Here is a 53,945-nt window from a genome sequence, read left to right on the forward strand (position 1 = left end):
CGCTTCCCGCCGGGAGTTAAGCCCTTAAAGAACGAAACCCGCCAACCCGATGATGGTTGGCGGGTTTCCTGGAGCGCGAACTCACATTCCCAGCGAGGCCGAACTCATGGCGCTGTCCTGGCTGGGATTTCTAGTCGAGGGTCGGCGTGGGGTCCTCGCCGATGACGACCTCCACCGTGACGGCATCAGGGCGCAGGGTCTCTTCCAACTGAGCAGCCACGACGCCGCCCTCCGCCTTAACGGTTCGTGTAATGCGCAAGACGGGTTGGTTCCGACCCACTCCAAGGGCCTTCTGCTCCTCCGTGCGCGCGGTGGCGGCCACGAGGGAGTCCCGCTTAAACACGGGCACCAGGTCAAGCTCCGTCAACAGCTCGGTCAGCGGCTTTTGAACGTCCTCTTCCGTGAGGTCCGAGGCCAAGGCCTGCGGGATAAAAAGGGTGGAGGCCATGATGGGCGAGCCCTCGGTCAACTGCACCGCGCGGCATTCCCACACAGAATCGCCTTCCTCAATCCCGAAGGAGGAAGCGAGATGCCCAGGCACCTCAATCAGCGTCAGCGACAACACCCGCACCTCAACATCGAGGCCATGTTCACGCAGCTGGTCGAGGGCACTTCGCCCGCTCGTCAGGCTCAGCGTCGGCGGGGTGGCACGCACGAAGGTGCCACCGGTGCGCCCGCGCTTGCGGTCAATGAGACCTTCGATCTGGACGATGTCCAGCGCGTGGCGCACCGTCATGCGCGCCACCTTGTATTCCTGGACTAATTCCCGCTCGGTGGGAAAGCGGTCACCCGGCTTCAGTTCGCCGGATTCAATCTTGCTCCGCAGCGAATCCGCGATCACCAAATAGGCGGGGCGGCGACGTTGAGAGGTGGACACGCCTCATAACTGTACCGTGCGCTGCGTTTTTCGCATCTTGAGAGAAAATGCGGCTCCTACTTGCGCTGATTCAACTCAATGCGCGGGCGTACGCGAATCTCCGTAAGCTGCGTCGTCGGGCCAGCATCAACGGTGGCGCGGATGGCCTTCGCCACCTCCACAGGAGCGATGACATGCTCTGGGTTGTAATCCTGCAGGCCCTGCAGCATCGGGGTATCCGTCGGGCCCGGCGCGACGGTGGACACGCGGATGCCGAGTTCGCCGAGGCGGAGGCCGTCGGCAAGCGCGTACAAAGCATGCTTCGTGGCGGCGTAAATGACGTTGTCACCATAGGAGTGAATGCCGGCACCGGAGTTAATGAACACCGCAAGCCCCTCCTCCGCGCGCAGCGCGGGCAGAAGCAGGCGGGTCAGCTCGGCTGGCACGTGAACGTTGAGGTCCATCTGCGCGCGCCAATCCTCCGGCCGAGCGCTTTCCACCGAGCGCTTATCCGCCCGGGCCGCCGCATGCACAAGCACGTCCACGCGCTCAAGCGAAGCCAGTTCGGTGGGAAGCGGTGAGCCGTCGAGAAGCGACAGCAAATCGATTGCCACCGGCACGATGTTCTCCGCCTCCGGCAGCTCCCCGGCGCGCCGCCCCAGGGCATACACGCGGTGGTCCCGGGCAAGGTCCTTGATGATCTCCGCGCCCATTCCACCCGTCGCACCAGTTACAACGGCAGTTTTCACCATGGTTGTTCCTCCTTCTCGTTAGCGGAAACGCTTCGGCACATCCGGCTCCCCCAGCGTCAGCATCAGGCGGTTAGCCCAGTTGAAGAACGCGGTGGAGTTGATGACATCGATGATGGCTAGGGTATCGAATCCCACGGACTCGAGGCGTTCAACGTGGGAGGCGTCGAAGGCAAAGGGTGACTCGGTCAGGGCCACGGCAGCGTCACGGATGACGGACCACTGCGCCGAGCCCAGGTCAGCGGAAACGCCTTCCTCGAGCAGGCGGTCAATCGCCGCGACGTCACCGCCCTCTTCCTTCGCGCGCTGCTGGTGCACCGACGCGCAGTACTCGCAGCCATTCAGGCGCGAGACCACCGTAGCGGCCAGCTCACGCTCAGCACGACCCAGTCCGCCGTCGGTGTTGTAGAAGATGTCCAGATCCGTGAGCGTGCGCGCCTTGAGTGCGGCCGGGTCGCGGGCCAGCAGGCGGAAATACTCCATGTCGATGCGCTCGGGCTTAATGAGCGCGTCACGCTGCACCTCCGTGAACTCCTCCTTCGGCTGCGGCGGCACCCACGGCTTCCAGCCCAGCGAGTGCGCCACGAAGCCCTGCGGCTTGGCGACGTCCGGCACCAGCGTCCCCTCCCCCGGCACCCACTCCGGGGTCTGGGTGGGACGCGGCGCCTCAGTCACGGGCGCGGGCTGCGCGGTACCGGCAAGCACGGAGAGGCCGTGCGCCACGCGCAGTTGAAAAGACAGGAAGCTGACCAGCTGCGCCAGCGTCACGATGTCATCGTCGGACCAGCCGGCCGCCTGCAGGTGACCAATCGCAGCCGGAGAAGCATCCTTGGGGTGGAAGACCAGCAGGTGGGCGAAGTCGAGGGCGGCGGCAAGGCGCGGGGAGCCGTCGAAAAGCGTGAAGCCGCCATCAATATACGGGCCGGTGGTGATGCCGCTCTCCACCGCGCGGGATATTTCGACGGCAAGCTCCTCCGACTCCTCCGCCAGCAGGTCAGAATAAAAGGCGACGGCAGGAGCCGCCTGATAAATGCCCGCAACAAAAGTCGCGATAGCGTAGCGCTCCGCATAGCTGAACGTACCGGGCTCCGCAGGCTCAAGGAGCGCGGCAAAGGAGGCCTGCGCGTTCTCCTTGGCCTCGGGCCGGCGCTCGCGCAGCTTGGCGACGTCCCCCTCAACACCCGCCAACAGGTTAATGATGTCTGCCATGAATGATTCCTTTCTTGTGTTCGCCCCAGGCTACAGACCCAGGTTGAGGTCGCCGGCGCGGTAGCGGGAGCCGGGGATGGCCTCGATGAGTTTTTGGGTAAACGGTGATTGTGGGTTGCTAAAGACCTCGGCCGTGGGACCAGATTCCACCTGCTGCCCCTTCGAGAGCACCGAGACGGTATCGGAGATTTGGTTGACCACCGCGAGGTCGTGCGAGATGAAAATGTAGGTCAGGCCGAGCTCCTCCTGCAGCCGGGCCAGCAGTCGCAGAATCTGGGCCTGCACGGTGACGTCGAGGGCGGATACTGCCTCGTCGAGGATGACCAGCTCCGGTTCCACGATCATGGCGCGCGCGATGGCCACGCGTTGGCGCTGGCCGCCGGAGAGCTCGCGCGGACGGCGGTCGTAGTAGTCCGGGTTCAGCGCCACCAGGTCCAAGAACTCCTTGGCCTTTTCCTTGGCCGCGCTTGCACGCACCCCCTTCAAGTTCCGCAGCGGCTCCGCTACCGTCTGGCCAATCGTCTGCTTGGGGTCCAAGGAACCGTAGGGGTTCTGGTAGACCAGCTGGATGTTGTTACGCTCTTCACGCAAGGCCTTGCCGCGCAGACCCACGATGTCGCGCCCGCCCACGGTGATGTTGCCCGATGTCGGGGTGTTGAACATGGCGATGCTGCGCCCCGTCGTGGTCTTGCCGGAGCCGGACTCGCCCACGATGGCGTGGGTCGAGCCCTTGGCCACGGTGAAGGAGATGTCATCGACGGCGGTGAAATTACCGAAACGCTGGGTCAGGCCTTCCACCCGCACTAAGGGTTCGCCCGCGGTGCGGTCAGTGGTTGTGTCGGTCTTGACGACGGCGTTGCGCGAAGTAGCTGCTCGGCCGGCGTCGGCGACGGTGAGGGAGGGGGCGTCGGCAAGCAGGCGTTTGGTGTAGTCGTGGCGCGGGTTCGTCAGCACCGTGGCGGCCAGGCCCTCCTCGCGCAGCTGGCCGGATTCCATGACCACGACGCGGTCGGCGCGGTCACCGGCCACCGCCAAGTCGTGGGTAATGAAGAGGATGCCCATGCCGAGCTCCGCGCGCATGTCATCGAGGAGATCGAGGATGATCTTCTGCACGGTGACATCCAGCGCGGAGGTGGGCTCATCGGCGATGATGAGGTCGGGCTCCAGCGCTACGGCGGCGGCGATGAGCACGCGCTGCTTCATGCCGCCGGACAGCTCGTGCGGGTACTGGTGATAGCGGCGCTGGGGATCATCGATGCCGACGCGCTCCAGCAGTTCCAGTGCTTTGGCCTTGCGCTCGGCCGCAGTACCAACCTTGTGGATGCGCAGCCCCTCCTCCACCGAGGCGCCGATGGTCTGCACTGGGTTGAGGGAGTTATTGGGGTCCTGCGGGATGAGGCCGATGCGCCGCCCACGCAGCTCACGCCACTCGCGGCGACGCAGCGAGGTGATATCGCGGCCATCGAAGGTGATGGTTCCGGCATCGATGGTGGCATTCGAGGGCAGCAAGCCGATGGCTGCCATGGCGGAGGTGGTCTTGCCGGAGCCGGACTCGCCCACGATGGCGGTCATCTGCCCCGGGTGAACCTCGAGGTTGACGCCTTGTACGGCGGAAACGTCACCACCTGCGGTGGAATAGGACACGTTGAGGTCCCGCACGCGCAGCAGGGGCTGCGCTGCATTTTTTATACCAGACATGTTAGGCCTCCACGGGGAAGTTTTGGGACAGGCGGTTGGCGGACATCACCACGGCGACCAGCGCGATGCCGGGCAGGATGATGAGCCACCAGGCGGTGGCCATGAAGTCACGGCCCTCGGCGATAATGAGGCCCCATTCCGGGGTCGGCGGCGGGGCGCCGTAGCCCAGGAAGCCGAGGATGGACAGCTGCAGGATCGCGGTGCCGAATTGCAGGGTGGCCAGGGCAATAACGGGGGTGAGTGAATTGGGAAGGATGTGGCGGAAGAGCACGGTGGCGTGGGTGGCGCCAGCGCCGTATGCGGCCTCGATGTAGTCCGAGCTGGCCACGGTGATCACCTGGGAGCGGGCTAGGCGCGCGAAGGTCGCGACCGAGGTCGCGCCGACGGCCACCGCCGCCTGCACGGAGCCGAAGCCCAGCACGATGATGATCGACAGCGATAACAGGATGCCGGGGATGGACAGCAGCACGTCGACGACGCGCATGAGCACGCTATCCACCGCTCCTCGCAGGGCGCCGGCGAGCAAACCGATGAGCGTGCCGACGACCAGGCCGACGGCCACGGCGATCAGCGCGCCGAGGAGCGACTGGCGGGCACCGTAGACGATGCGCGGATAGAGGTCGCGCCCCACCGCATCCGTGCCCATGAGGTGGCCGGACTCCCCCGGCGCCAACAGAGCTACGTCGGTGCCAGCATAGGGGTCGGCCGAGGTGAACAGACTTGGGAAAAGCGCGGCCAGGAAAGCGATCACGAGGACCACGATGGCGATGATGGAACCCGGCGCGAGCCAGGGATTCGCGGTGTGGCGGCGCGGCGCTCGTGAAGAACGCAGCGGATTGGTGTGCGTCATGCTCATGAGCGCACCGTCCTTTCCGAAGTAGCGGCCGAGGTGGTGGCGGAATCTGTGCTGCGGCGGGCAGCTCGCTCCGGGGCGCTGGCACGCAGGCGCGGATCCAGCACCGGGTAGAGCAGGTCCACCACGAGGTTGATGATGATGTAGGAGGTCGCAGCGATGAGAACCACGGCCAGCAGCACCGGGGTATCGCGGTTCGCCACGGCCTGCGCCACCATGTAGCCCAAGCCGGTGCGGCCAAAGACGGTCTCGGTCACCACGGCACCGCCGACGAGCTCACCGAAGAGCAGGCCCGCCATGGTCAAGGTGGGCAGCAGCGAATTGCGCAGGACAGTTCGCCAGAAGATCCACGCCTCCGAGGCACCGCGTGCGCGCACCGCCTGGACGAAGGGCCGCGATTGCGTCTCATCGATGGAGCGGATCAGCACTTGGATGAGCGGCGCGGCCATAGGAACCGAGAGCGTCACGGTAGGCAGGATGAGGCCCTCCACGCTGCCGGGTTCAATGACGCGCACCCAGCCCAGCTGGAAGGAAAAGAACTGGATGAGCAGGATGGCAATCCAGAAGCCGGGCAGCGAGACCATGAAGGAAGGCAGTCCCCGGAAGAAAGAACCGATGGCGCCAAGCCCCGGCAGCGTGGCCACAAAGGCCACGAGCACGGCCACGATGAGTGCGAGAACGATGGCACTGGCGGCAAGGATGAGGGTGTGGGGAAGGGCGTCGGCAAGCAGCGTGGCTACCGGAGCGCCCGACTGCGTGGAGTTGCCGAAGTGCCCGGTGAGGAAGCCACCCAGGGAGGTGAAGTACTGCACCACGAGCGGCTTGTCGACGCCCATCTCCTCCCGAATAGCCTCAATCTCCGCCTGGGACAGGCCCAGGGCAGGGTCGCCGAAGCGCGACTGGACGGCATCCGATGGCAGCGCCGACAGGAGCACAAAGGCCACGGTGTAGGTAATGAGCAGCACGAGGAGGGCCTGCCCAATGCGGCTGAAGAGTTGGCGGGTTGTCATTTATTTCTCCTCCTCATCCGATGCCGCGGCGTCGATGGACACCTCGTAGAACCACGGGCGCGCCACCGATTCCGGGCTAAAGCCCGAAATGCCTGGACGGACGGCGTAGACCACAGGTTCCTCAAAGAGCGGCAGCGCATAGGCCTGCTCGGTGATGTAGTCCTGGACTTCTTCCGTGGCCTCGATGCGGCCTTCCTTGTCGGGGGTGTCGAGGACGGCGTCGAGAAGCTCCTGCAGGTGCGCGTCGATTGGGGTGCCCTCCGCGTCCTGGTTGAGGAAGGCGTCGCGGTTGTTGATGCCGTAGAGCGAGGTGATGACGTCATAGTCGGCGCGACCCACCATCGAGTGGTAGATCTGCACCTTGCCGACGTCCTTGGCATCGGCGTTCTGCGTGGCCTGGTCGCCGGCGTTGACCTGGATGCCGATGCCCAGCTCACCCAGCTGGTCCTGCACCATGGTCATGACTTCCTTGGAACGCGGCTGCGGCAACGCGGTATTGGTGCGCAGGACGAGGCGCTCGCCGTCCTTGACGCGGATGCCGTCCGGCCCGGGTTCCCAGCCGGCCTCGTCGAGAAGCCGCTTGGATTCCTCGGGATCGAAGCCATAGGCAGCGGACTGGTCTTTGTAGGCCAAGCCGGTCTTGGCCACCGTCGAGGTGGCCAGTGGATAAGACTCGGAGAAGAGAACGCGGAGAATCTCCTCGCGGTCCACGCCGTGGATGATGGCCTCGCGCACGCGCTTGTCCTGCAGCAACGGGTGGTCGAAGCGGAAGGCGAACTGGTTGTTCATGGAGTTCGTGCCGCGCGAGATGATGCCAACACCCCGGTCCTTGAGCAGTGACTCCTGCGGTGCGGAGATCTGGCGGGCGATATCGGCCTGGCCGGAGAGGATGGCGCCAGTGCGCACGGATTCTTCGGCGGCGAGGATGTAGTGGACGCCGTCGATCTCCGCGCGCCCTTGGTGCTTCACGGCCGGCGGGGCCCAGTCGTAGTCCTCGCGGGTCTTGAGCTTGAGGTCGGTGCCGATTTCTTCCGATTCCACCACGAAGGGGCCCGAGCCAATGACGTTGACCGCGTTGCCGGGACCGAAGCCCTCGTTGTCCAAGGCCAGCGTTGAATCGGAGAGCAGGCCGGCGTTGTAGGCAGAGGTGGCCTGGAGGAAGCCCGGGGAAGGCTGGGTGAAGTAGAACTTCACGGTGTCCTCGTCCACGACCTCGCCGTGGTCATAGTTGGCGATCTGCTCTGAGCTGGTCAGCGTGCGGGACTTATCGCCGCGGCCGAAGAGATCGAAGTTGGCCACGACGTTTTCGGCAGTTAGCGGGGAACCGTCGGAGTAGGTGACGTCGGTGCGGATATTAAACGTGTACTCCGTAGCATCGGCGTTGACTTTGGGCATCTCCGTGGCAATCCACGGCGAAAGTTCGAGGGTCTCGGGGTCTTGGTACAGGAGACGATCGGTCAGCTGGTTGACCACGCCGCCGTTGGGATAAAAGCCGGCGGCCGGCGGGTAGAGCGTGCGGAAGAACTGCGGCTCTAGGTAGGTGAGGACGTTGTCCTCCCCGTCCGGCCGTTCCACGGCGGAGCAGCCGGCTAAGGCGAGGGCTGCTGCCAGGGTGGCGGCGAGTGCGCGTAGGGTTTTCACGGTATTGCTTTCAGAGAGTAGATAGTCGGTTTGAATTGTGTCTACGGATTTAACACAACGTATACTGACCGGTATTATTCCACTAGACAGAACAGTCTAAAAGTTTGAGGTTGATTTTTATGCCCTCCATCGCCATCGTCGGGGCCGGCCCACGCGGCATCTCGCTGGTCGAGCGCCTCGCGGCCCACCTGCGCGCGACCCCCCTTGAGTCACCCCTGCGCCTCCACATCATCGATGATGCCCCGCTGGGCGCTGGCCGCATTTGGGATACGGAGCAGACCCGCACGTTGTGCATGAACACGCTGGCCGGCGCGGTCACTCTGTTCACCGAGCCCAGCTCCACCACCACCGCGCCGGTCCTCGAGGGCCCCATCCTCTACGAGTGGATCCAGCTCCTGCGCGGCGAGCGCCCCGACATCGCGCCTGCCAAGCTGGAGCTTTATGATTCCCACCCGCCGCGCGAGGAGCTCGCTGCTTCCTTTGCCGAAGAGCTCGCGCACACCCGCCCGGAGTCCAACCCCTCCCGCGCGCTTTACGGCGCCTACCTGGAGTGGGTCTTTGAGGTTGCGCTGGCGCAGCTGCCGGAGAGCGTGGACGTCGTCCAGCACCGCGCCCGCGCGCTGTCCATCGGAGCCGCTGAGGACCACGATGTCATAGCACTTTCCGACGCCTCCACCGTCACCGCCGACGCCACCGTCCTGGCCTACGGCTGGCAGGTGCCCGCGCTGAGCGAGTCCGAACGCCCCCTGGCGGAGGCTGCACACTCGGACCTGCATTGGGTGCGGCCAGACAACCCCGTCGAACAGCCGGTGTCTGCGGTCCCCGCGGGCGAGAAGGTCCTGGTCCGCGGCCTGGGTATGGGCTTTTTCGACATCATGGCGCTGCTCACCATCGACCGCGGTGGTGAGTTTGTGGAGGATCCCTCCACGCGCTCCGGGCTGCGCTACGAGCCCAGCGGTGAGGAGCCGCACTTCATCGTCTCCTCCGGCCGCGGCTACCCTTATATCCCGAAGTCGGAATACCACGCGCTGCCGCCGAAGGCCGCCCTGACCCGCTTCCGCGCCGCGGTGGCCGCCCTGGATCCGGAGGCTGAGCTGAACTTCGGCACGCAACTACTGCCGCACATTCTGCGCGATGCCTACGCCGAGTACTACGAGAACCAGGCGCGGGTCGCACCCGATGCCCCGCAGCGCCCCCTCGCGGATATCATCGCCACCATCGACGCCACCGCGGTGGATGCCGACGACCTGACAGGCATGGCGGACCAGCTCACCGTAGCCCTCGAGGGTTCCTCCGCCCAGCCGTTAGATCTTGCGCACTGGGCGAACCCGCTCGATGATTTCACCGGTGGTGAGGTCACCGAGTACATTGCCGAAGGCCTAGCACGCGACATCATCGAGGCCGTCGCCGCCGCCGATTCCCCGCTGAAGTCCGCGCTGTGGGCTATCTCGGCCGCGCGCAAGCCCTCGTCGATTGCCGGCTCGGAAGGCCGGATGACGTGGGAGTCGCGCACCAGCACCTTCAAGGAGTTCATGGCCTTCGGGCAGATGGTGGGGTCGGGTCCGCCGCTCTTCCGCACCCGCCAGCTGCTCGCGCTTGTCGACGCCGGCCTCGTCACCTTCCTGGGGCAGCGCCCCCAGCTGGAGATCAGAGAGAAGTTCACGCTGCGCACCGTGCACAACGAGGCTTCCTCCGCCTGGCTTATCGACGCCTGGATGCACTCCCCCGATGTCCGCCGCGCCGGTGATCCTCTCGCGGTGTCCCTCAATGGGCGGGTGCGAGCGTTCGTCGACCATGGTCAGTCCACCGGCTCGCCGGAGACGACATGGAACCGCCGCGTGGTCAACCCCGGTGGCACCGAAGACCCGCGCCTGCACATCGTGGGCATCCCCACCTATTCGCAGTGGCCGGACACCACCATCTCCCCCATGCCCGGCACGGACCCACTCATGCTGCAGGAGACCGACCGCACGGCCGGCTCCCTGCTCGGCACGCTCTAGCCGCCGCGTGGCCCCGACTCATTCCTCGGGGTCACGTGCTATTTGCGTGCGAAGACCTGTTGCAGCGCCGCGACGCGGCTATCTAGTGGTGGAACGAGATTCTTCACATTGAGGTGCGCGTTCTGTCCCTTGAACTCCCATACGTGACCCGTAAACGCCGCAAGGATTGCGTCCTTTTCAACTTCGAGAGAAGGGGTCGCGTCGATAAAAGCACCGATAACATCTCGCCATAGCTGCGGGTCACGGGCGCAAATAATGTAGCCGTGCTTAGCCTCTTTGAGGAAGGCGATGAGGCATCTGAACACGCGCTCCTGAGACGGTAGAACAAGTCCCTTCTTGTTGTTGCTTTCGATGACCTTGGGGATGTCACCAGACGCTTTGGTCCTGTAGGGGAACATCTCCATGCGCACGATGTCACCTGCTCGCTCACCCGACTCCGGGCGCTGCGGAATGACCTCATTCCACGAAACAGGCTCTTTTTCTTCACAGTCATCGAAGAGGTAAAAGCGTGCGCGATCGAAATACCAGCCTTTGTCATCTGCAATGTCCCAGGGCAAGCGAGCGTTGTCGACGTCATTCGAGAACAGCGCCGCGACGTTGCCTTGATCCCTGATGAAGGGAGTAAAGGCCTCTCCCCCATCTTTTGTATTTGCTACGCCTTCCATACCGTCTCGAGACAGTCTGATGACGTCATTTCCGCCATATGCCGGATTCTTCAGCAGCCACAGGATGCGAATGTGCTCGATGCCGCTATCTAGCTTGACCGACAAGGATTCCGGAACGGTTCGCGTAAGGCTCGCGGCACTCTCCGCAGCCTCCGCGCTAAATGCCTCCTTGATTGCCTCGGCACTCTCCTCGATGCGCTCATCCTTAAATTCAGCACTAATGCGCTTCTTAAAGGCATCAGAAGGAGCGAAAACTGCGCCGCAGAGATACTCCTTAAACGTTGGGCTTTCGAGGTTAAGGCTGTCGCCATTGAGGGCATCTGCATTCCACTTAGTAAAAGTGGCAAAGTCCTGCTCGTGCATGCAAGATTTCAGGAATGCTTCCACGTTTTCACCTTGCGACGCAACGGTGGCCTGCGGGTACCTGGGGTGGGTTCCTTGGAGGAATTGAATGAACTCCTCGGTAGGTTCATCGGAACCGTTCGCAAATGGAACTGGAATCTCGTCGAAGTATGAGGCCCAGAACTCTCGTGCTGCGTCCACCTCATCGCTGAAGGACCCCAATTGTTGTGTGGTTCGTGTCATGCCTCTCCTACAGGTAGATTCTCCGATTACTAGTGTAAGGCGTCGAGGGCCTGCTCCAGGTCCGCGAGCAGGTCATCGATGGACTCGATGCCCACCGAGATGCGCACCAGGTCCGCCGGCGGAACCAGCTCGGAGCCCTCGGCGGAAATGTGCGTCATGTTCTGCGGGTGCTCGATGAGGGACTCCACGCCGCCGAGGGATTCGGCCAGCGAGATGAGCTTGGTGTTGAGACAAATCTGGCGGGCGTGCTCCTCGCTGTGGAAGCGCACGGACATCATCCCGCCGAAGCCACGCATCTGCTTCTTAGCCAGCTCGTGGCCCGGATGCGAGGGCAGGCCCGGGTAGAGAACCTGCTTGACCTCCGGGCGGGATTCCAGAAACTCGGCCACGGCCTGCGCATTGGAACAGTGGCGGTCCATCCGCACTTCAAGGGTTTTGATGCCGCGGGCGGTGAGGTAGGCGTCGAAAGGTGAGGACACCGCGCCGACGTTGCCCTGGAAATAGAGCAGGCGCTCATCCATCTCCGCGGAGTTGGTCACGACCGCTCCACCCAGCACATCCGAGTGGCCGCCCAGGTACTTCGTGGTGGAGTGCAGGACGTGGTCCGCACCCAACTCCAAAGGGTTCTGCAGGTAGGGCGTGGCAAAGGTGTTGTCGACGACGACTTGGGCGTCGCCAGCCGCCTTAACAACCTCAGAGACTGCGGCGATATCCGTGATCGTCGTCGCCGGATTGGTCGGGGTTTCCAACCAGATCAGCTTGGTGTTTTCCTTGAACGCCCCTTTAACCGCCGCGGCATCGGCGGTGTTGACGATGGACAGCTCGATACCCCACTCGCCGTAATCATGGTGCAGGAGGCGATACATGCCGCCATAGGCATCGTTGCCGAGGATGACGTGGTCACCTGGACGAACAAGAATCCGAATGAGGGTATCGACGGCCGCCATGCCCGTGGCGAAACAGCGCGCATACTCGGCATTCTCCAGCGCCGCGAGGGTCTTCTCCAGAGAATGAACGGTGGGGTTAGCCACTCGCCCGTACTCATAGCCGCCGCGCAACTGCGCGAGGCCGTCCTGTTGGTAGGTCGTGGAGGCGTAGATCGGTACGTTGATGGATCCCATGTAGGGATCCGGCTGGTAACCGGCATGGATTGAACGAGAGGAAAAGCCAAGGGTGCGGTTGTCAGTCATGAGGCACAATTCTAGACCAAGCTGTTCAGTCGCGGGAAAGACAAGCTTTTTATATTCAGCTCTCTTCCCTACCATCGGTAAGCGTCAGTTGTGAGCGATAGCAGAAAGGACACACGTGACCAGACCAACCGCATACCTAAGCGCTTCCTCCGAGCCAACCGACGGGGCTGTCGACGCAGTCACCCGCTGGTGGCAAACAGAAAACATGCAGTCCTGGCTCATCGACAAACCCATCGGCATCGCGCTCATCCTCATCGTCGCCATCATCGGCAGCTGGCTGCTGCGCCGACTCATCACCAAGCTGGCTGATAACAGCATCAAGAAGGGCAAGCTCAGCTCGCCGCTCTCCCCGCGCAAAGCGCACCGAACAACCGACAAAGTCCTCGAGCAAACACAGGAGGCTCGGCGCACCTCCCGCATCCAGACCCTCGCCGGCGTTGGACGCTCCGCGGTTGCCATATTCGTCTGGGGCTGGGCAGCGCTCGCTATCTTGGACAAGCTCGGAGTCAACGTCGCCCCGCTCGTAGCCTCAGCCGGCGTGGTTGGTGTCGCCCTTGGTTTCGGCGCCCAAGCGCTGGTCAAGGACTTCCTGTCCGGCATCTTCATGCTCATGGAAGACCAGTACGGCATCGGTGACACCATCGACCTCGGAAACGGGGTCTTCGGCGACGTGGAGTCCATTTCCCTACGTATTACCACGGTCCGCGATATCGATGGCGCGCTATGGTACGTCCGTAACGGCGAAATCTTGCAGGTGGCCAACCATTCCGACCGCTACTCCGTCGCCCGCGTGCAAGTCCCCATCGCACTGAGCAACGACCCCACCCGCGCAGTCGATGTCATCACCTCCGCAGCAGAGAACGCCGCCCGCGACCCCGAAATCAAGGGCTTCATCCTGGCCAAACCTACGGTCAATGGCATGTCCGGTTTGGAAGTTGACCACATGTCCTACCGCGTTTCCGTCAAGACGCTACCGGGCAAACAATGGGATGTGCAGCGCGCGATGCAGGCGAAAATCCTCACCGCCATGCATACGGAAGGAATTACCACGCCCTACCCGCGAGGGATGGCTATCTTTGATTTGGAAGAACCCAGCCTGACGCGAAAGGAAGATTAGGCGTGCAACCAACGAGCGTGTACGAAGCCGTCGGTGGAATGGAGACTTTTGAGAAACTCGTCGGTGGTTTCTATGCACAGGTGCGCGACGATGATCTCATCGGGCCGATGTACCCGCAGCAGGATTGGGAGGGCGCGGAAAAACGTCTGACCTGGTTCCTCGTGCAGTACTGGGGCGGACCCCAGCTCTTCTCAGAGAATCGCGGTCACCCGCGCCTGCGCATGCGCCACGCGCCCTACTCCATCGACATAGCTGCCCATGATCGCTGGCTCGAGCTCATGGGCAACTCGTTGGCGCAGATCGACGAAGACACCATCCCGCCGGCCTATCGCGCGATGATTTGGGACCACATGGAGCGAGTAGCGGCGATGCTCATCAACCGCGCACCCTAAAGCCCGAAGGCCTCCTTCACGGGCTGGGACACCAGCTCTCCCCCGCGGGTCATCAGACCATTGGCCAAGCCCGGGAAGCGCTCGACTGCACCGTCGAAGCCTCCGGCAGCCAGGGCGCGCATGTACGGCAAGGTGGCCGAGCCGAGTGCGCGTGCGGAGGTGTTCGCCACCGCGCCCGGCATGTTGGCAACACAGTAGAAGAGGGTGTCGTGCACCTTGAAGGTGGGCTCATCGTGCGAGGTCTTGTGGGAGTTCTCGAAGCAGCCGCCTTGGTCAATGGCAACGTCGACAAGCACGGCGCCCTTCTTCATGCGCTTAACCACATCCTCCCGAACCAACTTCGGGGCGGCAGCACCGGGTACGAGGACGGCGCCGATGACGAGGTCGGCGGCGAGAAGCTCCGCTTCCAGCGTGGCAGGGTCCGACACCAGGGTGCGCACGCCGCCCTGGTACTGCTCATCGAAGCGCTGCAGGACGTGTGGGTCGAGGTCGAGCACCGTGACTTCCGCGCGCAGGCCGTGCGCCATAGCCACCGCGGACGCGCCAACCTGGCCACCGCCGATGACCACCACTCGCGCCGGTTGGGTGCCCGGCACGCCGGAGACCAACAAGCCACGCCCACCCTGCGTGGACAACAGATGGTGAGTTCCCTCAATGACGGCGAGGCGCCCGGCCACCTGGGACATCGGTGTCAAAAGCGGCAGAGTGCCGCGGGCATCGGTAACCGTCTCATAGGCCACGGCGGTGGTTCCGGCCTCAACCAGGGCGTCCGTCAGCGGACGGTCCGCCGCCAGGTGGAGATAAGTGAAGAGCAGCAGATCCTCGCGCAGGTAGCCATACTCGGCCTCGAGCGGTTCTTTGACTTTGACCACCATGTCCGCCGCCCAGGCCTCCTTGGCGGTGGCGACGATCGTCGCGCCCACGGCTTGGTACTCGGAGTCCGGAAAAGAAGCGCCTTCTCCGGCCCCAGTTTCCACTAGAACCTCATGGCCATCTTTGATGAGTGCGTGCGCAGCGCTCGGGGTAAGAGCGACGCGGTTCTCGTTGTTCATGATTTCTTTGGGTGCCGCAATACGCATCGTGCGAGTCATCTCCTTTTATTAAAGAAACTGAATTCGACCCCTTAATGGTAACGCAAATCACGCTGCGTTGCGGGCGTAGAAACCACACAGTTTTCCTTCCGCGGTGCCGCGCCCCGCCGCGGACTCTGCGGCGGCGAGGCTGGAGACGTTTTAGAACAAAGACAGCCGCGTGGAGTGATAAACACTGCCATAGGGCGCGTCGAGGCGCACCCACCGCCCCTTGCCCGCCACGCGCAGGTGGCGGGGGATATTGAGTGACGCAGCAAAGCCCGGGATGAGGCCCAAACTCGTGCAGGCGAAGATCATCCGCATAGGAATCTCTACTTGGGTCTCCGCGCTCTCCACGGTGAGCACGGTTTGATTCAACAGGCTTTTCGGAGGTCCCATCGGACCAGAGAATTGCCGAGCTAGCTGCCGGCCTTTATCCGCTAAGTCACGGACGACGTCGACAGGCAATGAATCAATCTCTCGAAACCCCGTTGCCGGCGGCAAGGCCCCCGGCCATGAGGGGTCGCGCGCGGGGCCTAGGTCAAGCACCCCCGCCCCGTCCTCTTCAAGAAGGTGTTCGGGGGTGGTGCGGAGGGCGTCGAGAAGCGCCTGCGCCGACACCACTGCCCCATCGCGGCCAACGACGCCCTCGCAGCGCCGCGCTACGACGACATCGAAGGGGGTCGTGACAAAAACCTCAACGTGGGTGGCGTCGTATTGACGCAAGCGCACCGTCGCTGAGGCATCCAGCCCCGTCGCACGAGCGAGGAGGGCCTGCAGCCCCACCCCGCCGTTGTGCAATGTCAGGGATTCACTCTCCATAATTGCGCTGGCCGCCTACTGCTCGTCCAACTCGACGACAGCATTTTCCAGGATGATGGTGCGCTCCTGCTCAGAAACCTCTCGCGGCATCTGGGTATCTGGATCAATGGTGACCTGCACACAGTCGATGACGCAGGCCACCTGGCCCTGCGCGTCCTTGATTTTCTGGCGAGTGGTAAACGACGTAGTTCCAAGGCGCACCACCGTGGTCTCCACTGTCACCGTGCCGTGCCGTCCATCCCACTTGATGGGGCGAACATAGTCCGCGTCGATGTGGCGAACAAAAGCCACCATGTTTAGGCCACGTGAATAGAAGTGGTGCATGGCAAAGGCCAAGCGCGCCTCCTGTGCCAGCTCGATAAAGTTGGCGTTCATCATGTGGCCGTACATGTCGAAGTCCGACCAACGCACTCCCACGGTGAGCTCGTGGACGTTGTCCTTAGTCTCCTCCGACACAACATTCTGAGCGGGCATTCCAGAATCCTTCCGAAGATTTCCTTTGAGTGTTAGGGCTGAGCGGCCCTAGCGGCTGAGCTTGCGGTGGGTAACGCGAGACGGACGGGCGGCGTCCTCACCGAGGCGCTCGACCTTGTTCTTCTCGTAATCGCCGAAGTTACCCTCGAACCAGAACCACTGGCCTTCCGCGACGTTGCCTTCCCAGGCCAGGATGTGGGTACAGGTGCGGTCGAGGAACCAGCGATCGTGGGAAATAACCACGGCACAGCCGGGGAACTTTTCCAGCGCGTTTTCCAGGGAGCCCAGGGTTTCCACGTCCAAGTCGTTGGTCGGCTCATCGAGGAGGATCAAGTTGCCGCCCTCTTTGAGGGTCAGGGCCAGGTTCAGGCGGTTGCGCTCACCGCCGGAAAGAACCTTAGACGGCTTCTGCTGGTCCGGGCCCTTAAAACCGAATGCGGAGAGGTAGGCGCGGGACGGCATCTCGTTCTGGCCAACGTGGATGTAGTCCAGCCCATCGGAGACGACCTCCCACACGGTGGCCTCTGGGTCGATGTTTTCGCGTCCCTGGTCAACGTAGGAAAGCTTGACGGTCTCGCCGACGGTGACAGAACCGGAATCCGGCTCTTCCAGGCCCACGATGGTCTTGAACAGGGTGGACTTACCCACACCGTTCGGGCCGATAACACCGACGATGCCGTTGCGCGGCAGGGTGAAGGACAGGTCCTTAATAAGGACGCGACCATCGAAGCCCTTGGTCAGGTTCTTGACCTCCACAACCTTGTTACCCAGGCGCGGCGGGGTCGGAATCTGAATCTCCTCGAAGTCGAGCTTCTTGTACTGCTCGGCTTCTGCAGCCATCTCCTCGTAGCGCTGGAGACGGGCCTTGTTCTTGGCCTGGCGCGCCTTCGCACCGGAGCGAACCCACGCGAGTTCTTCCTTGAGGCGCTTCTGCAGCTTCTTGTCCTTAGCACCAGCAACTTCGAGGCGCTCTGCCTTCTTCTCCAGGTAAGTGGAGTAGTTGCCCTCGTAGGGGTAGAGCTTGCCGCGATCAACCTCACAGATCCAGCCCGCAACGTGGTCGAGGAAGTAGCGGTCGTGGGTCACGGCCAGGACGGCGCCCGGGTAGGACTCGAGATGCTTCTCCAGCCACTGGACGGATTCGGCGTCGAGGTGGTTAGTAGGCTCGTCGAGCAGCAGGAGGTCCGGCTCACTCAGCAGCAGCTTGGCCAGCGCGACGCGGCGGCGCTCACCACCGGACAGGTTAGTCACCGGGTCATCAGACGGCGGGCAGCGCAGTGCCTCCATGGCCTGCTCGATCTTGGAGTCAACCTCCCACGCATCCGCGTGGTCGAGCTCCTCCTGCAGCTTGCCCATTTCTTCCATGAGCTCGTCGGAGTAGTTGGTGGCCATCTCTTCCGCGATCTCCTCGAAGCGCTGCTTCTTCTGGAAAATCTCCCCGAGGCCTTCTTCGACGTTCTCGCGGACCGTCTTCTCCTCGTTGAGCGGCGGCTCCTGGAGGAGGATGCCGACCGTCTTGCCCGGGTCAATGAAAGCCTCGCCGTTGGAAGGCTGATCGAGGCCGGCCATAATTTTCAGGATCGAGGACTTACCTGCACCGTTGGGGCCCACGACGCCAATCTTGGCGCCCGGGTAGAAAGCCATAGTGACATTGTCCAAAATAACCTTGTCACCGATGGCCTTACGCACGTTTTTCATCGTGTAGATGAATTCGCCCATGTTTCACCCTTTACTTCTGTCAGGATTGGTCAATAACAGTACAAAGAGTACATCACATGGGCGGTGGTAGTCCCCCGTCCTTAGGCCATAGCTTCTTCTGGCGCCGGTTCTCGGTGAGGTTCGGTCGCACTCTGCGCTTGCTGACGATCCGCCGCAGTATCCTGCGGGGTATCTCCCGACTGCAGAGCAGCCGGCAATGCCTCATCCTCCGCAGTACTCGGCGGTGCCGTGTAATCCACATCCGGTACTGGCGGATTCTCCCCCAGCCAGAGGGCTTCGCTGCCCTCCTCACCATAGGAGGTACCAATCTTGGTGGAGGTAATGCAGAAGCGGTTGAGGTCAAGGCCCACGTGGGCGATCTTGATATAGGTCCTAGAGCGCTTTGCCCCGTTCTTATCCTCCCACCGGTCCGTGACAATGGAGCCCATAACAAAGACCGGCATACCCTTAAACAGGGACTTCTTAACGTTGATGGCGCACTGGCCCCACACCTCACCGTCGATATAGTTAAGGTCCAACTCCCGCCACACCGTCTTGCCCTCCTCATCCTTCTCCGGAACGCTGCGCGAGGAAGCAAAGCGGAGGCGGGCCTTGTACATGGTTTCGCTGATTTTGGTCAGGTGGGGGTCGTGAGTCAGGCGCCCCGTGAGTGAGATTGGGTATTGAGACATTGCGTGATTCCTTTGCTGTTTGTGGCTGGTGCTCTTTTCAATGCGAGGAAGCGATGCGCCTCCCGTACCTCGCATCATCGCCACCGATCAGCGCGCCCGCAATGGCCTCACTGCCAACCTGTGGATAACTTGTTGAAAGCATCAACAACATATCCGTTTCGCCCGGTAAGGACTCCTTTTCACGCACCCAGGGTGCGCACTCCCGCTAGTGCTGGCGGAAGGTGGAATCATCCCCTTCGCTCATCTGCTTGAGCATGGCGTTATAGCTTTCCAAATCAGCATCACCGTCAATATCCGCCTTAGCATCATGGCGCCGAGCGGTGGCACGATCCTCCCGCAGCCAGTCGAGGAAGAGCGAACCAAACACAATCACCAGCGGGAATTGGCCGAAGCCCCAGGAAATACCGCCGCCGGTTCGTTGGTCCGTGACAAAGTCCGGGTGCCACGGCAAGCTCAAGGACTCATAGAAGTCCAAGCCCAGAATGACTTGCATCTGCATGAGGTAGACGCCAGCAAAAAGGTGCAGGGGCATCGACACGAAGAGGATGAGCAGGCGAATGCCCGTCGGCGCGCGCCACGGCAACGGGTCCGGGCCAATAACCTCCCAGTAGTAGATGTAGCCAGAGATCAGGAAGACCCAGTTCATGATCACGTGCCCAGCGTGTTCCGAAATGGCGAGCTCATAAAAGTTCGGGAAAAGATAGAGCACGTAGAGGAAAGCCAGGAACTGCACAACGTTGACCGCTGGATGCGTAAGAATGCGCAAGGTACGAGCCTTGGTGAGGGCGACGGCAGCGTCGTGAAGCGTGGGCTTGCCCGGCTCCCCAGGCTCAAAAGCTTCCATCACTAAGGTCACCGGAGCGCCCAGCACAAGGCACAGCGGGACTGCCATGGACAGAATCATGTGCACCAACATGTGCATGGAGTACAGCGCCGGCATATACAAGCCGATGCCATTGCTCATGATCAGCGTCATGCCCAGCGCTCCCACTAGGAACCACGCAGTGCGTCCTGCCGACCACGTCAGCCCGCGGCGCTTGAGGCGCCACAGCGCGTACAGGTAGAAGCCGGCCAGCACGATCCCCAGCGAGCCAAACATGAGATCAAAGCGGAACATGGTCCACACGTTGGTGGCGGTGGGGGCGTCGAAAAGCTCATAGCCCAGCAGGATCTGCATGGCATTGAGATTCGGGTCCCGCGGCGGCGGGGGCGGCGTACGGCCCATCGAGATGGCCACGCCAACGGTCGCCGCCATGATGAGAACCTCAACCACAGCCACCCTGATAAACAGGCGCGGCGAACTCTTCAAGTGAGGGATGGTGACCCGTCGGTGCACGAAGCCGATGGCCGCCAACACCACGGTGAGCACCGCTTTGCTCAGCACCAACAGGCCGTATCGAGTAGTGAACAGATCCCCGAACTCAACGCGAATCAGCGCATTAACTACGCCTGTAGCTGCCAGCCCCACGATGGAGAACAAAGCGACCGTGGAATAGCGACGCACCGCCACACCCATATCTGGGCCAAGGCGGCGGCCATGGGCGATGAGCCCCATGAGTCCACCGACCCAGAGCATGATGAAGAACAGGTGCAGCAGCAGCGAGTTCGTACCGTAGTCATGATCGCCGCCGGAAGCCGAGTGGCCCTCCATCCCGAGAGGCACCGTCAGCAACAATGACAAGAAAAACGTTCCGACCTGGCCCGCCCACGTGCGTGCGACAAAACCAGATACGGCAACAACCACTGCGATAGCTGCGGTGAGCAGCCAGACTTGCGACGCCGCGATCTGCCCCACTGCCATGCCCATCAGCTCTGGGTTGAGAACCTTGGCCAACGGGGTGCCGGTGAGATCCGACATGACGAGAGGGACCTCTAATAAAGACACCACCGCGGCGCCCACCGCCGCCCATGCGCCGGTCCGCGCTGCGATGTGCCCATCGACGGTGAGCGTGGCCTTGATGAGACGCTCGTTGTCCTTATCCGGTACCGCCGGGTAGATAAAGAAGGCGCTCGACATAAAGGAGCCGATAGAAAGCGCCATGAGCATCCACGCGATAGCGCGGAAGAAGGGCAGGCCGAACGTTGTCATACGCCCTGGGTCGGGGATGCCTAGGGCGGCGAGCGAGTCCGCAAGAAAGAACAGAGAAATGATTCCGCCCACGAGGCCCGCGAAGACGACGAAAGAAAGATTCAACAAGCGGGAAGGCTGCGCTCCCGACGTCGAGCGCGCCGCCCCCCGAAAGCGCTGTGAGCTGGGAGTTTCTTTCTCAGTGTGCATGGTGGGCAGTCTACCGTCACGGAGGTTCTCTTACCTAAAAAGTAGTTTTTTCTAAGCTTTCGGGTAGTCTGCTCTTATGGACTCTCGCCAGCTTCACCATTTTCGGTCCGTTGTGGACCACGGTTCATTCACGCAAGCTGCGGAAGCACTGCAGCTCACGCAACCTTCTTTAAGCCTGACCGTGCGCAAACTTGAAAAGGATCTCAACGTGAAGCTGCTCTCCCGCGGGCGCGGTGGAGTCCGAACCACAGAGGCCGGAGATTACCTCTATGGCGTCGCTACCTCGATAGATTCCCTTCTTACCACCGCCACCACGCGCCTTGCCGAAATTGCATCCGGCAGCGCGGGCTCTGTGACGTTATGCTCCGCCCCCGAGTTCAACTGGCTTTATATGCCAGAGATTCTGTGCCGCATGCGCCAGCGCGCACCGGAGGTAAGTGTTTCCTTAAAGGACTTAGAACCAACCGCCACGTTGAGAGAGGTCCTGGATGGCTCAGCGGAGTTGGGAATCCTCCTCACCACTAACCCACAGCGCTTCCACCAAGACTACGGCGCGCAGCTCACCATTGACTGCGCCGCAGAAATGGAGGTGCACGTCGCGCTCCCCGAGAGGCTTAAAGGCTTGCCCGACCCCGTGCGGTTGACCGACCTGAGCGCTGAGACCTGGCTCTTGCCGCCGCGCTGGCCGGAACTCAGCGGTTTGCCGGAAGCAATGGATCAGGTGTGGGCTAAGGCAGCATTAAGCAAGCCCGTTACAGTCCAAGAAGTTCCCACGTTGCAAACGGGGTTGCCACTCGTGGCGGGCGACTACGGCATCAGCCTCCTGCCGCACACCGCGCAGGCTTTGGGCCAGCAGGGAGTCCACTTCCGGCGAATCGCGGAAGCCCTCCCGACCGTGCAGGCGCTCGTCATCCACCGCGCGGACCGTGCGCTGAGCCCCGCGGCGCGCACGCTTAACGACGTCCTCCTCAACGCCTACGCCGAGCCAACGCCAGCGGTAGCCCGATAATCGGACTACACGCCCCAGTGCGTTATGATGGCGCGGTACGCCTCCATAGCTCAGTGGATTAGAGCAGTGGGTTTCTACCCCATGTGTCGCGGGTTCGAATCCTGCTGGGGGCACTTTTTCTTTCCCCCTTCTACTAGCGTTTTTGCTGGTGGGAGGGGGTTTCTACGTTTTCGCACATACAGTCGTTTACAGCCATTTACAGCGGTTTACGGTGGCGCATGTCGTGGAAATGTCGTGGGATTCTAGCCCCCTAAAACGCAGAAAAAGACCCCCACCCGTACAGGGTGAGGGCTAAAACTTCAAAGACTTTCAAAAGTCGTTTTCTAGCTCGTCTGGGATAGGCAGCTCGTCAACGCTCTCCGGGTGGCGCAGTCGCCACTGGCGGATATGATTCACGGCGACAAAGTAGCGGCTTTTCCACACCTCCAATTTGTCACGCAGCTCCGCAATCTCGCCCCGCATCTCCGCAATCGACTTGTCACGTTCTTTCAGCTGCTCATTCGTCCACGCACGAATACTATTAGTGAATGATTCCCATTCGGGGCCTCTGGCCTCGATTTCCGTCTTTTTCTTCTGGCTTTTCTCCGTCAGGTGAGTACCGATAAGGGTGCCGAGCACGCCAATCACGCCGACGATGACTGTTGCCAGCGGCCCGTCTACTGGCATACCATCATCTCCCATCTGTGACTGTGACCTGGCTAGTCTGCCCCCGCCCGTACGCGTAGAGGGTCATGGTGGCGATTCCGATGTATCCGAGTGAGGACACCCAGGCCCGGGGGAGGTCGTCGAATACCGTGGCGAAGATAAAGCTGAGTGCCCACATGGAGTGCAGCCCCACCACCGCGCCAACAGCAGAGGGTACGAGCTTCGGTACCCGCGTGGCGCACAGGCAGAGTAGCCCCATGAGGATCCACACCACTGCCCACGCCGGGGGGTTAAGCACACTCTCCATGAAATGCGTCGGCTTGCGCTCAGGGTCAACCAGCACCGGCGTGTAGGACATGCCGCGTGCAATGGAGATACTTCCGAGGGCTAGGAGGCCGGCGGCGTCGGAGACGAGCCAGCGGGCAACTCGGCGTTTAGCGCTCTCCCATCTCACGACTGCTCCCCTGCTGTGGTTGGCCCGGTGTACACCGGTAGTACGGGCACGTCCTCCGGCTCTGGTGCGGTGGGCTGCTCAATGACTACACCTACAGGTGCTTCGTCGGATTCGCGGCCCGTATTCACAGCGGCGAGAAGGCCACCGATGAGTGCGGCTAGACCACCGGTCTGCCCCAGCCAGCCGTCTACCTGGTCGGGGCTGGCGATACCGAAAGCGACGAGGGCCAGGCCCACGGCGGCGACGATGACGTACACGGCTAGGCGAATCCACCATGGGGTGCCGATGACGGCGCGGGGCTTCGGCGCGGGGTTGGTGTAGTGCTTGGCCATTATCGTTCCTCCAACTTCTTCTCGATGCGGGCGAGGTCTTGGCGGATTGCAGCCACGGCGTCGACGAGGGTCAAATTCTGGCCCTTATCATTCTTGCCGAGTTGCTCCCAGCCGTTCCCCGATGGGCCACGTAGTTGCCGCCAGATTTCCTGAATCGCCTCAATCTGCGGCCCTAGGTATCCCGAGATGAATGCCCTGGTGTGGGCGTTGACTTGTTCTACTGCGTTCATGGTGACGCTACTCCCTCCAGTGTTCTTAGCCGGTGTCTTTCCGGTGGCTTTTCCTGCTTTTAGCTCGTCGTAGAAGCGTTGCGCCTCATCCATCCACTGCTGGTGATACTTGCCGGCGCGCCCACCGAACCCGTTACCGGCCTTCGGGCCGGACAGGTGGACTGGGCAACCTGTCGCGGTGAACTCGAAATGGTCTCGAATGTTCTTGCCGTACACGGGCCTGCCGAGGTTGAAATACAGGCAGTATGCGGCAGCTACACGAGCGCCTGTAGTGATTGTGGCGTCACTGATGTTCCACGAATCAGGGTGGAAGTCGCCCTGGTTTCGTGCGCGCCCGGTGATGTTGGAATGCTCGATAGCGATAGTGCGCTGATTAGCCCACTGGGAGGCATTAGCCCACGCGGTATCGTTATCATAGACGGTTTGCACCCACCTACCAGTGGGGCCGATGACGTGGTGGGCGGAGGCGGGGCGCGAGCTCCAGATTTCGTCTACGACGGCTTCACCTTCACCGATGTACATGAGGTGGTGGCGGGTAATGAACTGGATTTTTTGGCCTGCACGCCCCGGGGTGTAGTGCTTGCCGATTCGATAAATCTTATCGGGCTCTAGCTTGTAATAGTCGCGTGCCATGATGTCCTCCTAGGCTTTTTGGAAGAGGGCGGGGGCTACGGTGGGCGCCCAGTGATCTGCCAACGTATGGCCTTGCAGGACTCGATATTTTGCGTCCTGGTAGAGCACGTACTGGCCTGCCTTTACCTGGATACCGGCGACGAACGGGAACGGGTTTTCTTGGCTTCCTTGTGCGATGACCTTGCCTCTGCCGTCGGTCTTGGGTGCGGGTGGTAGGACTTCGTGGGTAACATCCCGCCAGATGTTGGTGTGGACGCCCTCGGCCCCTGGTTCCCAGGCGTTGAGGTTCTCGGCTTCCGATACCCAGTACTTGTCGCCGTGCTTGACGACGCCGCCCTGGCGGTGGGCCTTGAGGAAGTCAGCTCCTGGGTTAGCCCATGCTGGCACCTTTTCGGGGTCAGCTTTTGCTTCTTCGAGGGTGACGTGGGTGGAGACCAAATCCGGGGCGGTTATGGATAGGCTAGCCACGATGGAGACGCGGGCTTTTTCCTCGGCGGCGCGGGCGGGGCGCTCACGACGTTCGCGGGACACCGCGGCGGCGGCCTCCATGAGCCGGTCCTCGGGGATAGCCTTGAGGCCCTCCACCCAGGCATCAAAGTCGAATTCTTCCATGATTAATTTTCCTTTCAGATATAAGCGAAAGCCACCCCCGGGGGGTGGCTGAGTTAGGCCTGGGGGAACGGGGCAATCGTCATCGTGGCGTGACCCCTATCGGCAGACGACCAATCACCATCGCCAGAAATAAGGAAATATCCCCAGCCAGTTGCACTAATGGTCGTTGTCTTAGACTCCCCAGGCTGACAAGAAAATAGGTTGATCCAGTAGCTGTCCGGGCCGGGCATCCACGCGATGTTAATTGGGGATGCGAGATAGTTAGTGATCATTATGCTGTAGCCACCGGCAGGCAGATACCACCGCAAACTCGAGGGCGGCTGTCCGCCGATTTCTTCCCTAGACTGAATGCGGTGTGCGTATAAATGCTTTCCCGAGTTGGGTACAGTCCACGTCACCGCGACAGGCATCGGGAAATCCAAGTTAGGGGTAGCCATTACGCGACCACCCCCGCGGTGGCTAGGTTTCGGGCGGGAAGTTCACGACCTGCACCGACACGGAGCCATTGTTCATCGCCTGTGTCGTGACACGTTCTGCGTGGATGCGCAGGTAGACGCCTCCATCGTTGTAGTTGGTACCCGCGTTGGAGATATGGCCCGTCCAAATCTTCTCTGTTGTATTCTGCACGCCTTTCACCAGGGCGAGCGTCTTTGAAACATCCCTTCCTTGGTTCAGGGTCAATTCCAGGGTTGCGGCTTCCATGCTTGTAGCAATGACTGTGACCAGTGATAGGCCCTTTGGCAGGTACAAGAATTGGAGCCCGCCGGCGTCGATGCGTTCCATCTGGGCCCGCGTAGCATACCCCTCCGCGCCGCGCTTGAAGACGTAGGTTTTTGGCAGGTACAGATCCATCATTGGGGAGGTCATTTAACAATCCCCCCCCGCGTGGATATTGAGGGGTTTAAGCAAAGTCTGCATTCAGTCCTCCTAAAAAGAGTTGGGGCCGTATAGCCTCACGGCAATCGGCGAGCGTTACAGAATCGGGCGGTATCCAACCGATATTCCATCGAACTCCGCCTTAGTTTTGGCATCAGGCCAAATCGGGAACACTTTGACCGAAATCGAATACCAATCTGAAATCGGAAACATGTATAAGAGGTTTGTTCCAAACCGAAACTCTCCTATCTTTCCCGAGAACGTACCGCCTGAACGCTGGGCAGTAACTTCTACGTGCCCCGAAAAATCAATAGGTCCTTTGCTGACATACAGCGTGGGTTCCCCGCTTGAAGTATCAGACGATATTCCTACAGAAACCATTAGGGAACCGTCATCCCATTTCAGCTGATTCGGGTTCTTCCACCGGTCAAATTCCAGAACCCGAACGCGCCGGAAACTAGATAGCCACGAAAACTTTTGAACGTTAGTGAGTGTTTGGTTACGCGCCGTCTCGGCACCTCTTTGCGCCGCTTGAGCCTGCTTGACAGAATCAACTGATTTCTGAATGTTGCCCACCACTTCATCGCGGGCCTTATTGGCCCCCTTTAGGGCCTCGATTGAATCATTAGCCGCATCGACCGCGATATTTGTTTGGGCGATGGCGTTCGCGTTTTCTTCCGAGGCTTGCGCGGCGGACATAGCGGCCTGCGCGGCCTGGGATGCAGCAGCCGCAACGTAGCGGATAGCCTGGGCTAGGAGGCGTTGGGATTCTTCGAGGACATCAATCTGCTCTTGCAGCTTCTTATCGGCCTCAATCAGCTTCTTGTCCGCTTCCGCGAGCGCCGCGATAGCCTGAGCATTCAAATCAGCAGCACGCAACGCTTCCGCCGCCGCCTGGCTCGCTTGCATAGCAGCCGCACCAGCCTGAGCCGCCGCCATAGCAGCATATTTAATCGCTTCACCATGGATTTCTAGTACGTCGCTATGCGTAGCCAGAATGTCATCATGCGCGGACAGTACCGCCTGGTGCTTCGCGGCGACTTCCTTCAGCACATCCGCGAGAGAGCGGCCCGCGCCACCGGCGTTATCCAGTAGGGATTGAGCATCTTTGAGGGACTTCCGCGCCGCATCCTGAAGCGGGGACAGTTCCTGAAGCAACGCTTCCGCTTCATCCACGAGCTGCTGCGACGTAGCCGCATCCTGAGCCGCCGCGTTAGCCGCACGCTGCGCCGCCACAACCTGCTTCTCACCAGCAGCCACCGCCGCCGCAGCCTCCTGAGCAGCCTTAGCCGCCTCACCAGACAGGCGAGCCACCTCAGCGTGCGCGGCCACCACGTCATCGCGGAGCGGATCGAGCTTATCCAGCACCTCTTCCGCCTGGCGGGCGTACTCAATCGCCAGAGACGCCGACGCCTGAGCCTGCGCACCCTGAGCCGCCGCCGCACCCGTCAACTGCCGCACCAACTGCAAAATAGCGTTAGACGAATCCACAGCCTCACGGGCCCGCTCAATACTGCCCTCGATGTCCAGGCCGTCAACCAGGGCGGCTGTTTCATCAGCAGTCTTCTTAGCCTCATCCGCCGTCGACTTAGCAGAATCAGCAGTCGACCGAGCCTGAGACACCTGCCGCGTACGCTGCCGCTTCTCATTCTCAATCTGCCCCAAAATCTCATTATTCCGGCGCAGACGAGCCTCACTATCCGAAGCAACTTGTCCGCCAACATGCACACGCACACCACGCAAACCACCATCAACCGACGACTCCAAATCGCCAGCCGTGACAGGCAACCTGAGGTAATTACCCCACACGCGATAACGCACGATATCGTCCAAGCCGAAATCCCGGCCCAGCTCAAACCCATTCATGCCGGCGCGGGAAATATCCCGCTCCACATACACGTCCCCCTCGGAACGCTTCTCAGTGGAATCAATCGCCAGCTCAAGGTCAGACGTTTGCGCCTCAAGGTTGATAGTGGCGTCCTGGCGGATAAACCCGAAATCAAACCGTCCCATCTTCTGCCCAGGGTTGCGGGCAATATAGCCGTTCTGAATCCGGTCGTCCTCAACCTGTTGCTCCCGCCCCTCCGGGATAACAACATCGAAACGACCATACGAGTAGAACGCCAATCGGCGTCCCATGGTCACGCTGCCACCATCCGAGGACAGCACAACATGGTCTTTGACTGCCAAGCTACTTCACCTCCAAAGTTTGCCGCACCCGAACCACCATCGTCGGGGCGTTCAGGGTTAGCCCCTTCACCGGCTTGTCCCCCGGTAGCCACAGGCCAACATCGAGGACAACACCCGCCGCCATGGCCTGCGCCGATACTTCATCAAGCACGGACTGGTCCGTGGGGCGTATCAGAATGTAAGGAGATTCCAACCCGCTTGAGGTGGGGTCAACCACCATCGGCGGTGCCTTCACCACCTCCGGGCCCATCGCCTTCCACGTGGCCTGCAAAGACTCCGACACCAGCCGGCGAATCACCGCCTCAGCCTCACCATCAACGGTGACGCCATCGGCAACCGTGACCAGCTTGAAGTCCTGCAAGTCACGCGGCTTCGAGAACCGCGCGCCCACATTCTCCGGGCCCGCCCAGTCACGCGTGAACGTCGTCCACTTACCCGACACAGTTGTTGGGGCAGAGAAACACGGCACAAGGGCCAGCTTTTTCAGAAGGTCAACACCATTAATCTCAATCAATGATGGGAGCTCACGCCCCGCCTCCGCCGCCACGTGCGTGACCTGGTAGACGCGGCGCATATCCTCACGCTCCACAATCACATAACGGCTAGCATCCAACGACGTTGAGAGAGCTTTGCCCTCCGCGTCGAGCTCTAGCCACTGCCCTCGCGTCGAAGACAGGCCCTGTGCCACCAATTCATCGCAAATCGGGTGCACGCTCCCATCCAGGGCGCGCACGGATAACTGCATCCGTAGTGATGTTGGGGCGTTCTTGGTTTGCGGCGCGGTCATGGACACCACAGGTGGGCAATCCATCAGCGGTTCGCAGTTTTCATCTAACAGGCCGACGTACTGCCCCTGGTCGGCCACTACTTGAGTGCGGTGCAGTCGGTAAGAATCCCAATCTACCGCCATGGATCAAGTACTCCTATCTGCCACTCAAGCGTGGCCCCGGTAGGCAGACGGTAGGTGCGTTTCTGCCCGGCGGGCACACCCTCGGGGTAAGCACCACTCATTTGCTTCCTAAGTGCGAAATCTGGTGTGCCGTCCTTAGTAGTTACGAAACCGGCCTGAGCCATCGAGAGAGACACAACGCGTTCCCCGTTTGCTTGTGGGAGGGGGAAACGTGCCCCGGAGGGGAGGTAAACGGTTCCGGTAGCCCCTCCCCACCTGATTTGTGGCCATACTGTAAGGTCGCCCCAATTGGTCACTGTGACGGTACCCGTGGCGGACTGCCAATCCGTCCACCACCCGCACCTATCTGCCACCAACGGCACCTGCACATCGCGCACAAAACCGCCAGACGTCGGGTCCTCCTCCGGCGGCGAAATCGGCCCAGACAAGCGCACCTGAGCCGACAACGCATGAGAAGGCGACTCCACCACCAGCGTGCCCGGCCGTGTGCGCGAAAAACCAGAACGGAACTTCGCCCACACCGCATCTACCTGAGCCCCACTATCCCCACGCACCAGCACCGTAAGCGTGCCAGTCATCGGCGTCGGTTGGAAAGAATCAAGCGACTGACCAACATCACCCACGCGGGCAACAGTAACGTCATCACCATCACCCACCAGGCCATCAATGCCACCGGACTTAATGCCGGCCAGCCACTTATCACCCATAAGCACCCACTCGTGCCCATCAGGCGCGTAGTACCGAATCTTGTACCGATTCACCTACAACTCCTTCCCTAAATCCTGGCTTCCGCAAAGCGGTTACCGTCAGCCGTCGACAACGGGCGCGTCGACAAAGACAACAGCAGCTTGTTAATCCCGCCAACAGCGGCGGCTAGCTGTTTACCTGTCTCTGAGTTCGCTCCCTTGTCGTTGCGCGTCAACGTGACAAGCTCCTCCAGGTGCTTGTTGGTGTCGCTGATAATTCCCATCTGCTCCACATGTGCCTTATTGGCCCGGTCCTGCTCCACCTTCGACGCCTGCTCAAGTGCCTTAATCACACCTTCGCTCTGTGCCGTCGCCAGTTCCTGCTGCAGCTTCGCGTACTCAAGGTTCGACTCCAACACGTCCTTCTTAGTGATGTAGTCGACCTCGTTCTGGGCCTTGAGCATGTCTAGGGCCAACTGGTCACGGTCAATCTTTCGCTGCAGCTCAGCCGTCTGGTCCTCCGAGTCGCGCTTGAGCTTGTCAATACGGCCAGCAATGCCGTACTGCAAAGACCCAATCGTGGCCTCAGTGAACTGTGCGCCGAGCTCAGCGCCAGCCGTTGCCATTTCTGTGCCGTACTGGCCAGACAAAGCGCCGCCGGCAATACCCAAGGCAGCGCCGCCGGCGGAACCAAGAACAATGCCAGCCTTCGAACCGGCGTCAAGGTTCTTCCAGGCCTCACCCATCTCCTTCTTGTTCTGATGGATGTCAATACTGCCCTGAACCGTGTCCTTCAACCCACCCAGGGCCAAACCAGCACCGGCCAAAGCGCCCACCGGGCCACCGACCGCAAAACCGGCAATACCAGCAAGAACGCCACCGATAATCTTTCCGATACCACCAGTGACCTTGCCGACACCACCAAAGCCGCGTGCCGCGCCACTAGCCTGATTGGCTGTCATGCCATAAAGGTTCGCGGCCTGCTGTTGCAGCTGCTGCGTCTGCAGCGTCAACATCTCCGCCGCCGCCGTCTGCGTCAGCGTTGCCTGGGCAACTTCGAGCTGCGCCAAAGCCTGCTGGCGAGTTGCTTCAAACTCGTCCAGCGCGGCCTGGGCACGAGCAACCTTGACGCCCCACTCAGCTGCCTTAACCTCAGCTGTGTTCTCCGCAACGGACTCCGCGACCTCCTCGACCGCGAAAATGCCGGTCGTTCGGAAACGATCCATCGCGCCTGACATTGCTTCAATCGAGGTGGAGCCCATACGGGCTGCAGCGTCGCGGGCATCCTCCAGCTCAGCCTCAGCCTGCGCCACAGACAACGTTCCACGGGCGCGAGCCCGGGCAACATCATGCTCACGCACCTGCAACTCAGCCATTGAACGCAAGCGCTCAATAGCGTTAGTCTGCTGCTGCATCTCCAGCTTCGAGACTTCCTGACGCGTGCGCTCAACAATTTCAGCCAAGCGCTCCATCTCATCAAAGAAACCAGAAAGCGACATGAACCCCTTGGAGACGGATTCAAAGATGGACTCAGCCATATCGCCCGCCGCCTTGTAGCGTGCAGCGGCAACAGCGCGCTCCGCCGCAACCAAACGGTCAGACTGGTCAGCAGTCTGCTCCCTAGCCTCAGCCAGGGCGTCCTCCGCCTTATTGACCTTCTTCTGAGCCGCCGCAACAGCCTTAGCGTTCTTGTCCTTCGACTTCTCCAAAGCCTCATCCACGTCCTCGCGGGCGCGGGCCAGCCTCTTCTCCGCATCAGCAATCTTGTCAGGCTTGCCATTCTTGCGGGCCTTCGCCAGGTTTTCCTCAGCGTCAGCAAGCTTGCGCTTCTGCGCCGTGGTCAACCCGCCGCCTTCCTTCTCAACCTCAGCAAGTTCCTTCTTCGCCTCAGCCAGGGCTTCCTCGCGCTCCACTACCTCGTCGTTCTCGTCGGCAATGGCGCGGCGCGTATCCAACAGGCCCTGCTCAGCATCACGCACAATCTCAGCACTAGCCAAGTAGTCCCCGCCGAAATGACGACCGTACGAAGCGGCTTGTAGCTGTGCAGCGTCCGCCTGCCCCACGAACTTGTTCACCGCCGAGTCGAACTGTGCAGTAACCCTAGGCAGCACATCCAGGGAACGCTCATAGGCGACCGTTTCCATCGGGCTAAGAATGCGTTCATCCTTGCCGGACATGTTGATGGCGATTCGGCCATCCTTCATAATGCCGCCACGGTCGTGAATGCGTGTGCGCTTCTGGAACTCCAGCGCCATGTCATAGTATTCCTGGGCTTTACCCCAAGAAACTGTCTTACCCGACTTAGTGGTGTAGCCGTCTACTGACGTGGACTCAATGTCACCGGACTCAAGGTCCTGAATATCCGCACTGAGCTCAACACCCAAAGGCAGGTGAGCGTGCTCCGCATACTGGGGGTGTGCAGCACCAGCAGCAGCACCGCCAATCTTGCCCTGGCCACCAGCACCGCCGCCCATCTCAACGTTGACGGAATGACCGTCCCCAAAGTGGATGGTTCCCGAGGTGTGGCCACCACCAGGCCCGCCGTTGTACCAGCCGATAGCGTAGCGTGCGCCACTTCCAAGGCCCGGCTTGAAGCCAATAGAAGCAAGCTGCCCGCTCTCATTTGCGGTGGACATGAACCGGCCACGGTCAGCCGGCTGGCCCACCGCGAACAGTGCGCCCTGGCCCTGCGTAGAGGAACAGTCACCCCAGTTGGAGCCGCCGAAGACGTAAGGCGCGCCCTGCAGTGAGCGGCTTGCTTGCTGCCCATTGACCCGCTCACCCTTGAAGTAGCGCAAAAGCTGGTCCGGTGACACACCGCCATCTGCCATATACCTAGCAGACGTAGGGGCCACCGACGACCCATCACGACGAATCTGATTTCCGCCAGCGTCCACCAGGCCAAGACCGAAGATGCTCGCGGTCTCCGCCAGAATCTGGGTAGAACGCTTCCGCTTCGACGGAGCGTGAGGAATAAAGCTCTCGCCTTGTGTTTCATCCTCAGCCCAAGTAATCCACCTACCACCAGCTGCGATTTGTGCCGGTTGCTGGGACATGCGTCCCGCGCCACCAGCTGCAAGGAAACGGTGAGAGCCGTAATTGATCAGACCGTCAGCGGCGGCGTCTCGACGGCGGGTGAAAATGTTGATGACCTTATCTTTAAGGCCCTGCAACATGCGGCTAACCGAGTTAATGCCCTGCTTTGCAGGCTCAGCATTGACGTCAATAGTCGGCTTGGTCTTCTGTTTATTGAGGTCTGCCAGCTTAACCTTCGAGTCCTCAACACCAGCGTCAAGCAGCATCTTGTCCAGGTCGGCAGTTGGGGTAGATACCTCGCGTGCCAGCGCCTGCAGCTCACCAATAGAGACGTCCTTGCCCTGCAGCAACTTGTCAATCGTCAGGTCAGCCTCAGGGGAAACCTCCAGCTCGTCCAGTTCGCGGCCAAGCTGCTTAGCTTCATCCGCGCCCAGAGCGAACATAGTGGTGTCAAGACCAGCCGTAGCCTCAGCGTGAAGCCCCTCAATCTCCTTAACCTTCTCGCCAAGATTATCGAGTTCATCCGCATCTACATCGGCAGTAGCCGTAATCTCGAAGTTTCCGTTATCAAGATACTCAACCTTATAGCCAATATCCTCAAGGACGGCAGCAACAGCCGGGTCGGGTGGCGTGATTTGGACAGACTTGCCCTCTTCAAGATGCGAAAGACCAGCCTCTAGAGCGGCTACCTGCTGCTCGGCAGTATCAGCGCCCTTAAGCTCCAGCGGCAAGCCCATGAGCTCACGGGTCAAGCCGTAAGACTCCATCAGCTTCTGGAACTGGTCATCAGTCAGTCCCAGGGCTTCCTGCAGGGCGGTGAGATTATCAGCCTGCTGGTCGAAAATCTCATCTACGGAAACACCGTTAGAAGCCGCCTCCAGCATTGTGCGTGCAATGCCGGAGATAGTGTTGACGGCTTCTTTACCGGCCTCAGTCGTGGCGTCGATGGTGCCATCCGGGTCAAGCTCAACCGGGCCCAACTCGGACAGCTTTCCAGCCATCTCCGAAACGGCCTCAGTCGTCTCCTGAACGTCCTCAACCAACTTCGCCTGCGCCTCATCCTGTGACAACGCCCCACCAGTGAGTTTCTCCATGATGTCGGACAGGGCCGCGAGTTTGTCCTGTGCCGACGACGTTTCATCAGCAAGGACCCCCATACCCTCAGAGATGCCGGCAATGGTTGGGTCGAGATTACGCGCAGCGTCGATAGACTGCTGGATATTGTCTCGCGCTTCGGCAAGCTTGTCAGCTGCCATCTGCGAGGCGTCTCCGCCCTGGCGCAGTGAGGAAATGAGGTTGTCATACTCAGGGCCTCCCTCAGCGACAACCCGGTTAAGGTCCTCCATCGGGATTTTAAGGTCGCCGGCGGATTTCTCAATCGCCTCATACGCGTCCTTAGCCTGGTTGACCTCGTTGGCGTATGCGCGCCAATCGGCTGACCAGTGGCCCTGCTGCCACCACGACAGATCCGGGGCGGAGATGGTGTTAAACCAGCCCGAGTACTCCTGTGCAAACGTCTTCATTTGCACAAGGTCCTTGTTCACAATGGCGGCGGCGTCACTCAACTGAGCAGAAGACAAAGCTGTGCTTGTGCCGGCCAACGACACGTTCAACTGGTCCTGGGCAGTAGCCGCCTCACGCGTCGCCTTCGCGTACGCGTCCTGAACAATCTTCGCCTTGCTGTTTGCCGAAGCAACAGCGCCAACAGCCGCCGTGGCACCCATGAATGCCAGGCCCCACGGACCACCAAACAACGACATGACACTACCAGCGGCAGATTTCAGGCCCGTAAACGCAGCCGCGCCAACACCCTTGACGGTGCCGGACATCTTCTTAACCGCCCCGGATACGCTACGCGTGGAATGCCCAACGCTAGCGTCCATTTCTGCCATAGCGTTCGACGCGCTACTAGCAAGAGACTGCGCCGGCCCTGCCGCCTGGTCATATGCGCGGGCCATGGCGGCAACGACCTTATTGTTCGACGTGGCGGCATACTGGATAGTAGCGCCAAACGTCGAAATCTCCCGGCCAGTGGCCTCATAGTAGGACTTGAGGTCCTTAACGCCCTCCCCCATCGTCTTCAAAGAAGAAACGTGAGGGTTCACAGCCCCGGTAATCTTGCTAATCAGGTTCGGGATGGTCTTGAAACCAGCCCACGCGCCCACGGCAGCCGTGACCAGAGCAGGGTGATTAGACAGGAAATCAGCAACTGAGCCCAAAGGCCCCGCTAAAGACTCCAGTGCAGAACCAGTGAGAGTTAGGACGTTTGCAAAGTTCTTCCACAGGCCCAATCCCAGTGAAGCAGACGCCTGGCCAAACGTCTGAACCAAGCTACCAATGACCGGAAGAAGCTTCTGCCCAGTCGACCACAACTGTGAAAACGCTGTTTGTGTTGCACTTAAGACAGTCTGCAGCTGTGCGTTCTTGCTCAACGCCGCAATCTCAGAACCAAAATCCTTAATCGCGGGGACAGCACGGTTCTGCAGCCAAGCGCCGAAACTATCCATGACAGGCCCGAGGCGTTCATCCAGCCCGTCCAGCGCCTTAGTGACAGCGCCAAACCCATCTTTAGACAGGTCAAAGAACGGGTCGAGGACAGTCGCGCCGACACGTCCAGCGGCAGCACCCATGTTGGCGACAGCGCCGGAGAACGTGTCACCCATCTCAAGGGCGGCACCACCCATACCCTCACGCATGGCCTTCTCGAACGTGGCGAAATCCACTTCGCCAGCGGATACCATGTCAGAGACCTCAGCCGAGGTGACCCCAAGCTCCTTAGACAGCAGCTGCAGCACCGGGATACCCGAGGACATGAGCTGCAGCATGTCATCGCCCTGGAGCTTGCCACGCGCCGCAACGGAGCCGAAAATAAGGCCCACGTCTTCCATGGAGCGACCGGCAATAGCCGCGGTATCACCCACGGTTTTCAAAGTTTGCTCGAGCTGCTGCCCCGGCTCGATACCAGCAGCAACCATCTGCGCCGACACACTCGCTGCTTCGCCAAGACCATGAGCAGTACCCTTAACCGCGGCCAAGGCGTTATCCATGATGCCGGAGACTTGCTGCGCCGAGCTACCCAGACCAGACAGCTTCGACTGTGCACCTTCAATGGCCTGCAGGCGCCCGAAGCCCTTAGTCAGTCCAGCGGCGATAAAGCCTCCCGCGGTCGTGCCGATACCGATGGCGGAGGCTTTCAGAGTCTTGTTGATGCCGCTGGAGAGCTTCGCGCCCATAGTCTTGCCGGATTTCTCCGCGACTGGGCTTGTCGCGCCCAGCGCCTCGGCAATACCGGGGGAGATTTTGGAGACTTCTGGGACGATGGAGATATACCCGACGCCAAGCTCGGCCATGACTAACCTGCCTTCTTACGTTGCTACTTTTGTTCTTTAGCCCTCACCGCAGCCCTAATTTCGGCAGCAGATTTCTTGCGTCCTCGACGCTTTTCCTTTTGCTTCTCCGCCGCCTTCTCTTTGCCCTCCGTGTCCTTCAGTTGGGTTAGGACACCAGATAGGAGGCCCTGCTCAGGAAGGTTCTCCACCGGGACGTGATTCAGCAGCAGTAGAGTGTTCTGCAAGGAATCATGCACAGCACCCAGCATCTGCACCTGTGGCGTCATCCACGTCTCCAGGCGTGCCCGCTCAGGGTGCAGCGTGCGCCGGAAATTAGACGTGAGCGGCAAGTGCATAATCACACCGCGCAAATCTGCCCAGGTATACGTGACACCAAGCTGTGACCATGGCATACCGCGCTCAAAAAGATCGGCGCGTAAAGCGTCGAGTAGGCCCTCTTTTTCGGTTATGAATCGGTAGAGGGCGAGGATTCCCCCACCTTCATCCCAGATTCCTTCTGCCAGTACTCGTCGATTTCGGTGAGCTGGCGCGCCCACAGCGCAGAGATAGCGGCCTTCTCCTGCTTCTCGGTTGCGAAGTTCAGGAGCAGGGTGCGTAGAGCCTCAGCCCCATTGGTGTGAGCCTTAGGATTCTTCTCCAATGCCTTGTTAATCGCGTCAACTCGCTTCGGCGGGAAACAGTCCAGCGGCGGGAGGCTAAGCGTGACAGTGCCTTCCCCATCAGCGGAGGGGATGACTACCTCAATGTTGTCGAAAGTGGTGGATACGGTGAATGCCATGGTTGGACCAAGCCTTTCAATACGTGGGGGACCGGGCCGAAAATAAGAATTGAGCCCACCCGGAAAATCAAGGGCAGGCCCGGTCCAAGGGGAAAAAATTCCCTCGATTAACCGGATGAGAAATGGGAGCAGAAATGCGTAACCCCTGCTGCTCCTCCCAGGGGAATCAGTGACTAGCCCTCAGAGCTAGCCGGATTACCGGCATCAGCCGGAGTACCGTCGTCGCGGTACTCAGTGACATACGCGTACTTGGTGTCAGGGTTGGTGCCCTTGAACGCGGTGATAGTCAGGTTGTACTTGGTGGATGCGGAGTGAACGTCAGCTGTCTTCTCCACACTGGTGATACGACCACGCTCAATCACATAGGTCTTTGCCTTCTCGCCGTACACGGCCTTAAGCACGTGGGAGAGAATCGGCAAGCGCTCCGAGGTGTGGTAGATGGTGGTCTTCTTGCCATCAGCCTTAGTGGCCTCCTTGGTCTCAACGTTCGCTGCGCCAAAGAGGGACTCGATGACTGCGGCGTTGTCTTCCTCCAGGAGCGTGATGGTCACAGTCTCGGAGTAGGAGGTCTGCAGGTCTACCCAGTCCTCACCACCAAACATCTTCTCGGTGTTGGACTCGCGCTGCGGGTTGACGTTGAAGCCGTCCTCACCGACTGCGCCATGGTCCTTGAAAGCAGCTTCAAGCTTCTCAGTGGCGGACGTCGGCAGCTTGGTGCCCAGCGGGGCGTTGAAGTAGACGCCGCCATCAATCGGGGGCGCGCCAACGAATGCATTGTTGATATTGACAGCCATCTGTCAGTTCTTCCTTTCAGAATCGTGGACCGGGCCTGAAAGAAAAAGGTCAGCAACACCTACTGGGTGTGCTTAATCTGCAACTGTGCAGTGAATTGGAATCGGGAAAATCTACGGTCTGGGTCGTCGTAGCGCGTGAGATTGTCATCCACAGAAGCCCAGGTGACCTGGTTGCTTCGGAATCTTCGCCACGCTTCCCAGGCATCATCGGCTAGCTGTTCAGCAGCCGTTTCTGTGGGGGCGTAGCACTCCACCAGGAAGCGCGGAGCTTTGGTTGCCCAAGTGTCTGCCCCTCCCCCAATCCGGGAAACAATGACAAAGCGTTGCGGCTCGGGGTCAGGCATCCGTGTGGATACTCGCACCTCTAAGGCGTCTTTGAGCATTTTGACGGCAATAGCCTGTGTTGAAATACCCATCAGCCCAGCACCCTCACCATGACGTTCTCACGATGGTCGCGGTGCTTGGCAGACCAGGTATCGGCGTACACAATGCCGCGAAAGCGGGATTTACCTTGCTGAGTGGAGAGCACAAACCCATCACCGCACCTGGCGGCAATGTCTTCCCCATGCTCAATGACGAGGCGTTTAGCCACGCTCCCGCGCAAAAGCTCTTGAAGCCCGGCGCGGTTAGGTCGGTATTTCATCAGCGTCACACCACCTAACGTGAACCCAGCCAACAGGACTGTAAGCGGCCTTAATCTTTGTTTGGGCTTCATCAGCGAAGCAGATTAGCGACCCCCCATCAAACGACAGGGACGAGGTATGCACTTTGTCCACGTCGCCGCTAGGGCGTTCCACCCACAGCCAACTATTCGATGCCGGCAAGATTAACCACCTCCAAACCCGGTGACCACCCAAACGGGTTGTGCTCATAGTTCTCCGGCTCGCCAACGACTTCAAGGACGTCGCCCCGCTCAGGGAGGCGAACCGCATCACCTACAAGAAAAGCCCCCGTAGGGGCGTACATCTCGATTTTCACGGTGCGCCGCTCATGCCCGGCAAGCTTCGGCTCATCGGACTGTGGCACTGCCCAGCCCGCCACCAGGACCGGCTCAGCAGCCTCCACATCCTCAACGACGTCATTCCCCAGCTCGTCAACAGTCCCCACCCTCTCGCGGCGGATACGGACCACTGAATACCGAAGCGAAACATCGAGAGCCATCACCAACTCACCGCCTCAACAGTGCGCATGCCACGAGACCGGTTCAGCTCATCATCCAGTGCCTTATCCAGCATCTCCCGCTCCGCACGAGTAAGAAACATATTGCCCTCACTGTTACGAAACGAAGATGACTGCGAGAAAGCACCAGCGGTTTGTGACAAAGATTCCACATGGTCAGTGTTCTCCGACAAAAGCGCACGCTTCGCCATCGAACACACGATAATCCGCAGAACAGCAGAAAGCTTCTCTGACGGCTTATCCGGCAGGTCATACATGGCCTGCAGCCATACCGACGCATCCTCGAGAACGGCGTCCGCCTGGTCCCCATCGGGGGCAAGCGACCACCGTGCGCGCAGGTCGTCACCAGTTGCAAACGCCGCCATGACTACTGCGCCAGACCGGAAATCTTCACCGCGGAGAACGGATCAGTAACACCGAAAGCCATAGACGCCCACGTGTAGAAGCGAGTCAGCTGACGGCCCTTGATGTACTCGTTATCAGTAGAAATCGGGTCCTCAACACCCATAACGCCGATAGCGCCGCGCTGCAGCAGCAGGCCCTCACCCTCACCAAGAGAATCAGCGTTAGAGATAAGGAGCTCCACCCCGAGAGTGCCCAGCACGTCACGCCAGTTCTTCACGCCGAGAATGGTGCGCAGATTCTTCGCATCACGCGGCTTCAGCACCAGGGTGTCCGGGCTGTAGCCAAGCTTGGTTTCCTCAATCTTGAGCTTGGCTTCCTCAATGTCGTCGATGAGCTTTCCCTCACCGGTCAGCGCAGTCTTATTGGATGCGGTGACCTTACCGGCCGCAGCCCAACCAGAAGACTCGAGCTTCAACGCACCTTCAAGGTTAGAAAGCACGTCGTCGATGACAGCAACGGCACGATTGTCGATGTCCTTGACCATCGTGTTAGCCACGCGGGCCGCACCACGCTGGAGGATGATCGGGTCGTTGCGCTTCTCTGCCTCACGGGTCAGGTCGTAGTAGCCACCGGTCTTAACGACGGGGTCAACCATCGGCTTGCCCTGGCTAGTGGAGAACGCGGGGAACTCCGCTCCAGGGGCAATAACGCCCGGCTTCTCCGCCACGGTCGCCACATTAGCCTCGAGGCGGTCATACATGATGGCGCCGCCGTCAGCCCCGGTGGAGGTAAACAGGAACTGGGAGACCAGGTTCGCCTGCGTCAGCTGCGCGATGTAGTTGGAAAGGCGCGTCGGTTCCTTGACGAACATCGACGCGGTGATGTTGCCGTCCTCAGACACATGGGCCGGGGACAGCGGGAAAGTGAAATCAGCCATTCTTCTTCCTCTTCCTTACTTCAGCGCCACAATGACGCGGTTATTAGCGGCAGCGGAAACGGCGATACCTACAGCGGGCGCGGCCTCCCCTGCCTTCGCGGCCTTACCGGATGCTGCAGCAGCTACAAGGTCGCCCGCGGCGATAGCGCCGCTGGCCTCAACCTCCACGATGTGGCCGGAGCGGTACACCATGACGTAGCCGTCCTTTGCAACATCGGTGGCCGGCACGCCGAATACCTCAGCATTAGCCGCCGCGGGCTTTACGACGGGGTTGCGGCCATCAATGTCGCCGGCAATCTGGACAAAATTGCCCGCCTTAAGATCCGCCTGCGCCTTCACAGTCGGATTCTGGGCGGGGCTGTAATGAACAACAGTGGACATTACAAAAATCCCTCCTAACTAGGGGTTTAATTGGACTGGGTAAATCGGCCAGTAACCGGCCATGAGGACGGGAACGAGAAATCCGGCGCATCCTCACGCGATGAGGCACCAGGCTTCAAGTCCTCAATCGGATAGTCAGACGGCGGGGCGGCACGCTTCGCGGCCTGCGCCTGCAGCTCGCCAAGACGTTTCGCATTGTCGTCGAACTTTTCAGGGTCAGCGCCCAGCAAGTCCGCGTTCTCCGCCGCGATTCCGTACTTGGACAGTGCCTGCGACCGTGCCAGCTCAACCTGATATTGGGTTGCTTTTGCGCGCTCAGCCTCCAGGGCCTCCTGTACGCGCTGGAGCTCGGTCTTCTCCGCGTCCTGAATCTCGCGGTACTTCTCCGCATCAGCGCGCAGCTCGTTGCGCTCGGTGCGGTAGCGTGCGCTTTCCTTCCGGAGCTTCTCTAGCTCCTGTTGGTAGGACTCCACGCTACGTTCCGACTTCGAACCGGTAGCCTCCTGGGCCTCGGCCTTGTTAGCCACCTCGGCGGCGTTCTGGTCGTCGGTGGTGGCGGTAGTTTCTTCTGCCATCGCTAACCTCCTGGGTTATTCGGGGTGGGCATGAAAAATCCCCCGGCCACCACCAATGCGTGTGTGGTGCGGGGGTCGTGCGCTAAAGAGGAATCGAACCTCAACATGCCACCAGGTAGCGCTAATTATCGGAGAACGGGGAGTATCGGGTTGCGTCAATCTTGCCGGCGGCGATTGCATCAGACCAGCGCCTAAACTGCCCCGGCGCGGGTTTCCCGTCGGACCACGTGTGTTTCTGCCACAGCTCAGACAGCTTCTCTGCCTCCTCCTGCCCTTGCCAGGGCTCGCCTTCAACAACGAGCACGGGGATGCAGTCGCACCCGTCGTGGTAGCGTCTGCCGTCCTTGCGAGTAATAACGGTGTCCTCTTGGTACACGGCGCCGCGGGATGCCAGCATCGTGCAGAACGCGCAGGACTCACGCCCCGACAACACTCGCGCATACCCAACGTGTGCCGGAGCCCCGGAATTTAGGAACTTCGCGGACCCGTTATGCGCAGCGTCCGCAACAGCATTCCGTCCCGCGGCAACCACATGCCGTGCCAAACGGCGCCCAAGCTCCCCCGCCACACGAATCTTCACCGCATCATCAACCCGATTAGTCACGTCAGGTTTGACTGCTTGCTGGACCATCTTCTTTGAAGCTTCGTCCAGCATCATCACCCGCAAGTGCGTCGAATCTGGGGAGAGCCTAGCGACTTGCGAGATTGCATCGAACAGTGCTTTGCGCGGGTATGGCTCTAATGGCTCCGGGGTAATGACTACCCCAGCTGCTGCTGCTTGTCGCCCCAGCTCGAGAACGTGGGCACGCCGCGCCCTGCGCCGAAGGCGCAGCACCCGCGGATAAATGAGGTCAACGAGCTCGTTTACCTGCTCCACGGTGACCGGTACGCCACGCGCCGAAATGACCTTACTAACGAGCCGCGAAACACTATTGGCGAGCGATGCGTCATTCTTATGGATGTACTCAAGAGTCACCAGCCATCACCACCTACAGATGCAGGCCGCGCAGCGCCTCATCCTCATCAACTATCCCCCCGCCGATAAACGGGTTGGTCTTCGCCGCTGTGCGGGCGCGCTCCACGCGCTCCTTCGTCCACCCAGGAATATCCGACCACAGTTCTTCTGGCGGGATACCCAGCATCGTAGTCAGCTTCCCGAGCCCGTCCACGGTCTGCGCAAACGACCTAGATGACGTTTCCTCCCAAGTCACTTCGGCTTCAAAGTCGGAAGCGCCTTCCTCATCATCCACCGCATGGGAACACAGCCGCAGCAACTGCTCATGCGACTCTCCCAGCGAGGCCTGAATCTCCGACGCCTGCCTATCCTTCGACGTCTCAAGTGCTGCCAGACCATCCGCCGAGATATTACTAATCGCGTTCGCACCCAACGACTGGGCAGGAACCTGCGCCAGGGCGGCGAAGTCCCTCACCGACGCCTGCCGCGACTCAATATAGCGCGACAAGTCCGTCTCGTCGTACTGGCCAACCTTCACATCTGGGTCATCAAAGAATTGCGTATCCGCGACTGACTGCCGGAAGGCTTGCATCTCATCGGCAGGCATCCACCCAATCACGTAACGCTGCTTAAACGCCGCGAAATGCTGAGCCACGCCCTGCTCGTAGTTCGTCCGGTTAATCCGGTCCTGCAACCCAATGAGATGCTCAACGATGCCGCGGCGCTCTTCCCCCTCAGCAAGCATCCGGTCCTGGTAGCGCACGATAGGAACCGCGCCCATGTTATGCGGGCGAGCCTCCTGGAACACCAGGTTCGCCGGCGAGTAGTAGGTCTTATCGAGCCAACCATCCACAGTCATGGGCGCGTGCTCAATACCGAACCAGTACACGTTCTCTTCATCAAAGAGACGCATATGCCGGTCGCCAATCTCGAGCGCTAGCATCGGAAATTCATCCGTCGATGCCAGTCCTGGCAAGCCCAACGAGTCTGAATAGAACGCGACCATACGTCGCGGCGAGTGCACACCAATACGCAGAGCCCCGCCGCTAGCCGGCATCACCGACGCGTACGACGTCCCATAGGTCAATGCCGCCCGATGCAGTCCGGTCTGCCGCGCCGACATCTTGTTACGCTGCCACCACGACCACGCCCGCGCCTGGTCACCATCCGCCGAGTAGAAACCATCCACCTTCAACGACTGCGAATAGGTATCCACGACTAGGGCAATGAAGGGGGCGACCGACATGCGGGCTAGTTCCGCGTGCTGTGCACGATTCTTCGAATTCAGCGTGGCACCAACACGCGCTGAAGCCATCTCGCTGTCCCACGGCACCATGTACTCGTGGATATTGTCGAAAACGCGGCGTTCGGCCACGTGCGTCGCTAAAAGCTCACGCGCTGCGCGCTCAACTTGGTTCTTCCTCAACGCCCAGCCTCCTTCCGCCGCTACCGGCTACTAGATGAAAAATGCTTTACCTGTGCGCTGCCTCTTCTTTGACAGCCCGCCGCGCTCCCGAGCTAGGCGCCACACCATGCGCGCACCAATCATGCACACACACGCGTCAATCTTCTTCGACGACTTCCGCGACTCCTTACGCACCGTGATGCCATACCGCCCCTCATGCCGGCGAGCATTCAGCACGTGCTCAGTCAGCAGCGGGTTACCGTCATGGGTAAACGAGTGCTGCATAATCTCAGCCTCAGCGAGCTCCGCAGCTGTCGTGAACTGGAAATCCTTACCGCGCATATCCCACGCGATAGGCTCCGGCTGCTGTGCGCCCCTCGAGGTCGCCCACAGCTCCAACTGGTCACGGTACCGCTCCGGCCACGCCACCTTCGTAAACGATTCCCACTCACGCACATCCGCATAGAAACCAATGACGTTCCACGTGGCGAAGGCGAAGTCAACGCGGTCGTCGACCGCCTGCACATCCACCATCGGCTTATCCTCCGCCGTCGGCGCCGTAGGCTCCCACACACCAATGGTGAAAATGTGCCCGTCGTCCATGCGGCACCCAATCAGCGCCGTATGGTCATTAGACAACGAACCGTCAAAGAACATCACGATGTCCTCGCCTGGCTCCACACGAATATCGGGCCTGGCCATCTGCGCCCAATCCTGCGGATCACACCACGAATCAGACGACGCCACCGGCCAATTCAAATACTTACGCTTTGAATCATCCACGCGTGCCGACGGTGACCAAATACGGGTCATAATCGCGTCAATATCCGACCAAGGACAATCCTCGTACACCCACTCAAGCGCCGATCGCAGCGAATCAGCATCACCCAACTCAGTGTCATGCGGGGCTTGCCGCGCATCGTAAAGAATCCGCGACTCGTTCTTAGACCGCCCGGACTCCTGCATCACCCAGTCATTAAACGTGGACTCACCAGCCGAGTTAATCCCCGGCTTCCACGCATTCAACGTCTCCAACATGCGTGAGCCCGACTTTGACAGGTTATCCAGCAGTGTGGCGTGTAACTCCGCCCCGCCGTTCGATGGGGTCCAGTGTTCCAGCTCGTCGGCAATGACACACGTTGACTCCGCGCCTTCCGCAGTAGTCGCGGACGACGTGATGACTTCAAGTTTGCCCTCCGGCTGCACAAAAATCTGTGTCTTGCCAACGTCCAGGTCATAGTCGCGGTGCAGCGCTGGAGCGTTCGCAGGTGACGCCATAGCGCGCACCATGCGCATCGTGTTCTCCGTCTGGTCCAGCGAGACCGCAGCAATCTGCACCCACGGCATCGACACCGGCTTACCAACCGCTCCACCAGGCACAGACGAATCCCAATGGTCGAATCGCACCGGCGCCAAAAGCTCAATCAACGCCATCACAGCCGCAAACGGTGACTTGCCTGAGCCCTTCGCCAACCGGCGGGCCCCATGGTGAAACAGCCAACGCCCATTCTCATCAAGGGCATAAAACCACAAGACGAAACGCGCCTGCTCACGGGTAAACTGCCATGCTTTACCCGCCCGAATACCGTTCGGGTGCCGCAGATACTTCGCAGCCCACGCCAAAGCCTCATAGCCCAGCGTGTACTTCGGTAGGCCCTCGGGCAATGTCGCCAACCGCTCCTGCGGAGCAACCTCACCCATAAGGCCACCTCCTACTTAAACATCTCCTTGTACTGAGACATCACCGACGACGCTTCATCATCCACGGAATCAGCATCAGCGGCCTGGAGCTCAACACGAAGACGACGGCGCTCCCCCTCCGTCGTCATCAACGACGCCGCGGCACGATTAAACTCGCCCAGCATCGACGCCTTAACCCCTTCGCCGCTATTAAGCTCCTGGCTCATAACCTCAGCCAGCAGGCGAGCGGTCTGCCAATCAGACGGCTCATAGAACCGCGCCTGCCCCGACTGCTTCAACGACCGGAACCAGTCTTTCATCAACGGGTGCCACGACGGCGACACCCGCGGCGCCTTCGGCGCAGGGCGCGGCGTGTCATCCTTCACGACAGTCAACTTTGGCTGCGACTCATCTGGCTTATTGCGGCGCCTACGCTGGTCGCTCCTCTTCGGCGGTGGACCGGGCATCTCCCATCACTTCCTTCAAACTCGCCGGCTCACCGCATCGGATGAACCGGCCATACGAATATTTCTCAATGCTGCCGTCGCCTATGCTCCGGCGAATACCTCGAGCTTCCGCCGCCTCCACGAATACATGCAGGCCACGGCCACTAACAGAGCGCTCCGCGTAAACAATGGGCTCAGCAATTGCATCAACGACTCCACGCGCCCACGGTTTCAACACTCCGTCATCGAGCGCGTTATCCAGGTCGTAGCAGCCAAGCCCTCCGCCGAGCATGACTCCGAATCCATCCCCGGCGCCGCGCTGCACTTCGGGAAACGAAGACCAGGTGTTGGAGTTCGTGGATGACGCCGGCGCGCCTATAGGCGTGACGGGGCGCTTGCCATCAGCCCGCACCCAACGACGACCGTCGGTCATGGCCGCGGGGATAGGTTGCTGCCGGCGTCTACGTGACACAGCCTGACGGCACCGCGCCGAACACGTACGGCGTGCCGGGCCCTTCAACTTCTGCGCCACATCACGGCCACAATTCAAACACTGCACACTGACCATTTTACCCGCTGACCTGCACTTTGTCACAAGTAGACGACATAAAATAAGCAATGCCATTAAAGCACCCATAGCGCCGCAGGACATGAAAAAAGCCCCCAGCAGGCACCCAGCCGATAGGCAGCCACACAACCCCCGCGACGGGCACGCCACGCCAGCCAGGGCAAATCCTGCAACCCGTACAGCTTGCCTCAGCCTATCCCTTCGGCGCTTTCGGCGCAGCCAAGCGCGAGTCCTCCCCCACCCCTCTGCGGCTCATCGTACACCAGGATGCGGCGCTACGGGCAGCCTTCGGCGGGCCTGCTTCACGGCTCGGGCCTGGCGGGCCTCCTCTTGTGATTTCTCGCGGTGGCAGTCGGCGCATAGTGTTTGGAGGTTGTTGAGGTCGTGCGTGCCGCCTCGTGCAACGTTTAGGATGTGGTCAACTTCCAGGCGCTCGGTGCTGCCGCATTGAACGCATTGGTTACCGTCGCGGGTGCGGGCGGCTTTGCGTAGGTGGTGTGGTGCACCGCGGGATGGGTTAGCCCACATTCTCCACCTCCCTCTTTTTTGTGCCCTACTCCGGTCATGATCCGGTGGCCTCGCCTCTCTGGCGTGTTGACTTCGAAAACCCACGCAGCATGGACGGATGAGAGGTAGGCGGCAGGGCTTGGTGTGCCCCTGGCGGTTAGACTCAAAATAACTGTTGGGGTTCAGGAATGTGCCGGGGGCGTAAAACGACGAAAACCCCAGCTTCTGCCGGGGTATAAGAAGTCGTCGCGTCGATTATATCACGAAGCGTGACAGACTAAGTTACGCTGCCGAAAAATACCTAGAATGCGACTGTCGCAAGTGTTCTTCACTCTCGCTTGCAACCGCGACAATTTCGAGGTCAGGGTCGGCATTGACTCTATCCAGCTCAAGACGCTTCAGCGTAGCCTCAACCAGCGATTCGTATTCAAAAATATCCAGGTTCCCTGACCTACGGTGGTACTTAATGAGGTATGACGACATTCATTACTCCAGTCCGATCTCAACCAGTTGTTCTCTGTAGCCGAAGCTTGGCGTGAATACTATCGAGTATGCCATACACCTGAGTTCGAAGTGCCCGAACTTCATCGTTTCTCCGAAGTGCCTTGTGATCCGATAGCACTTCAGCTCTCGAAACTAACCGAGATACATCTTGAAGTTCTTCGACCGTGGACTCCGCGCCTGGCGGAATTTCAGCCCCATCGTGGAGATACCGAATTTCACGCCCAAATATATCCGCAGCTTCCTCATATAGGTTTGCCCACTTTGATTGAAGCGCTGTCCGAATCTGCATTTCACTTCTTCCCGCGGTTGACCGAATGTGAAGGTGAATTGCGCGATACCCGGAGTGTGGGTGGTCCCGAAAATCTTTGATGTCAACTCGATTAGCACCGTTTATTTCGAAGCCCGCGGCGAACGCATCCGCAACCAGTGATTGCTCGCTCAATGATAAATCGCAGTCAAACCTAATTCCGGCTACGTCGTGCACATTCATTAACGGAGTTGTCTGCATCCTGCGGAGCTTCTCCAACAAAGTATCCTTCGTTTTTACTCGCGCAGACAAAGTATATGATCCAGTATCGGGACGAACCGGCAGCCCCTGATTGGGGTTAATGTCGATGATAAAGCTAGCGATAGTCTGCCTTGCAATCAGAAGCAGTTCCTCGACATGCGTTGCATTAAATGCGATGAAGCTATCAATGGGCTCTGGGTTAAAGTCCAATCCATCACGCCAGTTACTGCCTTGTTTATTGACCTGATTCTTCACAAATGGCGGTGTTCGCTTCAGGAATGGCAGATCTGCGTCGTTGGATTTCATCTAACACCTCACCCATTGAGTATTGATTACGTCGGGCATCACTACTTCTCGATTGTATCTTCCCGCGTTCTGCCCACTTTCGTAATAACTCTGGACTTAAGTCGAATCCCATCTGTTTCAGCCTGAAGCATATGGTTCGTGCTGTTAGCCAAACTTCTTTTGGTTCCCTAACCGGCACGGGTGGTCGGGTGCGTCGTAGCTTGTGGTCGAGCTCGCGTATTTGCCATCGGACTTCATCGAGAATGTCGTCCGCGAAGTCGAGCTGACTCACAGGCCCGGCGTACCAAGCAAGCCAGTCGGCGAGTTGTCTTCCATCAAGTGTGGGCTTGTGGTCTCCGTCGATGCGGCCGGCGGCGTCACACACCATCTGGTTTAGCCGCTCGGTGAAGAAAGCATCGTCGCTGAGGGTCCAGATGGGTGCCGGGTCCATTGGCCCTTTCTGGCGGTTGCTGTGCGTGGTTGATACTTCTGGGGCCGGCGGCCGGTCGTACTTCGCCTGGTTCAGCTCGTCGTATAGGACTCTGAGGTGCTTGGCTGCGTGGGCGAGGTCTTCTTGGTTTGTGGTCATGGGTTCACATTCCTCATTTGTTGGATGATTTGTTGTCTGAAGCCTGCGATGGTTGTGGTGGCGTGGGGCGCGTGCTGGTAGGCGATTGTGCAGAGGTCTTCTAGGGGTTGTTGGTCTAGTTGGGCTTGGCAGGTGGCGTAGTGCATTGCCATTTTCCATTTGGGGAAGCGGAGGGGTTGGGGTGCTTGCGACCTGGTTTCCTGCGTGGTTGCGGCTATCCATGGCCAGCCTGTGGTGTTTTTGAGTTTGAAGACTATCCACCGGTTCATGCTTCCTCCCATTTCCCTATCCAGCGGCGGATTTCTTGGTGTGGGCCTATGCCTAGGTCTTCGCCCGTGGTGAGGGTGCTGCCTTCGGCGTCGGTGTAGTCGTCTTCCCATTCCCCTGCTGGTGGTGTGCCGTCGGGATTCCATGCGCGGGGTAGGTCGTCGCGTAGAGTTATCTGCTCTGGCTGTACTAGCTCGTGCCCGATAGCGGCGTTGAATACCTCGTACTCGTCTTCATATTCCGCGTCGTAGTCGTTGCCAGCTTTGAGGATTACGGTGGTGATGACTTCTTCGGGCGCGCTGTGCGGGCCTTTGGTTCCTACTGCTGGCCGGTAGTCACACCACATGCCTACACAGTTGGCGCGTTCTTCGGGTGTGAGGTCTGCAAGAGTGGTCATTGGCTTAGCTCCCTTTTGAGGCTGATGTTGGTCATGATGGCCCCCACGAGACCGGATGCCAGCATGATGGTGGATAGTGCGATGTGGCCTTGGGTTGCTTGGTGGATGCCGTTGGCGGTGGGCAGCATCATGAGGGCAGCGAGAAGGTAGGTTTTGCCGACGATGCGGATGACTTCTTTGGTCTCGCTCATTCCTGCTCCTTCAGTTGGTCGTAGATGGGTGTGGCCTCTGGAGTGTGGTGGTTGTCGCCGTCTAGTTGGATGCGGTCGGCGTAGATGGTGAGGTGCACGCGGTGGATGTTGGGGCGGAGTATTTCCACGGTTGGGGCTTCGTCACTGTGTAGGAGTGGGAGGCCGTCGAGGGTGATGCCGCGTGGGCTGACGCGAAGTTTGTGAGGTCTCATACGTCTGTTTCCTGGATGGTGCCGTGGATGATGAATTCGGCTTCGTGGTAGCCGGTGACGCGGACGTGATACAGCTGGTCTTGCAGCATCTCGATATGGATATCGGAGTCGGTGGCTTTGAATTCGTCTATCGTGCCGCCTCTATAGGAGATGCTCATGCTTTCTCCTCGGTGTGCTGTTTGGCTGTGTGTTCTGCTGCGTGGAGTGCTTGGCGGAGCTTCTTCACTTCGTCGATGGTGAGCGGTTCGAGCGGTTCGCCGTCGTGCCAGATGGTGATGTCGGGGTCGCCGGGGAAGACGCCGACCTCTAGGAGGGTGGTGGTGTCCCAGATGCTGGGCGCGTGGGGGCTGTCCCAGGCCGCTTCGTACTCTTTTTGCCACTTGGGGTCACGCATGTCGCGGTCTGGTGCCGGTAGGTCTTCAGCTAGTAGCTCGAACTTTTCTAGCAGGGTGGCGATTTGGTCTGGGGCGTAGCCTCGTTTGATGCCGTGCTCGATGAGCTTTGCGGCGCGGGTTTTCTTACTCATCTTGTGTGTCCTTTAGGTCGCAGGCGGCGAGGATTGCGTGGGCGGTTTCACGCCCCTTGGTGGTGTTGGAGAATCGGAGCTCACCAGGGTCAGGGTCTAACTCCGCAGGCTCACGGTCATCCCCTGCTTCATCATGGATGACGTGGATGATGCCGTCCTCCACAGACACGTAGCCGTCTTCCATGTGCCATTCATGCTCCCCCGTGTCCGGGTAGATGCACGGCTCAGGCAGGTCTTCGGCTAGTAGGCCGTAGTCAGCTAGGCACTCAGCGATGCGTGTGGGGCTGTAGCCATCTTGTACACACAGCATGATGACCTGCGCGGCCAGCTCAAAATTAGTCATCATGGTCTCCTAGGATTTCTACGATGCGGTTGTAGATGGTCTTGTGGGTGGTGATGATTCCTGCTCCGCCTGCTTCCGGTGCTTGCTTCACTAGGGCGTTGTGTGCTTGCGCTTCGTCGTTAGCCCAGTCGATAAGCTCTTCTCGTAGCCGGAGCGTTTCTTGGGCTATCTCAGGCGCGGCGGCTGCGAGGGCAGCGTGTGGTCTGTGGACTATGCCTAAATACTTTTCGTCAGCGCTGAATATCTGGCATGACGTGTCGGGGCGAGGTTCGCCGTCCATGTAGTATCCCCGCACCTCCCACGGGCCGGGTGTGGCCTGGTCGAGTAGGCGTTTCAGGTTGGTGGTACTCAAGTCAGTCATTGGTCTACATCCACTCATATCCGTCGTCGGTCTTGGTGATTCCGAGCCTGCTGATTAGCTCATCTGCTGAGGAGGGCAGACCGCTTTCTAGCGCGTCGGTAATCTCCCACATGTCTCGCTGGATGGTCTTACCGTCGAGGCCGTAGTAATCACCTCGTGCGGCTTCTCCGTAGGCGTTGAGCGCTTGGATTACCGCTTGTACGTTTCCCATTTTCATTCCTGCACCTCTGTGAGGGTGTAGCGCTTGCCTGTTGGGGTGAGGTTCTGGGGAGATGCGTAAGGCATATGGAATTCTCCGTAATCGTTCAGGAGGATTCTTACCTGCCCGGTAGTCAGATCACTTTGAAGCATGATCACTTCCCCGTAGTCGGAGTGCTCCGCCACCGCGAAGCGGTGCTTCTCGTTGTCCCACCCCACATCGGCCATGGTGGGGCGCGGCTTGGGAGGCAGAGCAGCGCGGATGTCGTAGCTCATAGATGTAATCGCGAACGGGCCAAGTGATGTCCCGCCACTTACAGCAATGAGTAAGCTTTCAAGCGCTTTGTGTGCGTCGATTATTTCTTGGCGGGTTGGGTTAGTCATTGGTGTTCTCCTTGATGTGGTTCCATAGGCGTTGCCAATCGGGGTCGTCGATTTCGCTGAGGACGCTGCGGGGCGTGTTGTCGCGGTAGTCGCATTCCTCAGCTACGTCGCGGGTGATGACATAGCGGGTGTTGTCGCTCAGGTCGTCCCAGTGTTTGATTACCCAGTCCACGGTCTCCTGCACTACGTAGGTGGCACGCCCCCTGGCGTAGCGCACCGCACCAATCACCAGAAATTCGTCGTTTGGGGAAATACGGGTGCCGTGGATACGCGGGTCATACTCCTGGTTCCGCCAGTTGTCGGGGTTCTCCGATGGCGGGGTGAAACGCTCGTCGTACAGGATTTCATCGTCTTTGCGGATGTCACGCACCCGCTCCCAGTAGTCGTCCTCAGTCACTGCACACCCCCTATGACTGTGACAAGCATGATGACAGATGTGGTCACGGCAGCTATCAGAATCACCGCGACTAGGGCGCAGGTCAGGAGGATGAAGTCAAAAGACTCCTGCTCAAACCACTGTGAGAATTTTTCACGCAAGATCATTGCTGGGCCTCCTTGAGTGCGTCAGCAGCCTGTTCGGCCAGGCGGCGGGTTTCCGCTTCGACTTCTTCCCACATCCAGATGTGATTAGTTCCTCCAAAGCTGCCAAGGAAGGGGGACACTGGTGATTGGCCTGTGAGCTCAGCGTCAGGATGCTGCCCGTCTCCGAAATGGTTGGTGTCGAAGCCGATCACTCGGCCTGTGTGGTAGGTGATTCCGCCGTGGACGTCCACGTCGAAGTACTGTAGGTCTTTTGCCTCGTCGAGCCAGGGATGGCTCTCGGGCAGTTCGATGTAGCCGTTGATGGTGTACGGCCCCATCTGAGTCATGCAATTGATGCCTTGGTGGGTGAAGCGCCGGTCTGTGCCATTGGCGATGCAGTCGAACGGGTCAGTCATTGTTGTTCCTTCCAAAAGATTGTGATGTCTGCGCCGGGTGGTGTGGCGGTGTTGGCGTAGTGTTTGGTGGCTCTGAGTTTGGTGACGCGGCTGTCGTTGGTGAGGATGCCGGCGGCTTCGAGAGCGTCAAGGACGGAGCGGGCTAGTTTGTCTACATCCGGTTTGACCGCAGGGACGTCATAGCGGGGTCGTTTCGGCTTGGGTAGGTAGAAGTCCATGAAGACGCTTACGGGGGCGTCTACGGGCGCGCTGGGCCTGTTTTTGGTGGCTTCTTGTGTGACTGCTCGCATCCATGCGGGGAGTTTCTTCGATGACTCGATTAGTCGCCCGTTGCCGACGTGACGCTTGGAGCCCTTCGGGGCGGGTTCGCCCTCAACACGGAAAGTGATGATGTTCAAAATGGGGCCTCCTTTCGCTTGTGAGGCTTTGAAGTTGTGGTTTGGGGTGATTGCCCGTCGATATGCTGCTTGTTGCTCTGTGGGGCTGCTGGCCCATGAATTGGGCCTGTTGCGGTGTTGTGGGCGCATCGTGTGGCGGTCCCGTTCGCATACCTCATGCCGTTGTCGTCACACAGGTCACAGGCGTCGATAGCGTGGCGGCGGGCTTGGGCGGCGGTCTCAGCGCGGTTGGTGTCTTGCTCTTCTGCCCATGCGTCGTCGATGAGGGTGCGCAACAACCCGGGGCCTTTCGGTTCCGGGCGTTGGTTGAAGATGCGGGTGCCGGTGTTGATGGCGGTCTCCGAGATTCCGGCTTGGCGAGCGCGGCGCGTAGCCGCCGCCAGCTCGTCGAGGGAGATTCCGCCAGCCATGTCCCCATCCCCTAGATCACCGTTACTTGGCTGGCTACCTGTACCACCAGAAGGGGACGGGTCGGGCCGGGCCGGGCCGGGTAGAGCGGACGGCGCTCGGAGTCCCGGTAGAGCGGACGGCGCTTCGCTGTCCGCCTGGACGTCCGCACGGACATTTTTACGTTCCTGCTGCTTATCCCGCTTTACCCCCCTCGCGAGACGCTTACGTTCGGCGTCTTCTCGACGCTTCGATAAAACGTCGTCGCGTGTTGGTTGAAACTCCCGCCAATCGTTGAAGACGTATCGGCGAGCGCTCGGCGGAGCATCGTCGGCACTCCACAGGCCCGCCGCGACGAGCTTCTCGGCCTGCTTTTGAGTGCCTCCAATCACCTTGATTTGACGCCCAGTAATCACTCCATCAGTAAGGTGCCTGGCACAGTACGCGCCCGCCATAACCCAAAGCCCACGGGCTGCCATATCTAGCTCAAGCACCTTTGGGTGGTCGTAGAAACCATCGTCCACTTTGAACCATGGCATTGGCGGGTCTCCTTAGTTGTTGAGTTTGAGGGAGTCTTCCAGCACCCATAGGTAGGTTTGGGCGCGGTGGATGTGCTTGTGAATCTCCCGAATCTTGTACAGGTCGTCAGCGCTTCTGGATAGGGATGCTGCTTCGTTCAATCGGTAGGCGGCTTGGGCCATTAGGTTCTCGTTGAACTCGTTAGTGTTCATCGTCTTTTCCTCCTTTCTCTATGCTTTGGAACAGTTGGATTAGTGCGTCGAGGAATGCGGGCTGTGCGCAATACACGTCTTGGGATTCCAGCCAGGCCCGCATGTCCTCACGCTGCTGGCGAGTGGTCACTGTCCTGTGCTCCCGATACCTGCATTACCGCGTTCTGTGTGGCCGAGAGCGTCGACGTGGTTGAGTCGAACCTCTGGGATGGGG

The 53,945-nt window shown here is 60.1% G+C and carries 63 protein-coding genes and 1 tRNA gene (1 of these 64 running past the window's edge); 5 read left to right on the forward strand and 59 right to left on the reverse strand.

Annotated elements, in window-relative coordinates; all coding sequences use genetic code 11:
• Window positions 1-130: 130 nt before the first annotated feature.
• Genes HMPREF2604_RS04930 through HMPREF2604_RS04960 form a run of 7 tightly spaced genes read right to left on the reverse strand, consistent with a single transcriptional unit; the run spans window position 131 to window position 8,016 of the window.
• Complete coding sequence (locus tag HMPREF2604_RS04930) at window positions 131-877, reverse strand: GntR family transcriptional regulator (RefSeq protein WP_070563685.1); 747 nt, start codon at window positions 875-877, stop codon at window positions 131-133.
• 56 nt (window positions 878-933) lie between these two features.
• On the reverse strand, window positions 934-1,608 hold the full coding sequence (locus HMPREF2604_RS04935; RefSeq protein WP_070563688.1) for an SDR family oxidoreductase: 675 nt from the start codon (window positions 1,606-1,608) through the stop codon (window positions 934-936).
• Window positions 1,609-1,626: 18 nt separating this feature from the next.
• Window positions 1,627-2,814, reverse strand: a complete 1,188-nt coding sequence (locus HMPREF2604_RS04940; protein WP_070563691.1) for an alkylhydroperoxidase domain protein — start codon at window positions 2,812-2,814, stop codon at window positions 1,627-1,629.
• Window positions 2,815-2,844: 30 nt separating this feature from the next.
• The gene (locus HMPREF2604_RS04945; protein ID WP_070563694.1) at window positions 2,845-4,512 is read right to left on the reverse strand and encodes a dipeptide ABC transporter ATP-binding protein; all 1,668 of its coding nucleotides are present in this window, start codon (window positions 4,510-4,512) and stop codon (window positions 2,845-2,847) included.
• Window position 4,513: 1 nt separating this feature from the next.
• On the reverse strand, window positions 4,514-5,368 hold the full coding sequence (locus tag HMPREF2604_RS04950; protein ID WP_070563697.1) for an ABC transporter permease: 855 nt from the start codon (window positions 5,366-5,368) through the stop codon (window positions 4,514-4,516).
• Window positions 5,365-6,375 carry an ABC transporter permease gene (locus tag HMPREF2604_RS04955; RefSeq protein WP_070522266.1) on the reverse strand — a complete coding sequence of 337 codons (1,011 nt, stop codon included), beginning with the start codon at window positions 6,373-6,375 and terminating at the stop codon, window positions 5,365-5,367. The genes HMPREF2604_RS04950 and HMPREF2604_RS04955 overlap by 4 nt, the downstream gene beginning before the upstream one ends.
• Window positions 6,376-8,016 (reverse strand): TIGR04028 family ABC transporter substrate-binding protein, encoded by a 1,641-nt coding sequence (locus tag HMPREF2604_RS04960; RefSeq protein WP_083299177.1) that lies wholly within the window; start codon window positions 8,014-8,016, stop codon window positions 6,376-6,378.
• Between the two features lie 119 nt (window positions 8,017-8,135).
• On the opposite strand from HMPREF2604_RS04960, the gene HMPREF2604_RS04965 reads away from it, so the two are divergent.
• Entirely contained in the window at window positions 8,136-10,016 is a 1,881-nt protein-coding gene (locus HMPREF2604_RS04965; protein WP_070563702.1) for an FAD/NAD(P)-binding protein, read from the forward strand.
• Between the two features lie 38 nt (window positions 10,017-10,054).
• Here HMPREF2604_RS04965 and HMPREF2604_RS04970 read toward each other — a convergent pair whose 3' ends face one another.
• Complete coding sequence (locus HMPREF2604_RS04970) at window positions 10,055-11,068, reverse strand: hypothetical protein (protein WP_168162988.1); 1,014 nt, start codon at window positions 11,066-11,068, stop codon at window positions 10,055-10,057.
• A 227-nt stretch (window positions 11,069-11,295) separates the two neighbouring features.
• On the reverse strand, window positions 11,296-12,456 hold the full coding sequence (locus HMPREF2604_RS04975) for a cystathionine gamma-synthase (protein ID WP_070563708.1): 1,161 nt from the start codon (window positions 12,454-12,456) through the stop codon (window positions 11,296-11,298).
• A gap of 115 nt (window positions 12,457-12,571) precedes the next feature.
• On the opposite strand from HMPREF2604_RS04975, the gene HMPREF2604_RS04980 reads away from it, so the two are divergent.
• Together HMPREF2604_RS04980 and HMPREF2604_RS04985 are read left to right on the forward strand one after the other, a co-directional pair.
• Window positions 12,572-13,573: a mechanosensitive ion channel family protein gene (locus HMPREF2604_RS04980; protein ID WP_070563711.1), complete on the forward strand. Its 1,002-nt coding sequence runs from the start codon at window positions 12,572-12,574 to the stop codon at window positions 13,571-13,573.
• 2 nt (window positions 13,574-13,575) lie between these two features.
• On the forward strand, window positions 13,576-13,965 hold the full coding sequence (locus tag HMPREF2604_RS04985; protein WP_083299178.1) for a globin: 390 nt from the start codon (window positions 13,576-13,578) through the stop codon (window positions 13,963-13,965).
• On the opposite strand, the gene ald is transcribed toward HMPREF2604_RS04985, so the two are convergent.
• The 6 genes from ald to HMPREF2604_RS05015 all read right to left on the reverse strand — a co-directional run bounded on the left by ald (window position 13,962) and on the right by HMPREF2604_RS05015 (window position 20,999).
• Complete coding sequence (gene ald / locus HMPREF2604_RS04990) at window positions 13,962-15,044, reverse strand: alanine dehydrogenase (RefSeq protein ID WP_070563714.1); 1,083 nt, start codon at window positions 15,042-15,044, stop codon at window positions 13,962-13,964. The genes HMPREF2604_RS04985 and ald overlap by 4 nt on opposite strands.
• Window positions 15,045-15,197: 153 nt before the next feature.
• Window positions 15,198-15,857, reverse strand: a complete 660-nt coding sequence (locus HMPREF2604_RS04995) for a DUF8185 domain-containing protein (RefSeq protein ID WP_070563717.1) — start codon at window positions 15,855-15,857, stop codon at window positions 15,198-15,200.
• A gap of 15 nt (window positions 15,858-15,872) precedes the next feature.
• Entirely contained in the window at window positions 15,873-16,331 is a 459-nt protein-coding gene (locus tag HMPREF2604_RS05000) for an acyl-CoA thioesterase (RefSeq protein ID WP_070531521.1), read from the reverse strand.
• Between the two features lie 48 nt (window positions 16,332-16,379).
• Entirely contained in the window at window positions 16,380-18,050 is a 1,671-nt protein-coding gene (gene ettA / locus HMPREF2604_RS05005) for an energy-dependent translational throttle protein EttA (RefSeq protein WP_070563720.1), read from the reverse strand.
• An 80-nt stretch (window positions 18,051-18,130) separates the two neighbouring features.
• A complete protein-coding gene (locus HMPREF2604_RS05010; RefSeq protein ID WP_070563723.1) occupies window positions 18,131-18,721 on the reverse strand; it encodes a single-stranded DNA-binding protein in 591 nt (196 codons plus the stop codon).
• 205 nt (window positions 18,722-18,926) lie between these two features.
• Window positions 18,927-20,999, reverse strand: coding sequence for a bifunctional copper resistance protein CopD/cytochrome c oxidase assembly protein (locus HMPREF2604_RS05015; RefSeq protein ID WP_070563726.1), 2,073 nt, complete (start codon window positions 20,997-20,999; stop codon window positions 18,927-18,929).
• Between the two features lie 76 nt (window positions 21,000-21,075).
• On the opposite strand from HMPREF2604_RS05015, the gene HMPREF2604_RS05020 reads away from it, so the two are divergent.
• Window positions 21,076-22,008, forward strand: coding sequence for a LysR family transcriptional regulator (locus HMPREF2604_RS05020; RefSeq protein ID WP_070531529.1), 933 nt, complete (start codon window positions 21,076-21,078; stop codon window positions 22,006-22,008).
• A 39-nt stretch (window positions 22,009-22,047) separates the two neighbouring features.
• Window positions 22,048-22,121, forward strand: a tRNA-Arg gene (locus HMPREF2604_RS05025).
• A 196-nt stretch (window positions 22,122-22,317) separates the two neighbouring features.
• On the opposite strand, the gene HMPREF2604_RS05030 is transcribed toward HMPREF2604_RS05025, so the two are convergent.
• From HMPREF2604_RS05030 to dut, 44 genes are all read right to left on the reverse strand, one after another.
• Window positions 22,318-22,674 (reverse strand): hypothetical protein, encoded by a 357-nt coding sequence (locus HMPREF2604_RS05030; RefSeq protein ID WP_070563729.1) that lies wholly within the window; start codon window positions 22,672-22,674, stop codon window positions 22,318-22,320.
• A 4-nt stretch (window positions 22,675-22,678) separates the two neighbouring features.
• A complete protein-coding gene (locus HMPREF2604_RS05035; RefSeq protein WP_070563732.1) occupies window positions 22,679-23,107 on the reverse strand; it encodes a hypothetical protein in 429 nt (142 codons plus the stop codon).
• A complete protein-coding gene (locus HMPREF2604_RS05040) occupies window positions 23,104-23,439 on the reverse strand; it encodes a hypothetical protein (protein WP_070563735.1) in 336 nt (111 codons plus the stop codon). The genes HMPREF2604_RS05035 and HMPREF2604_RS05040 overlap by 4 nt, the downstream gene beginning before the upstream one ends.
• The gene (locus HMPREF2604_RS05045; protein ID WP_070563738.1) at window positions 23,439-24,302 is read right to left on the reverse strand and encodes a peptidoglycan recognition protein family protein; all 864 of its coding nucleotides are present in this window, start codon (window positions 24,300-24,302) and stop codon (window positions 23,439-23,441) included. Before HMPREF2604_RS05045 ends, HMPREF2604_RS05040 begins: the two co-directional genes overlap by 1 nt.
• Before the next feature lie 9 nt (window positions 24,303-24,311).
• Window positions 24,312-24,914, reverse strand: coding sequence for a carbohydrate-binding protein (locus HMPREF2604_RS05050; RefSeq protein ID WP_070563741.1), 603 nt, complete (start codon window positions 24,912-24,914; stop codon window positions 24,312-24,314).
• 459 nt (window positions 24,915-25,373) lie between these two features.
• The gene (locus HMPREF2604_RS05060) at window positions 25,374-25,769 is read right to left on the reverse strand and encodes a hypothetical protein (protein ID WP_070563747.1); all 396 of its coding nucleotides are present in this window, start codon (window positions 25,767-25,769) and stop codon (window positions 25,374-25,376) included.
• Window positions 25,770-25,886: 117 nt separating this feature from the next.
• Complete coding sequence (locus HMPREF2604_RS05065) at window positions 25,887-27,980, reverse strand: hypothetical protein (protein WP_070563750.1); 2,094 nt, start codon at window positions 27,978-27,980, stop codon at window positions 25,887-25,889.
• Window position 27,981: 1 nt separating this feature from the next.
• A complete protein-coding gene (locus HMPREF2604_RS05070; protein WP_070563753.1) occupies window positions 27,982-28,890 on the reverse strand; it encodes a hypothetical protein in 909 nt (302 codons plus the stop codon).
• Entirely contained in the window at window positions 28,881-29,651 is a 771-nt protein-coding gene (locus HMPREF2604_RS05075) for a hypothetical protein (protein WP_070563756.1), read from the reverse strand. Before HMPREF2604_RS05075 ends, HMPREF2604_RS05070 begins: the two co-directional genes overlap by 10 nt.
• Window positions 29,652-29,665: 14 nt before the next feature.
• A complete protein-coding gene (locus HMPREF2604_RS05080; protein ID WP_070563759.1) occupies window positions 29,666-35,962 on the reverse strand; it encodes a tape measure protein in 6,297 nt (2,098 codons plus the stop codon).
• A gap of 23 nt (window positions 35,963-35,985) precedes the next feature.
• Window positions 35,986-36,354, reverse strand: coding sequence for a hypothetical protein (locus HMPREF2604_RS05085; protein WP_070563762.1), 369 nt, complete (start codon window positions 36,352-36,354; stop codon window positions 35,986-35,988).
• Window positions 36,355-36,407: 53 nt separating this feature from the next.
• The gene (locus tag HMPREF2604_RS05090) at window positions 36,408-36,740 is read right to left on the reverse strand and encodes a hypothetical protein (RefSeq protein WP_070563765.1); all 333 of its coding nucleotides are present in this window, start codon (window positions 36,738-36,740) and stop codon (window positions 36,408-36,410) included.
• Window positions 36,741-36,913: 173 nt separating this feature from the next.
• On the reverse strand, window positions 36,914-37,534 hold the full coding sequence (locus HMPREF2604_RS05095; RefSeq protein WP_070563769.1) for a phage tail tube protein: 621 nt from the start codon (window positions 37,532-37,534) through the stop codon (window positions 36,914-36,916).
• 59 nt (window positions 37,535-37,593) lie between these two features.
• Window positions 37,594-37,950, reverse strand: coding sequence for a hypothetical protein (locus tag HMPREF2604_RS05100; RefSeq protein ID WP_070563772.1), 357 nt, complete (start codon window positions 37,948-37,950; stop codon window positions 37,594-37,596).
• A complete protein-coding gene (locus tag HMPREF2604_RS05105) occupies window positions 37,950-38,177 on the reverse strand; it encodes a hypothetical protein (protein WP_070563775.1) in 228 nt (75 codons plus the stop codon). Before HMPREF2604_RS05105 ends, HMPREF2604_RS05100 begins: the two co-directional genes overlap by 1 nt.
• Before the next feature lie 164 nt (window positions 38,178-38,341).
• Window positions 38,342-38,695: a hypothetical protein gene (locus tag HMPREF2604_RS05110; protein ID WP_246818377.1), complete on the reverse strand. Its 354-nt coding sequence runs from the start codon at window positions 38,693-38,695 to the stop codon at window positions 38,342-38,344.
• The gene (locus tag HMPREF2604_RS05115; protein WP_070563778.1) at window positions 38,695-39,078 is read right to left on the reverse strand and encodes a hypothetical protein; all 384 of its coding nucleotides are present in this window, start codon (window positions 39,076-39,078) and stop codon (window positions 38,695-38,697) included. The genes HMPREF2604_RS05110 and HMPREF2604_RS05115 overlap by 1 nt, the downstream gene beginning before the upstream one ends.
• Window positions 39,079-39,080: 2 nt before the next feature.
• A complete protein-coding gene (locus tag HMPREF2604_RS05120; protein ID WP_070563781.1) occupies window positions 39,081-39,995 on the reverse strand; it encodes a major capsid protein in 915 nt (304 codons plus the stop codon).
• 15 nt (window positions 39,996-40,010) lie between these two features.
• Window positions 40,011-40,376 (reverse strand): capsid cement protein, encoded by a 366-nt coding sequence (locus tag HMPREF2604_RS05125; RefSeq protein ID WP_070563784.1) that lies wholly within the window; start codon window positions 40,374-40,376, stop codon window positions 40,011-40,013.
• A 26-nt stretch (window positions 40,377-40,402) separates the two neighbouring features.
• Window positions 40,403-40,951, reverse strand: coding sequence for a hypothetical protein (locus HMPREF2604_RS05130; protein ID WP_070563787.1), 549 nt, complete (start codon window positions 40,949-40,951; stop codon window positions 40,403-40,405).
• A 121-nt stretch (window positions 40,952-41,072) separates the two neighbouring features.
• Window positions 41,073-41,927, reverse strand: a complete 855-nt coding sequence (locus HMPREF2604_RS05135; protein WP_070563790.1) for a VG15 protein — start codon at window positions 41,925-41,927, stop codon at window positions 41,073-41,075.
• Between the two features lie 13 nt (window positions 41,928-41,940).
• On the reverse strand, window positions 41,941-43,332 hold the full coding sequence (locus tag HMPREF2604_RS05140) for a phage portal protein (RefSeq protein WP_070563793.1): 1,392 nt from the start codon (window positions 43,330-43,332) through the stop codon (window positions 41,941-41,943).
• A 30-nt stretch (window positions 43,333-43,362) separates the two neighbouring features.
• Window positions 43,363-45,012: a terminase gene (locus tag HMPREF2604_RS05145; RefSeq protein WP_070563796.1), complete on the reverse strand. Its 1,650-nt coding sequence runs from the start codon at window positions 45,010-45,012 to the stop codon at window positions 43,363-43,365.
• Between the two features lie 11 nt (window positions 45,013-45,023).
• On the reverse strand, window positions 45,024-45,377 hold the full coding sequence (locus HMPREF2604_RS05150; RefSeq protein WP_141746428.1) for a phage terminase small subunit: 354 nt from the start codon (window positions 45,375-45,377) through the stop codon (window positions 45,024-45,026).
• A 43-nt stretch (window positions 45,378-45,420) separates the two neighbouring features.
• On the reverse strand, window positions 45,421-45,870 hold the full coding sequence (locus tag HMPREF2604_RS13535) for a hypothetical protein (protein WP_210384667.1): 450 nt from the start codon (window positions 45,868-45,870) through the stop codon (window positions 45,421-45,423).
• A gap of 387 nt (window positions 45,871-46,257) precedes the next feature.
• Window positions 46,258-46,533, reverse strand: a complete 276-nt coding sequence (locus tag HMPREF2604_RS14490; RefSeq protein WP_083299179.1) for an HNH endonuclease — start codon at window positions 46,531-46,533, stop codon at window positions 46,258-46,260.
• Between the two features lie 481 nt (window positions 46,534-47,014).
• Window positions 47,015-47,830 carry a GTP pyrophosphokinase gene (locus tag HMPREF2604_RS13550; RefSeq protein WP_083299181.1) on the reverse strand — a complete coding sequence of 272 codons (816 nt, stop codon included), beginning with the start codon at window positions 47,828-47,830 and terminating at the stop codon, window positions 47,015-47,017.
• Window positions 47,760-48,398: a hypothetical protein gene (locus tag HMPREF2604_RS13885; protein ID WP_070563805.1), complete on the reverse strand. Its 639-nt coding sequence runs from the start codon at window positions 48,396-48,398 to the stop codon at window positions 47,760-47,762. The genes HMPREF2604_RS13550 and HMPREF2604_RS13885 overlap by 71 nt, the downstream gene beginning before the upstream one ends.
• 265 nt (window positions 48,399-48,663) lie before the next feature.
• Window positions 48,664-49,062 (reverse strand): hypothetical protein, encoded by a 399-nt coding sequence (locus HMPREF2604_RS05170; protein WP_070563811.1) that lies wholly within the window; start codon window positions 49,060-49,062, stop codon window positions 48,664-48,666.
• A complete protein-coding gene (locus tag HMPREF2604_RS05175) occupies window positions 49,059-49,253 on the reverse strand; it encodes a hypothetical protein (protein ID WP_070563815.1) in 195 nt (64 codons plus the stop codon). Before HMPREF2604_RS05175 ends, HMPREF2604_RS05170 begins: the two co-directional genes overlap by 4 nt.
• A complete protein-coding gene (locus tag HMPREF2604_RS05180) occupies window positions 49,250-49,465 on the reverse strand; it encodes a hypothetical protein (RefSeq protein WP_070563818.1) in 216 nt (71 codons plus the stop codon). The genes HMPREF2604_RS05175 and HMPREF2604_RS05180 overlap by 4 nt, the downstream gene beginning before the upstream one ends.
• Window positions 49,462-49,623, reverse strand: a complete 162-nt coding sequence (locus tag HMPREF2604_RS14065) for a hypothetical protein (RefSeq protein ID WP_168162989.1) — start codon at window positions 49,621-49,623, stop codon at window positions 49,462-49,464. The genes HMPREF2604_RS05180 and HMPREF2604_RS14065 overlap by 4 nt, the downstream gene beginning before the upstream one ends.
• Window positions 49,620-49,991 (reverse strand): hypothetical protein, encoded by a 372-nt coding sequence (locus tag HMPREF2604_RS05185; protein ID WP_070563821.1) that lies wholly within the window; start codon window positions 49,989-49,991, stop codon window positions 49,620-49,622. The genes HMPREF2604_RS14065 and HMPREF2604_RS05185 overlap by 4 nt, the downstream gene beginning before the upstream one ends.
• Window positions 49,984-50,337 carry a hypothetical protein gene (locus HMPREF2604_RS05190; protein ID WP_070563824.1) on the reverse strand — a complete coding sequence of 118 codons (354 nt, stop codon included), beginning with the start codon at window positions 50,335-50,337 and terminating at the stop codon, window positions 49,984-49,986. Before HMPREF2604_RS05190 ends, HMPREF2604_RS05185 begins: the two co-directional genes overlap by 8 nt.
• The gene (locus tag HMPREF2604_RS05195; protein ID WP_070563827.1) at window positions 50,327-50,695 is read right to left on the reverse strand and encodes a hypothetical protein; all 369 of its coding nucleotides are present in this window, start codon (window positions 50,693-50,695) and stop codon (window positions 50,327-50,329) included. The genes HMPREF2604_RS05190 and HMPREF2604_RS05195 overlap by 11 nt, the downstream gene beginning before the upstream one ends.
• A 4-nt stretch (window positions 50,696-50,699) precedes the next feature.
• Window positions 50,700-50,906 carry a hypothetical protein gene (locus HMPREF2604_RS05200; protein WP_070563830.1) on the reverse strand — a complete coding sequence of 69 codons (207 nt, stop codon included), beginning with the start codon at window positions 50,904-50,906 and terminating at the stop codon, window positions 50,700-50,702.
• 2 nt (window positions 50,907-50,908) lie between these two features.
• A complete protein-coding gene (locus HMPREF2604_RS05205; protein ID WP_070563833.1) occupies window positions 50,909-51,277 on the reverse strand; it encodes a hypothetical protein in 369 nt (122 codons plus the stop codon).
• Window positions 51,270-51,674: a hypothetical protein gene (locus tag HMPREF2604_RS05210; RefSeq protein ID WP_070563836.1), complete on the reverse strand. Its 405-nt coding sequence runs from the start codon at window positions 51,672-51,674 to the stop codon at window positions 51,270-51,272. Before HMPREF2604_RS05210 ends, HMPREF2604_RS05205 begins: the two co-directional genes overlap by 8 nt.
• Entirely contained in the window at window positions 51,671-51,820 is a 150-nt protein-coding gene (locus HMPREF2604_RS14070; protein ID WP_168162990.1) for a hypothetical protein, read from the reverse strand. The genes HMPREF2604_RS05210 and HMPREF2604_RS14070 overlap by 4 nt, the downstream gene beginning before the upstream one ends.
• Window positions 51,817-52,215, reverse strand: coding sequence for a hypothetical protein (locus HMPREF2604_RS05215; protein WP_070563840.1), 399 nt, complete (start codon window positions 52,213-52,215; stop codon window positions 51,817-51,819). The genes HMPREF2604_RS14070 and HMPREF2604_RS05215 overlap by 4 nt, the downstream gene beginning before the upstream one ends.
• Window positions 52,212-52,613 (reverse strand): RusA family crossover junction endodeoxyribonuclease, encoded by a 402-nt coding sequence (locus HMPREF2604_RS05220; RefSeq protein ID WP_168162991.1) that lies wholly within the window; start codon window positions 52,611-52,613, stop codon window positions 52,212-52,214. Before HMPREF2604_RS05220 ends, HMPREF2604_RS05215 begins: the two co-directional genes overlap by 4 nt.
• Window positions 52,610-53,539 (reverse strand): hypothetical protein, encoded by a 930-nt coding sequence (locus HMPREF2604_RS14075; protein ID WP_070563843.1) that lies wholly within the window; start codon window positions 53,537-53,539, stop codon window positions 52,610-52,612. Before HMPREF2604_RS14075 ends, HMPREF2604_RS05220 begins: the two co-directional genes overlap by 4 nt.
• A 12-nt stretch (window positions 53,540-53,551) precedes the next feature.
• The gene (locus HMPREF2604_RS05230; protein ID WP_070563846.1) at window positions 53,552-53,731 is read right to left on the reverse strand and encodes a hypothetical protein; all 180 of its coding nucleotides are present in this window, start codon (window positions 53,729-53,731) and stop codon (window positions 53,552-53,554) included.
• 126 nt (window positions 53,732-53,857) lie between these two features.
• Window positions 53,858-53,945 carry the 3' portion of a dUTP diphosphatase gene (dut, locus tag HMPREF2604_RS05235; protein WP_070563850.1) on the reverse strand. The gene runs 338 nt beyond the window's last position, so 88 of the gene's 426 nt are visible here — the last part of the coding sequence; the start codon falls outside the window, past its right edge; its stop codon occupies window positions 53,858-53,860.

This window comes from Corynebacterium sp. HMSC055A01, from assembly GCF_001809405.1.
GTDB classification, from domain to species: domain Bacteria; phylum Actinomycetota; class Actinomycetes; order Mycobacteriales; family Mycobacteriaceae; genus Corynebacterium; species Corynebacterium hesseae.

Excerpts from the sequence above, each read along its gene's own strand:
- HMPREF2604_RS04935 (WP_070563688.1), bottom strand. The coding sequence starts at position 1,608 with ATGGTGAAAACTGCCGTTGTAACTGGTGCGACGGGTGGAATGGGCGCG.
- HMPREF2604_RS04940 (WP_070563691.1), bottom strand. The coding sequence starts at position 2,814 with ATGGCAGACATCATTAACCTGTTGGCGGGTGTTGAGGGGGACGTCGCC.
- HMPREF2604_RS04945 (WP_070563694.1), bottom strand. The coding sequence starts at position 4,512 with ATGTCTGGTATAAAAAATGCAGCGCAGCCCCTGCTGCGCGTGCGGGAC.
- HMPREF2604_RS04950 (WP_070563697.1), bottom strand. The coding sequence starts at position 5,368 with ATGAGCATGACGCACACCAATCCGCTGCGTTCTTCACGAGCGCCGCGC.
- HMPREF2604_RS04955 (WP_070522266.1), bottom strand. The coding sequence starts at position 6,375 with ATGACAACCCGCCAACTCTTCAGCCGCATTGGGCAGGCCCTCCTCGTG.
- HMPREF2604_RS04965 (WP_070563702.1), top strand. The coding sequence starts at position 8,136 with ATGCCCTCCATCGCCATCGTCGGGGCCGGCCCACGCGGCATCTCGCTG.
- HMPREF2604_RS04975 (WP_070563708.1), bottom strand. The coding sequence starts at position 12,456 with ATGACTGACAACCGCACCCTTGGCTTTTCCTCTCGTTCAATCCATGCC.
- ald (WP_070563714.1), bottom strand. The coding sequence starts at position 15,044 with ATGCGTATTGCGGCACCCAAAGAAATCATGAACAACGAGAACCGCGTC.
- HMPREF2604_RS04995 (WP_070563717.1), bottom strand. The coding sequence starts at position 15,857 with ATGGAGAGTGAATCCCTGACATTGCACAACGGCGGGGTGGGGCTGCAG.
- HMPREF2604_RS05000 (WP_070531521.1), bottom strand. The coding sequence starts at position 16,331 with ATGCCCGCTCAGAATGTTGTGTCGGAGGAGACTAAGGACAACGTCCAC.
- ettA (WP_070563720.1), bottom strand. The coding sequence starts at position 18,050 with ATGGGCGAATTCATCTACACGATGAAAAACGTGCGTAAGGCCATCGGT.
- HMPREF2604_RS05010 (WP_070563723.1), bottom strand. The coding sequence starts at position 18,721 with ATGTCTCAATACCCAATCTCACTCACGGGGCGCCTGACTCACGACCCC.
- HMPREF2604_RS05015 (WP_070563726.1), bottom strand. The coding sequence starts at position 20,999 with ATGCACACTGAGAAAGAAACTCCCAGCTCACAGCGCTTTCGGGGGGCG.
- HMPREF2604_RS05020 (WP_070531529.1), top strand. The coding sequence starts at position 21,076 with ATGGACTCTCGCCAGCTTCACCATTTTCGGTCCGTTGTGGACCACGGT.
- HMPREF2604_RS05030 (WP_070563729.1), bottom strand. The coding sequence starts at position 22,674 with ATGCCAGTAGACGGGCCGCTGGCAACAGTCATCGTCGGCGTGATTGGC.
- HMPREF2604_RS05040 (WP_070563735.1), bottom strand. The coding sequence starts at position 23,439 with ATGGCCAAGCACTACACCAACCCCGCGCCGAAGCCCCGCGCCGTCATC.
- HMPREF2604_RS05045 (WP_070563738.1), bottom strand. The coding sequence starts at position 24,302 with ATGGCACGCGACTATTACAAGCTAGAGCCCGATAAGATTTATCGAATC.
- HMPREF2604_RS05050 (WP_070563741.1), bottom strand. The coding sequence starts at position 24,914 with ATGGAAGAATTCGACTTTGATGCCTGGGTGGAGGGCCTCAAGGCTATC.
- HMPREF2604_RS05060 (WP_070563747.1), bottom strand. The coding sequence starts at position 25,769 with ATGATGGATCTGTACCTGCCAAAAACCTACGTCTTCAAGCGCGGCGCG.
- HMPREF2604_RS05070 (WP_070563753.1), bottom strand. The coding sequence starts at position 28,890 with ATGGCGGTAGATTGGGATTCTTACCGACTGCACCGCACTCAAGTAGTG.
- HMPREF2604_RS05080 (WP_070563759.1), bottom strand. The coding sequence starts at position 35,962 with ATGGCCGAGCTTGGCGTCGGGTATATCTCCATCGTCCCAGAAGTCTCC.
- HMPREF2604_RS05085 (WP_070563762.1), bottom strand. The coding sequence starts at position 36,354 with ATGCCATGGTCACAGCTTGGTGTCACGTATACCTGGGCAGATTTGCGC.
- HMPREF2604_RS05090 (WP_070563765.1), bottom strand. The coding sequence starts at position 36,740 with ATGGCATTCACCGTATCCACCACTTTCGACAACATTGAGGTAGTCATC.
- HMPREF2604_RS05095 (WP_070563769.1), bottom strand. The coding sequence starts at position 37,534 with ATGGCTGTCAATATCAACAATGCATTCGTTGGCGCGCCCCCGATTGAT.
- HMPREF2604_RS05100 (WP_070563772.1), bottom strand. The coding sequence starts at position 37,950 with ATGGGTATTTCAACACAGGCTATTGCCGTCAAAATGCTCAAAGACGCC.
- HMPREF2604_RS05105 (WP_070563775.1), bottom strand. The coding sequence starts at position 38,177 with ATGAAATACCGACCTAACCGCGCCGGGCTTCAAGAGCTTTTGCGCGGG.
- HMPREF2604_RS05110 (WP_246818377.1), bottom strand. The coding sequence starts at position 38,695 with ATGGCTCTCGATGTTTCGCTTCGGTATTCAGTGGTCCGTATCCGCCGC.
- HMPREF2604_RS05115 (WP_070563778.1), bottom strand. The coding sequence starts at position 39,078 with ATGGCGGCGTTTGCAACTGGTGACGACCTGCGCGCACGGTGGTCGCTT.
- HMPREF2604_RS05120 (WP_070563781.1), bottom strand. The coding sequence starts at position 39,995 with ATGGCTGATTTCACTTTCCCGCTGTCCCCGGCCCATGTGTCTGAGGAC.
- HMPREF2604_RS05125 (WP_070563784.1), bottom strand. The coding sequence starts at position 40,376 with ATGTCCACTGTTGTTCATTACAGCCCCGCCCAGAATCCGACTGTGAAG.
- HMPREF2604_RS05130 (WP_070563787.1), bottom strand. The coding sequence starts at position 40,951 with ATGGCAGAAGAAACTACCGCCACCACCGACGACCAGAACGCCGCCGAG.
- HMPREF2604_RS05145 (WP_070563796.1), bottom strand. The coding sequence starts at position 45,012 with ATGGGTGAGGTTGCTCCGCAGGAGCGGTTGGCGACATTGCCCGAGGGC.
- HMPREF2604_RS13535 (WP_210384667.1), bottom strand. The coding sequence starts at position 45,870 with ATGACCGACGGTCGTCGTTGGGTGCGGGCTGATGGCAAGCGCCCCGTC.
- HMPREF2604_RS14490 (WP_083299179.1), bottom strand. The coding sequence starts at position 46,533 with ATGTGGGCTAACCCATCCCGCGGTGCACCACACCACCTACGCAAAGCC.
- HMPREF2604_RS13550 (WP_083299181.1), bottom strand. The coding sequence starts at position 47,830 with ATGAAATCCAACGACGCAGATCTGCCATTCCTGAAGCGAACACCGCCA.
- HMPREF2604_RS13885 (WP_070563805.1), bottom strand. The coding sequence starts at position 48,398 with ATGACCACAAACCAAGAAGACCTCGCCCACGCAGCCAAGCACCTCAGA.
- HMPREF2604_RS05170 (WP_070563811.1), bottom strand. The coding sequence starts at position 49,062 with ATGACCACTCTTGCAGACCTCACACCCGAAGAACGCGCCAACTGTGTA.
- HMPREF2604_RS05175 (WP_070563815.1), bottom strand. The coding sequence starts at position 49,253 with ATGAGCGAGACCAAAGAAGTCATCCGCATCGTCGGCAAAACCTACCTT.
- HMPREF2604_RS05180 (WP_070563818.1), bottom strand. The coding sequence starts at position 49,465 with ATGAGACCTCACAAACTTCGCGTCAGCCCACGCGGCATCACCCTCGAC.
- HMPREF2604_RS14065 (WP_168162989.1), bottom strand. The coding sequence starts at position 49,623 with ATGAGCATCTCCTATAGAGGCGGCACGATAGACGAATTCAAAGCCACC.
- HMPREF2604_RS05185 (WP_070563821.1), bottom strand. The coding sequence starts at position 49,991 with ATGAGTAAGAAAACCCGCGCCGCAAAGCTCATCGAGCACGGCATCAAA.
- HMPREF2604_RS05190 (WP_070563824.1), bottom strand. The coding sequence starts at position 50,337 with ATGATGACTAATTTTGAGCTGGCCGCGCAGGTCATCATGCTGTGTGTA.
- HMPREF2604_RS05195 (WP_070563827.1), bottom strand. The coding sequence starts at position 50,695 with ATGACTGACTTGAGTACCACCAACCTGAAACGCCTACTCGACCAGGCC.
- HMPREF2604_RS05200 (WP_070563830.1), bottom strand. The coding sequence starts at position 50,906 with ATGGGAAACGTACAAGCGGTAATCCAAGCGCTCAACGCCTACGGAGAA.
- HMPREF2604_RS05205 (WP_070563833.1), bottom strand. The coding sequence starts at position 51,277 with ATGACTAACCCAACCCGCCAAGAAATAATCGACGCACACAAAGCGCTT.
- HMPREF2604_RS14070 (WP_168162990.1), bottom strand. The coding sequence starts at position 51,820 with ATGATCTTGCGTGAAAAATTCTCACAGTGGTTTGAGCAGGAGTCTTTT.
- HMPREF2604_RS05215 (WP_070563840.1), bottom strand. The coding sequence starts at position 52,215 with ATGACTGACCCGTTCGACTGCATCGCCAATGGCACAGACCGGCGCTTC.
- HMPREF2604_RS14075 (WP_070563843.1), bottom strand. The coding sequence starts at position 53,539 with ATGCCATGGTTCAAAGTGGACGATGGTTTCTACGACCACCCAAAGGTG.
- HMPREF2604_RS05230 (WP_070563846.1), bottom strand. The coding sequence starts at position 53,731 with ATGAACACTAACGAGTTCAACGAGAACCTAATGGCCCAAGCCGCCTAC.